Annotated in this window: 58 protein-coding genes (1 of these 58 only partly in view); 21 read left to right on the top strand and 37 right to left on the bottom strand. The window is 68.1% G+C overall.

The genetic code is table 11. The features are described from left to right. Positions 1 to 261: 261 nt before the first annotated feature. Complete coding sequence (locus AC1RS9_RS12180; RefSeq protein ID WP_143181221.1) at positions 262 to 813, bottom strand: hypothetical protein; 552 nt, start codon at positions 811 to 813, stop codon at positions 262 to 264. Positions 814 to 1,761: 948 nt separating this feature from the next. Then, the gene (locus AC1RS9_RS12185; protein WP_131940286.1) at positions 1,762 to 2,217 is read right to left on the bottom strand and encodes a hypothetical protein; all 456 of its coding nucleotides are present in this window, start codon (positions 2,215 to 2,217) and stop codon (positions 1,762 to 1,764) included. Positions 2,218 to 2,396: 179 nt separating this feature from the next. On the opposite strand from AC1RS9_RS12185, the gene AC1RS9_RS12190 reads away from it, so the two are divergent. The 3 genes from AC1RS9_RS12190 to lepB (AC1RS9_RS12200) all read left to right on the top strand — a co-directional run bounded on the left by AC1RS9_RS12190 (position 2,397) and on the right by lepB (AC1RS9_RS12200) (position 4,458). After that, positions 2,397 to 2,717: a rhodanese-like domain-containing protein gene (locus AC1RS9_RS12190; protein WP_006943527.1), complete on the top strand. Its 321-nt coding sequence runs from the start codon at positions 2,397 to 2,399 to the stop codon at positions 2,715 to 2,717. Between the two features lies 1 nt (position 2,718). Further along, positions 2,719 to 3,660, top strand: coding sequence for a signal peptidase I (lepB, locus tag AC1RS9_RS12195; RefSeq protein WP_006943518.1), 942 nt, complete (start codon positions 2,719 to 2,721; stop codon positions 3,658 to 3,660). Positions 3,661 to 3,780: 120 nt separating this feature from the next. Then, a complete protein-coding gene (gene lepB / locus AC1RS9_RS12200) occupies positions 3,781 to 4,458 on the top strand; it encodes a signal peptidase I (RefSeq protein WP_160126163.1) in 678 nt (225 codons plus the stop codon). A gap of 164 nt (positions 4,459 to 4,622) precedes the next feature. Here lepB (AC1RS9_RS12200) and AC1RS9_RS12205 read toward each other — a convergent pair whose 3' ends face one another. The 4 genes from AC1RS9_RS12205 to AC1RS9_RS12220 form a co-directional block, all read right to left on the bottom strand. Then, a complete protein-coding gene (locus AC1RS9_RS12205; protein WP_082740444.1) occupies positions 4,623 to 5,561 on the bottom strand; it encodes a M15 family metallopeptidase in 939 nt (312 codons plus the stop codon). A 274-nt stretch (positions 5,562 to 5,835) separates the two neighbouring features. Continuing rightward, complete coding sequence (locus tag AC1RS9_RS12210) at positions 5,836 to 6,699, bottom strand: Fpg/Nei family DNA glycosylase (protein WP_006943568.1); 864 nt, start codon at positions 6,697 to 6,699, stop codon at positions 5,836 to 5,838. After that, positions 6,692 to 7,891, bottom strand: a complete 1,200-nt coding sequence (locus tag AC1RS9_RS12215) for an App1 family protein phosphatidate phosphatase (protein ID WP_006943514.1) — start codon at positions 7,889 to 7,891, stop codon at positions 6,692 to 6,694. The genes AC1RS9_RS12210 and AC1RS9_RS12215 overlap by 8 nt, the downstream gene beginning before the upstream one ends. Before the next feature lie 93 nt (positions 7,892 to 7,984). Then, the gene (locus AC1RS9_RS12220) at positions 7,985 to 8,242 is read right to left on the bottom strand and encodes a hypothetical protein (RefSeq protein WP_006943508.1); all 258 of its coding nucleotides are present in this window, start codon (positions 8,240 to 8,242) and stop codon (positions 7,985 to 7,987) included. A gap of 252 nt (positions 8,243 to 8,494) precedes the next feature. Between AC1RS9_RS12220 and ppk2 the strand changes: the two genes are divergently transcribed. Next, entirely contained in the window at positions 8,495 to 9,526 is a 1,032-nt protein-coding gene (gene ppk2, locus AC1RS9_RS12225) for a polyphosphate kinase 2 (protein ID WP_062256158.1), read from the top strand. Between the two features lie 151 nt (positions 9,527 to 9,677). Here the strand turns inward: ppk2 and AC1RS9_RS12230 are convergent, their stop codons facing one another. The 3 genes from AC1RS9_RS12230 to AC1RS9_RS12240 form a co-directional block, all read right to left on the bottom strand. Further along, entirely contained in the window at positions 9,678 to 10,112 is a 435-nt protein-coding gene (locus AC1RS9_RS12230; protein ID WP_040014252.1) for a MarR family winged helix-turn-helix transcriptional regulator, read from the bottom strand. An 88-nt stretch (positions 10,113 to 10,200) separates the two neighbouring features. After that, positions 10,201 to 11,691, bottom strand: coding sequence for a long-chain-fatty-acid--CoA ligase (locus AC1RS9_RS12235; protein ID WP_074040119.1), 1,491 nt, complete (start codon positions 11,689 to 11,691; stop codon positions 10,201 to 10,203). Between the two features lie 30 nt (positions 11,692 to 11,721). Next, entirely contained in the window at positions 11,722 to 12,351 is a 630-nt protein-coding gene (locus AC1RS9_RS12240) for a TetR/AcrR family transcriptional regulator (RefSeq protein ID WP_074040117.1), read from the bottom strand. Between the two features lie 63 nt (positions 12,352 to 12,414). Between AC1RS9_RS12240 and AC1RS9_RS12245 the strand changes: the two genes are divergently transcribed. Further along, positions 12,415 to 12,951, top strand: a complete 537-nt coding sequence (locus AC1RS9_RS12245; RefSeq protein WP_062256154.1) for a hypothetical protein — start codon at positions 12,415 to 12,417, stop codon at positions 12,949 to 12,951. Between the two features lie 98 nt (positions 12,952 to 13,049). Continuing rightward, complete coding sequence (locus AC1RS9_RS12250) at positions 13,050 to 14,594, top strand: bifunctional phosphatase PAP2/diacylglycerol kinase family protein (protein ID WP_492921652.1); 1,545 nt, start codon at positions 13,050 to 13,052, stop codon at positions 14,592 to 14,594. Here AC1RS9_RS12250 and AC1RS9_RS12255 read toward each other — a convergent pair. From AC1RS9_RS12255 to AC1RS9_RS12315, 13 genes are all read right to left on the bottom strand, one after another. Next, positions 14,581 to 15,351 (bottom strand): CPBP family intramembrane glutamic endopeptidase, encoded by a 771-nt coding sequence (locus tag AC1RS9_RS12255; protein WP_006943541.1) that lies wholly within the window; start codon positions 15,349 to 15,351, stop codon positions 14,581 to 14,583. The two genes, AC1RS9_RS12250 and AC1RS9_RS12255, sit on opposite strands and share 14 nt — an antisense overlap. Before the next feature lie 127 nt (positions 15,352 to 15,478). Continuing rightward, a complete protein-coding gene (locus tag AC1RS9_RS12260; RefSeq protein WP_281711525.1) occupies positions 15,479 to 15,655 on the bottom strand; it encodes a hypothetical protein in 177 nt (58 codons plus the stop codon). Between the two features lie 62 nt (positions 15,656 to 15,717). Further along, positions 15,718 to 16,122: a hypothetical protein gene (locus AC1RS9_RS12265; protein ID WP_006943566.1), complete on the bottom strand. Its 405-nt coding sequence runs from the start codon at positions 16,120 to 16,122 to the stop codon at positions 15,718 to 15,720. Continuing rightward, positions 16,119 to 16,274 carry a lipopolysaccharide assembly protein LapA domain-containing protein gene (locus tag AC1RS9_RS12270; RefSeq protein WP_006943511.1) on the bottom strand — a complete coding sequence of 52 codons (156 nt, stop codon included), beginning with the start codon at positions 16,272 to 16,274 and terminating at the stop codon, positions 16,119 to 16,121. Before AC1RS9_RS12270 ends, AC1RS9_RS12265 begins: the two co-directional genes overlap by 4 nt. After that, entirely contained in the window at positions 16,271 to 16,576 is a 306-nt protein-coding gene (locus AC1RS9_RS12275; protein ID WP_156444955.1) for a hypothetical protein, read from the bottom strand. Before AC1RS9_RS12275 ends, AC1RS9_RS12270 begins: the two co-directional genes overlap by 4 nt. 71 nt (positions 16,577 to 16,647) lie before the next feature. Continuing rightward, positions 16,648 to 18,177, bottom strand: coding sequence for an amidase (locus AC1RS9_RS12280; RefSeq protein WP_492921656.1), 1,530 nt, complete (start codon positions 18,175 to 18,177; stop codon positions 16,648 to 16,650). 181 nt (positions 18,178 to 18,358) lie between these two features. Next, a complete protein-coding gene (locus AC1RS9_RS12285; protein ID WP_492921658.1) occupies positions 18,359 to 19,816 on the bottom strand; it encodes a phytoene desaturase family protein in 1,458 nt (485 codons plus the stop codon). A 77-nt stretch (positions 19,817 to 19,893) separates the two neighbouring features. Continuing rightward, the gene (locus tag AC1RS9_RS12290; protein WP_235006060.1) at positions 19,894 to 20,307 is read right to left on the bottom strand and encodes a rhodanese-like domain-containing protein; all 414 of its coding nucleotides are present in this window, start codon (positions 20,305 to 20,307) and stop codon (positions 19,894 to 19,896) included. 62 nt (positions 20,308 to 20,369) lie between these two features. Beyond that, positions 20,370 to 21,398 (bottom strand): hypothetical protein, encoded by a 1,029-nt coding sequence (locus tag AC1RS9_RS12295; protein ID WP_492921660.1) that lies wholly within the window; start codon positions 21,396 to 21,398, stop codon positions 20,370 to 20,372. 333 nt (positions 21,399 to 21,731) lie between these two features. Then, the gene (gene ahpF / locus AC1RS9_RS12300) at positions 21,732 to 23,282 is read right to left on the bottom strand and encodes an alkyl hydroperoxide reductase subunit F (RefSeq protein WP_472607528.1); all 1,551 of its coding nucleotides are present in this window, start codon (positions 23,280 to 23,282) and stop codon (positions 21,732 to 21,734) included. Positions 23,283 to 23,858: 576 nt separating this feature from the next. Then, complete coding sequence (gene ahpC / locus AC1RS9_RS12305) at positions 23,859 to 24,422, bottom strand: alkyl hydroperoxide reductase subunit C (protein WP_006943499.1); 564 nt, start codon at positions 24,420 to 24,422, stop codon at positions 23,859 to 23,861. Between the two features lie 163 nt (positions 24,423 to 24,585). Then, positions 24,586 to 24,843, bottom strand: a complete 258-nt coding sequence (locus tag AC1RS9_RS12310) for a hypothetical protein (RefSeq protein ID WP_492921663.1) — start codon at positions 24,841 to 24,843, stop codon at positions 24,586 to 24,588. An 88-nt stretch (positions 24,844 to 24,931) separates the two neighbouring features. Beyond that, positions 24,932 to 25,852, bottom strand: a complete 921-nt coding sequence (locus tag AC1RS9_RS12315) for a LysR family transcriptional regulator (protein WP_082740412.1) — start codon at positions 25,850 to 25,852, stop codon at positions 24,932 to 24,934. Between the two features lie 89 nt (positions 25,853 to 25,941). On the opposite strand from AC1RS9_RS12315, the gene AC1RS9_RS12320 reads away from it, so the two are divergent. Continuing rightward, positions 25,942 to 27,087, top strand: a complete 1,146-nt coding sequence (locus AC1RS9_RS12320) for a threonine ammonia-lyase (protein WP_473957503.1) — start codon at positions 25,942 to 25,944, stop codon at positions 27,085 to 27,087. 182 nt (positions 27,088 to 27,269) lie between these two features. Here the strand turns inward: AC1RS9_RS12320 and AC1RS9_RS12325 are convergent, their stop codons facing one another. Next, the gene (locus AC1RS9_RS12325) at positions 27,270 to 28,214 is read right to left on the bottom strand and encodes an ABC transporter permease subunit (RefSeq protein ID WP_165584864.1); all 945 of its coding nucleotides are present in this window, start codon (positions 28,212 to 28,214) and stop codon (positions 27,270 to 27,272) included. Beyond that, a complete protein-coding gene (locus AC1RS9_RS12330) occupies positions 28,211 to 29,104 on the bottom strand; it encodes an ATP-binding cassette domain-containing protein (protein WP_038566425.1) in 894 nt (297 codons plus the stop codon). The genes AC1RS9_RS12325 and AC1RS9_RS12330 overlap by 4 nt, the downstream gene beginning before the upstream one ends. Positions 29,105 to 29,246: 142 nt before the next feature. Here AC1RS9_RS12330 and AC1RS9_RS12335 point away from each other — a divergent pair, with 142 nt between their 5' ends. Next, positions 29,247 to 29,840, top strand: a complete 594-nt coding sequence (locus tag AC1RS9_RS12335; protein WP_473957500.1) for a pentapeptide repeat-containing protein — start codon at positions 29,247 to 29,249, stop codon at positions 29,838 to 29,840. Between the two features lie 79 nt (positions 29,841 to 29,919). On the opposite strand, the gene AC1RS9_RS12340 is transcribed toward AC1RS9_RS12335, so the two are convergent. The 4 genes from AC1RS9_RS12340 to AC1RS9_RS12355 form a co-directional block, all read right to left on the bottom strand. Then, positions 29,920 to 30,738 (bottom strand): trypsin-like serine peptidase, encoded by an 819-nt coding sequence (locus AC1RS9_RS12340; RefSeq protein WP_473957498.1) that lies wholly within the window; start codon positions 30,736 to 30,738, stop codon positions 29,920 to 29,922. Positions 30,739 to 30,882: 144 nt separating this feature from the next. After that, positions 30,883 to 32,505, bottom strand: coding sequence for a CoA-acylating methylmalonate-semialdehyde dehydrogenase (locus AC1RS9_RS12345; protein ID WP_492921667.1), 1,623 nt, complete (start codon positions 32,503 to 32,505; stop codon positions 30,883 to 30,885). Between the two features lie 179 nt (positions 32,506 to 32,684). Continuing rightward, positions 32,685 to 33,659 carry an NAD(P)-dependent oxidoreductase gene (locus AC1RS9_RS12350; RefSeq protein ID WP_492921669.1) on the bottom strand — a complete coding sequence of 325 codons (975 nt, stop codon included), beginning with the start codon at positions 33,657 to 33,659 and terminating at the stop codon, positions 32,685 to 32,687. 132 nt (positions 33,660 to 33,791) lie between these two features. Continuing rightward, positions 33,792 to 34,283, bottom strand: coding sequence for a hypothetical protein (locus AC1RS9_RS12355; protein WP_074040097.1), 492 nt, complete (start codon positions 34,281 to 34,283; stop codon positions 33,792 to 33,794). Between the two features lie 544 nt (positions 34,284 to 34,827). Between AC1RS9_RS12355 and AC1RS9_RS12360 the strand changes: the two genes are divergently transcribed. Further along, complete coding sequence (locus AC1RS9_RS12360) at positions 34,828 to 35,361, top strand: type 1 glutamine amidotransferase domain-containing protein (protein ID WP_492921671.1); 534 nt, start codon at positions 34,828 to 34,830, stop codon at positions 35,359 to 35,361. A gap of 283 nt (positions 35,362 to 35,644) precedes the next feature. On the opposite strand, the gene AC1RS9_RS12365 is transcribed toward AC1RS9_RS12360, so the two are convergent. Further along, complete coding sequence (locus AC1RS9_RS12365) at positions 35,645 to 36,064, bottom strand: NUDIX hydrolase (protein WP_492921673.1); 420 nt, start codon at positions 36,062 to 36,064, stop codon at positions 35,645 to 35,647. A 177-nt stretch (positions 36,065 to 36,241) separates the two neighbouring features. Here AC1RS9_RS12365 and AC1RS9_RS12370 point away from each other — a divergent pair, with 177 nt between their 5' ends. Next, positions 36,242 to 37,489, top strand: coding sequence for an alpha/beta hydrolase (locus AC1RS9_RS12370; protein WP_492921675.1), 1,248 nt, complete (start codon positions 36,242 to 36,244; stop codon positions 37,487 to 37,489). A gap of 454 nt (positions 37,490 to 37,943) precedes the next feature. Here AC1RS9_RS12370 and AC1RS9_RS12375 read toward each other — a convergent pair whose 3' ends face one another. Further along, the gene (locus AC1RS9_RS12375) at positions 37,944 to 39,176 is read right to left on the bottom strand and encodes a DUF2332 domain-containing protein (RefSeq protein WP_492921677.1); all 1,233 of its coding nucleotides are present in this window, start codon (positions 39,174 to 39,176) and stop codon (positions 37,944 to 37,946) included. 337 nt (positions 39,177 to 39,513) lie between these two features. On the opposite strand from AC1RS9_RS12375, the gene AC1RS9_RS12380 reads away from it, so the two are divergent. Continuing rightward, positions 39,514 to 39,675 (top strand): hypothetical protein, encoded by a 162-nt coding sequence (locus AC1RS9_RS12380; RefSeq protein ID WP_156444974.1) that lies wholly within the window; start codon positions 39,514 to 39,516, stop codon positions 39,673 to 39,675. Between the two features lie 117 nt (positions 39,676 to 39,792). After that, positions 39,793 to 40,440, top strand: a complete 648-nt coding sequence (locus AC1RS9_RS12385) for a GTP pyrophosphokinase (RefSeq protein ID WP_492921679.1) — start codon at positions 39,793 to 39,795, stop codon at positions 40,438 to 40,440. Between the two features lie 78 nt (positions 40,441 to 40,518). Here the strand turns inward: AC1RS9_RS12385 and AC1RS9_RS12390 are convergent, their stop codons facing one another. Further along, positions 40,519 to 41,691 (bottom strand): hypothetical protein, encoded by a 1,173-nt coding sequence (locus AC1RS9_RS12390; protein ID WP_492921681.1) that lies wholly within the window; start codon positions 41,689 to 41,691, stop codon positions 40,519 to 40,521. A 195-nt stretch (positions 41,692 to 41,886) separates the two neighbouring features. Between AC1RS9_RS12390 and AC1RS9_RS12395 the strand changes: the two genes are divergently transcribed. After that, positions 41,887 to 42,807, top strand: a complete 921-nt coding sequence (locus tag AC1RS9_RS12395) for an NADP-dependent oxidoreductase (RefSeq protein WP_492921683.1) — start codon at positions 41,887 to 41,889, stop codon at positions 42,805 to 42,807. Between the two features lie 123 nt (positions 42,808 to 42,930). Here the strand turns inward: AC1RS9_RS12395 and AC1RS9_RS12400 are convergent, their stop codons facing one another. Then, complete coding sequence (locus AC1RS9_RS12400) at positions 42,931 to 43,281, bottom strand: hypothetical protein (RefSeq protein ID WP_492921685.1); 351 nt, start codon at positions 43,279 to 43,281, stop codon at positions 42,931 to 42,933. A 10-nt stretch (positions 43,282 to 43,291) separates the two neighbouring features. Here AC1RS9_RS12400 and AC1RS9_RS12405 point away from each other — a divergent pair, with 10 nt between their 5' ends. Next, a complete protein-coding gene (locus AC1RS9_RS12405) occupies positions 43,292 to 43,657 on the top strand; it encodes a hypothetical protein (RefSeq protein WP_492921687.1) in 366 nt (121 codons plus the stop codon). A gap of 412 nt (positions 43,658 to 44,069) precedes the next feature. Here AC1RS9_RS12405 and AC1RS9_RS12410 read toward each other — a convergent pair whose 3' ends face one another. The 5 genes from AC1RS9_RS12410 to AC1RS9_RS12430 form a co-directional block, all read right to left on the bottom strand. Then, on the bottom strand, positions 44,070 to 44,516 hold the full coding sequence (locus AC1RS9_RS12410) for a hypothetical protein (protein ID WP_492921689.1): 447 nt from the start codon (positions 44,514 to 44,516) through the stop codon (positions 44,070 to 44,072). A gap of 94 nt (positions 44,517 to 44,610) precedes the next feature. Continuing rightward, positions 44,611 to 44,865: a TM2 domain-containing protein gene (locus tag AC1RS9_RS12415; RefSeq protein ID WP_074040084.1), complete on the bottom strand. Its 255-nt coding sequence runs from the start codon at positions 44,863 to 44,865 to the stop codon at positions 44,611 to 44,613. A 543-nt stretch (positions 44,866 to 45,408) separates the two neighbouring features. Next, positions 45,409 to 46,530, bottom strand: coding sequence for a hypothetical protein (locus AC1RS9_RS12420; protein ID WP_492921691.1), 1,122 nt, complete (start codon positions 46,528 to 46,530; stop codon positions 45,409 to 45,411). Positions 46,531 to 46,793: 263 nt separating this feature from the next. Continuing rightward, on the bottom strand, positions 46,794 to 47,666 hold the full coding sequence (locus tag AC1RS9_RS12425) for an alpha/beta fold hydrolase (RefSeq protein WP_492921693.1): 873 nt from the start codon (positions 47,664 to 47,666) through the stop codon (positions 46,794 to 46,796). A gap of 28 nt (positions 47,667 to 47,694) precedes the next feature. Continuing rightward, entirely contained in the window at positions 47,695 to 48,450 is a 756-nt protein-coding gene (locus tag AC1RS9_RS12430) for a TM2 domain-containing protein (protein ID WP_492921695.1), read from the bottom strand. A gap of 550 nt (positions 48,451 to 49,000) precedes the next feature. On the opposite strand from AC1RS9_RS12430, the gene AC1RS9_RS12435 reads away from it, so the two are divergent. The 7 genes from AC1RS9_RS12435 to AC1RS9_RS12465 all read left to right on the top strand — a co-directional run. After that, positions 49,001 to 49,309: a hypothetical protein gene (locus AC1RS9_RS12435; RefSeq protein WP_492921697.1), complete on the top strand. Its 309-nt coding sequence runs from the start codon at positions 49,001 to 49,003 to the stop codon at positions 49,307 to 49,309. A gap of 80 nt (positions 49,310 to 49,389) precedes the next feature. Beyond that, entirely contained in the window at positions 49,390 to 49,698 is a 309-nt protein-coding gene (locus AC1RS9_RS12440) for an ABC transporter permease subunit (RefSeq protein WP_260852888.1), read from the top strand. Positions 49,699 to 50,042: 344 nt separating this feature from the next. Next, positions 50,043 to 50,759, top strand: a complete 717-nt coding sequence (locus tag AC1RS9_RS12445) for a class I SAM-dependent DNA methyltransferase (RefSeq protein ID WP_260858464.1) — start codon at positions 50,043 to 50,045, stop codon at positions 50,757 to 50,759. After that, a complete protein-coding gene (locus AC1RS9_RS12450) occupies positions 50,746 to 52,473 on the top strand; it encodes an N-6 DNA methylase (protein ID WP_492921703.1) in 1,728 nt (575 codons plus the stop codon). Before AC1RS9_RS12445 ends, AC1RS9_RS12450 begins: the two co-directional genes overlap by 14 nt. Positions 52,474 to 52,517: 44 nt before the next feature. Then, positions 52,518 to 53,720: a restriction endonuclease subunit S gene (locus tag AC1RS9_RS12455; protein WP_492921699.1), complete on the top strand. Its 1,203-nt coding sequence runs from the start codon at positions 52,518 to 52,520 to the stop codon at positions 53,718 to 53,720. Further along, complete coding sequence (locus tag AC1RS9_RS12460) at positions 53,717 to 54,433, top strand: TIGR02391 family protein (RefSeq protein ID WP_131940244.1); 717 nt, start codon at positions 53,717 to 53,719, stop codon at positions 54,431 to 54,433. Before AC1RS9_RS12455 ends, AC1RS9_RS12460 begins: the two co-directional genes overlap by 4 nt. Further along, positions 54,430 to 55,098, top strand: the 5' portion of a protein-coding gene (locus tag AC1RS9_RS12465; RefSeq protein WP_492921701.1) for a type I restriction endonuclease. It continues 330 nt past the right edge of the window; only the first 669 of its 999 coding nucleotides appear in the window; it begins with the start codon at positions 54,430 to 54,432; its stop codon lies off the right edge, out of view. The genes AC1RS9_RS12460 and AC1RS9_RS12465 overlap by 4 nt, the downstream gene beginning before the upstream one ends.

Genomic DNA, 55,098 nt, shown 5'->3' on the forward strand with positions numbered 1-55,098 from the left:
GTGGCCCCCCCCCCCCCCCGAAGCGAGTAGTGATCCTGGAAAGCGGCGCTCAGGTGGGGTATGACACCCAAGCCGTCGTCCCCGGCCTACAACGCCACCTCGACAGCGTCGAGGTTGATGATCAGGCCCTCGAGTAGGTAGCAGCCGCACTCGAGATCCCCGCCGAAATGGGCGGGGCGTCATGAAACGACGTCAGGGTCTGTCGCATTGAAGAAGAAATTCCGAAGGAGGAATGGGTGCGACGTGAACTTCGAGCAACCATCACAGTGTGCGGAAAGGACCGACCTGTTCGATATCCTGGCCGTTAATGGTGACCATACCACGGCCATTCACGCTCACCGGGTTGGAAAGGGATGCGGTGCAGTTACTTACCCAGCTCAGCGAGGGCACGGTGATGGTTCCATTCACCGGTGCGGGAATCGCGACCTGAAGCTTGGCGAAGTAGCGATAGTACGTGACGCCGTTGTAGGAGTAGGTTTGCGAGTCTTGCTGCACCGCGGACCAGTTTCCTGTCGTTTCGGTGAAACTCAAACCTGAAAGGTTGACGAGAACTGAGGCGTAGACGGCCGTGACAGATGATGTCGGCGAGACGTTCACGATCTGGTAATAGCTCGTGCCGTCATTCTTGCTGTCTACGGTGAGGCGGCGACTGCCTGATGAGCAGCCTGAGCTGGAACGCGTGATGTAGAACGAGCGATTGATGCTGGGGCTGACTTGGGATGCGGCAACGGCGGGCGCGGCCGCGCCAACAGTGATGGCTGGGATGCTCCAGGCGATACCTGCGGCCACTTTGCGGCGAGAGGGCTGGTTCATGGTGGCTCCTGTGGCTCGTCGAGGGGGTGCTGGTTCTGATGCTAGCTCGCCACGCCATAGCCGGGCAATCTATGTGTGCCTGTGAAGACGGTACGTCAACCGTTGGAGGCGCCGACGGAACGGGACCGGCTGAGAAGCGATTCGAGGTGGCCGCGCATGTATCCGCTCCATGGCGCAGTATGGACAGATGCCGCATCGATAGATCAGGGCCTCAACGCGCCTCGTCGTGAGGAGGTTTGCTACCCGGCTGGGCTTGCTGGCACCGTTCGACGGCCCATTCCTGATCGCCCCGGGGGGTGGTTGGACCGGAAAACGGCGTCGACAACCGGAAAGCACGCCACAGAAAGACACCGAAGGCGCCCACATTGCGCCGCGACGTGCCTGCAGCGACGGCACAGTTTCATCCCGCTCCCTCACACGCGGGGCAGGCCGCAGGAACCGTCAGCCACTCGGCTAGGCGTTCAGACCACATCGACTGGGACGCCCAACCTGAGCCACGGCATTCTTCACAGGCACCCACACCCCCACTTTAGGGCCACGAAGACACTTCAATGGTGTGCCCAACTCCAGGTGCCCTGCTCCGCCCCTGAGCCGCTGGGAGCGACGAGGTCGCCAGCGCCGCTCCTTCCGCCCACGCGATGGCCATGCCTGCTCGCTTCGATGACGTGTGCCAGAGCGCCCCCAGCGACTGTAGTCCCCCTACGATCGCCCATGTCATGCTTGATCCATGAATTCATACCCGCAAGTAACGTCATCCGCTGCGGCGCCGACCAGACGGGCGGTCGCCAAGGCTGTCGCCTGGAGCGTCCCAGCCGTCGCCGTCACCGCGCCCGCGCCCGCTGTTGCAGCGAGCCGCCCGTGCGCACCCGTGATGATGGCGTGGTCCGCGATGGGCAGCTCAAGCGTCTCCAGTGGACAAAAGGCAACTGTCGGCGGCACAACGGTGACCTACACGAACACCGGCGCGACCGGAGCGCCGAGAAACTCGACGCTCACGACCGGCAACGTCGGAGGAATCCCGGCAGGACAGGGGCTGGCACTGACCTGCCCCAATGCCACGTCCACCACTGCGCAGACCATCGCCTTCTCATTCAGCTCCCCCGTCACGAACGTGTCCTTGACCATCGCCGACATCGATTGGGACAACTCGGCCTTCCAGGACCGGATCGTCATCAACACCCCCGGGTTCTCCGGGGTCCGGGGGTCGCAGATCACCGGCAGCGGCACGGCGGCTTCCCCATACCAGGCAGTCAGTTCTGTTTCAGGCGGTGTGCCTAACACGTCATCCGCCGGCAACGTCACGGTGACGTGGGCCGGGCCGCTGACGCAGCTTTCGATGACGTACGACCAAGGTGGCATTGTTTCTGGAGGCCCCTTCGTTGCGGTCTCGGGGCTCACGTTCACCCCGACAGTTTGTTGATCTGGTCGGTAGCGCCCTGGAACAAATGCGACCACCGCGTCTTGACCGGCCGCAAGCAGCACACTGCTGGACGCTTTTTGGTGCCTGTGGGCGGCGTGGAAGGCCTGCGTCGGGGCGCGTCACGCCTATGAAGCCCACCCCAAGACGTGAGAGGCTTGCACGCATGAACACCGTGACTCCGAAGGACATTGCTGACGACGCCGTCGTGCTCGACGTTCGTGAGCAGGACGAGTACGACGCCGGTCACGCGCCGCGCGCCATCCACATCCCCCTCGCGGAGCTCCCGGCCCGCGTCGGCGAGCTTCCCGAGGTCGATGGCGACCTCCCCGTCGTCTGCCGCAGCGGCGGCCGCTCGAGTCGCGCCGTGCAATGGCTCGAGGGGCAGGGTCTCGACGTGGCGAACGTCGAGGGCGGCATGAAGCAGTGGCACGCCGACGGCAAGCCGATCCAGGCTGTCGGCGGCGGCGACGCCAACGTCATCTGACGTGAGCGACTCCCCCCTCTCGCGCCGCGCGCGGCGCAACGCCGACCCGCACCCTGCGGCCGAAGACGCTGCCGCCACTGGGTCCGACACGACCTCCTCGACGAGCGACACCCGCGATGGCGCCACGTTCGTCAGCTCCCGCAAAGCCACGTCGGCGCGTTCCTCGCGTGAGGACGCCACGTCCGCCGTCTCCGGCGACGCCACCTCGTTGCGCCCTTCGCGCGACGACGGCGCTACTGCTGCAACGGCATCCGGTGACGACAAGCGTGAGCGCGAGCCACGCTCGGCGGCTCGCACGTGGCTCGACCGCCTCATCCTCGTCGTCGCCGTCTGGGCGATCTGGGCGTTCATCACGACGTTCGTCGTGCAGCCGTTCCGCATCCCGTCCGGTTCGATGGAGAACACGCTGCGGGTCGGCGACCGCATCGTCGTCGCCAAGTGGGCGCCGCGATTCACGGACGTCAAGCGCGGCGACGTCATCGTGTTCAAGGATCCGGGCGACTGGACCGACCCCGTTCCGAGCGGCAACGTCATCACCGGAGGGATCCGCAAGATCGCCGAGGTGACGCACCTGTCCGCGAGCGGCAGCCACCTCGTCAAGCGCGTCGTCGGCGTCGGCGGCGACAAGGTCTCGTGCGAGGGGCCCGGGCAGAAGCTCACCGTCAACGGTGTCGCGATCACCGAGCCGTACCTGAAATCGGGTGTGCAGCCGTGCCAGGACAAGTTCTCCATCACCGTGCCCAAGGACAAGGTGTGGGTCATGGGTGACAACCGCTCGAACTCGGCCGATAGCCGCTACCACGACGACGGCACCGGACGCCTCGGCAGCGTGCCCGTCAGCGACATCACCGGCCGGGGTCTCGCCGTCGTCTGGCCGATCGGCAACATCGCCGGCGGCCACAACGACGAGGACGCCTTCTCGAAGGTGCCCGCCGCCAAGTGATCGGTTCACGCTGAACGATCATTCGCGACGGGGCGCCGCGGCCAGTGATGGCCCGGCGCCTCACCTCGTCTGGCCGTCGGTGCCACGGCTCTCTCAGGCTGGGATGGTGGGATGTCGGGCATGAATCCGAAGCTCGCGGTGTGGCGCGATCGTCTCCTCACGATCGTCATCATCTGGGTGGCATGGGCGCTCATCTCGACGTTTGTCGCCCAGCCGTTCAAGATCCCCAGCGGGTCGATGGAGAACACGCTCGGGGTCGGCGACCGCATCGTCGTCGAGAAGTGGAGCCAGGACGTGAGGCGCGGTGACGTCGTCGTCTTCGCCGACGACCTGCACTGGGAACCCGCGCAGGCCGCACCCACGGGCTGGCGCAAGGCGGTGCGCGATGTCGCGACGGCCACGCACATCGCTGCGGAGGGCAACCACCTCGTCAAGCGCGTCGTCGGCCTGCCCGGCGACGTCGTCAGCTGCTCCGAGCCGAACGCGAAGCTGACGGTCAACGGCGTCGCCGTCGACGAGCCGTACCTGCAGGCCGGGCTCGACGGCTGCGCGCCGAGCCCCGGGCAGGCGAGCAAGTGGAGTATCACCGTGCCGGCCGGGCACATCTGGGTCATGGGCGATCACCGCGACGACTCCGCCGACAGTCGCTCGCACGACGACGGCACCGGACGCCTCGGAAGCGTGCCGCTGAGCGCCGTCACCGGGCGCGCCATCGCCGTCGTCTGGCCCCTCAACCACCTCGCAGGCGGCCACGGCGACGCAGACGCGTTCGCGAAGGTGCCCGCGCCGAAGAAGTGACCTCGGCACGCATTGCTGCCACGATGCGATGGGCTCGCTGGCGGCTCCGAGGGACAACACCACGAGCCATCAATCATGCGGTGCATCGAAGGCAAGCATCGGGGTGCTCTCCGGGGCGGAGAACTCGACATCCGGCGCGGCTTCAGGCAGGCGGCGCCAAGCCGTCAGTATCCCGGCGCGGCGGGCAGGCCGAAGAGTTTTTCGAGCGTCGCGATGTCGCGTCGCGCATGCATGAACGCTGCGACCTCGGGGCCGACGTAACGCAGGTGCCACGGTTCGGGTTCGTAGCCCGTCACAGCGTGCTGGCCCTCGGGGTAGCGCACGACGAAACCGAACTCGTGCGCATGAGCGCCCACCCAGCGACCCACGGGCGTGTCCTTGAATGCGGGCTCGAGCTCGTGCTGACGGTCGACGCCCCGCACGTCGAGGGCCAGGCCAAGCTGGTGCTCGGAGTGGCCGGGGCGCGCGGAGTACGTGTCGGCGGCCTGCTTGCCGTCGCGCGCGGCGTAGGCGTCGTAGACGCGGGCCTGGTCGTCGAAGTCGCGGTGTGCGCTGACGGCTTCGAGCGCGACGTGCTCGCGCTCGGCGCGCGCGAACATCGCGTCGAGAGGCTTGCTCAGCCGTTCGTCGATCATGACGCCGTGCGCCGCGAGGAGCTTCTTCGGCTCGTCCGAACGGGCCAGCGCGAGGCGCTTGTTGACGACGCGCAGCAACGACGAGCGCAGCGCGTCGGGCCGCGTGTCGACGCTCACCGACGTGTCGGGCGCGCTCGGGGTGCTGATGTCGATGCGGCTCACGGCGGAGTGCTTGACGGGCAACGCCACGACGACGACGCCACCTGCGGCGCGTTCGATGGCGACCGCGTCGTCCTGGTGCGCCCACAACTCGCCGTCATGGAGCCGCGCGACGACGGCGGCGACGTTCGGCGTCACGGCGAGGGCTTGCAGGTGCAGGGCGCGCAGCGCGTCCGCGTCAGTGCCGGTGACGAGCGAGGGCGATGTCGTCGATGCCGCCAGCGCCCCGGCCGAACCCGCGATTCCGGCGGCTGCCGCCAGCGCGGCCACGGGTGCGGCGAGGGCCGCGCGGCGCGTCACGTCAGCCATGGCCCTCACCCTTCTTCAAGCCCCGTCGACAACGCCCACGCTCTGGCTGCACACCTGAGTGGGGGACGAACGAAAACGGGAAGACGATCTCGTCGAGGTCACGATATCGTCACGGCGGCATCCGCGTCACACCGGGCGCCGCCCCGGACCCGGCCTCCTGGCACGATGGCGAGTAACTCGCAGGGGGGCGCGCAGTTGGCTGCATACCTTTGAATTACCCGCCATGTTGTGGCCTGCGAACTGACATCACCCGCCAGGCATCTCGCGAGCAGGCTCACTTGAGCAGCTTGCTCATCCGTCGATCGGCGAGCGGCTTGCCGCCCGTCTGACACGTCGCGCAGTACTGCAACGAACGGTCGGCGAACGACACCTCGCGGATGACGTCGCCGCACACCGGGCACGCCTCGCCCGTGCGCCCGTGCACGCGCATCCCGGCGCGTTTGGCGTCCTTGAGATCCTTCGCGGGCTTGCCGGCCGCAGCGTCGACGGCATTCGTCAGGGTCGTGATCAGCGCGTCGTACAGCGTGTCGATCTGCCCGGGCTCGAGCGATGACGTCAACGCGAACGGCGAGAGCTTCGCGACGTGGAGCACCTCGTCCGAGTAAGCGTTGCCGACGCCCGCGATCTCGTTCTGATCACGCAGCAACCCCTTGATCTGCATGCGCCTGCTCGCCACGAGCTGCCCGAACGCCTCGCGGGTGAACTCGGGCGACAGCGGGTCGATGCCGAGCTTCGCGATGCCCGGCACGTCGACGACGTCACGCACGATGTGCACGGCGAGGCGCTTCTGCGTGCCGGCCTCGGTGAGGTCGAAACCGGAGCCGTCGTCGAAGCGCACGCGCAGCGCGATCGGCGACTTGCCGGGCCGCAACACCGTCGTCGGCAGCGCGTCGGACCAGCGCAGCCAGCCGGCACGCGAGAGGTGGAACACGAGCGACAGCCCGCCGCTCGTCTCGAGGGCGATCCACTTGCCGTGGCGGCTGACGGCGTCGACGACGAGCCCCGCGAGCGCCTGCGGTGACGGGTCGAACGTCTTGAGCACGGCGATGGAGGCGAGTTCGACCCCGACGATCGCGCGCCCGACGATGCGCTCGTCGAGAAACCCGACGAGCCCGCTCACCTCTGGCAGCTCAGGCATGAACATGTCTCCTCGCCCGTCGCGCCTGCGGGGCCGCAATGGCGGCGACCGAACCACGCCCCGGATCGACGACCGCGCTCACACGTTCGTGGAGCACGAAACCGTTGGGCCCCTCGAGCCACGGCACGCCCGGCACCCGACCGGCCACGTCGTCCATCTGCAAGGGATGGCCGTGGCTGAGCAGCTGCTGCGCGGGCGTGAGCTGACGGATGGCGATACCCGCGACGTGCTCGGGATAACTGAGCGCGAACTTCTCGTACAACGCCGGGTCGTGCTGGCCATCGTCACCGACGAGGAGCCAGCGGACGTCCGGGAACTCGGACGCGAGACGCCGCAGCCAGCGACGCTTGTGCTCCGGGCCGGAGCGGAACCACGCCGTCTCCGTCGGCCCCCAGTCCGTCAGCAGCAGCGTGCCGCGCGGAAAACCGCTGCGGCGCAGGAAACGCGTGAGAACGGGTTGGGTGTTCCAGGCACCCGTCGACAGGTAGAACATCGGCGCACCCGGGTGCCCCGAGAGCATCGAGCGATAGAACGCCGCCATGCCCGGCACCTCGCGACGCACCGTCTCGCGCACGACGAACGTGTTCCACGCCGCGATGAGCGGGCGCGGCAGCGCCGTGATGAGGGCCGTGTCGTCGATGTCGCTGATGATGCCGAAGCGCGCCTCACCGCTGATGATCTGCATCGCGGCGTGCGTGACGATGCCGTCGCACTCGATCGTCGCCTCGTGCCAGCCGTCGCGCAGGCCGTGGCCGACGACCTCGATGTCGAAGTACCCGCCCCGGTCGGTGTGGCCGACGGCGCGCGCGGCGCCGAGGCTCACCGTCACCTCTTCACCGGTCTGCGGGACGGAGAAGAAGGCCCGGAATCCGCGGCGTACGAGCGAGTCGTCGTGCGCGGCGGGCACGGCGGGCTGGCCGCTCTTGCCCATGACGACGCGGCCCAGCACGACGGCGCGCCCGCCCTCGGGGATGCGGCGCTGACGGCCGCTCGGCTGCCCCGATGCACGCCACGTCTGGGTCTTCGGGCGTGGGGCGCTGACGTAGGGGTTACGCCCCTCGAGTTCGGGGTCGACCGAGCCGAACCCGACGTACGGGAACACGCGCTTGCGCCAGTGACGCCGCTCGAGCAGCGTCGACGTCGAGCTGTTCAGCCGATCCTCGAGGCGGGAGGCGATGTGCGCGCGAGACATGCCACCACCCTATGACCCCGCACCGACAACCGCTGGGCAGCGGCGAGGATACGGGGCCGGGGCGGCGGTGAGCGGTCGATGCTCAGGCGTGGGTCAGGCCTGCGTCTTCGGCAGCGCGGCTTCGACGGTGGGGGTACCCGCGTCCTCGTCGTCCTTCAGCGCCGTGATCTCGCGGACGAGGCGCTCGAACTCGGGCGTGTCGACGGTGACGCCGGCCGCGTCGAGGCCCTCCTGCAGCTTGTCGGCGATCTTCGCGTCGCTCGCGCTGTAGTCCCACGACGTCGCGGTGTCGACGGCGGCCTGCGCGGCCTGGCGTGCGGCCTGCAGCTCTTCGTCGGTGTACGAGTTCATGCTCTGCTCCTTCGCTGTGGGTCGCGTCCGAGCACCTCGGACGCCTGCAGGCCAGTGCACCACGAGCCCGACGTCCGCCGCACCGCCCTTACGGGTGGCCGCCTCCCGCATGATCCGCGGGCAGCATCCGCCCGAATGGCACACGTGTGCTCGCCAGCCTGACGAAGCCGCTGCGTGAACGCGAGGGGACGTTTGACCCATCCTGGCGCCAAACCCTAGCCCTGGGGATGTCATGTCGACCAAAATGGGGGCATGGGAAAGAAGAAGTTCAAGACGCAGGACGAGACCTGGCAGCACAACTACCCGTACGACGTGAAGATGACACGTACGGAGTACGAGTACCTCAAGCGCCAGATGCAGATCGAACTGCTCAAGATGCAGGCGTGGGTCAAGGAGAGTGGCGAGAAGGTCGTCCTCATCTTCGAGGGGCGTGACGCCGCCGGCAAGGGTGGTTCGATCAAGCGCTTCAACGAACACCTCAATCCGCGTGGTGCGCGCACCGTCGCCCTCGACAAGCCGTCCGAGCGCGAGATGGGCCAGTGGTACTTCCAGCGCTACGTCTCGCACCTGCCCACCGCCGGTGAGATCGTCTTCTTCGACCGCTCCTGGTACAACCGCGCCGGCGTCGAGCGCGTCATGGGTTACTGCACCGACGAGCAGTACGACGAGTTCATGCGCACCGCGCCGCAGTTCGAGCAGATGCTGACGGGCTCCGGCATCCACCTGCGCAAGCTGTGGTTCTCCGTCGGCAAGGCCGAGCAGCTGACGCGCTTCGAGAAGCGCCGCACCGACCCGTTGCGTCAGTGGAAGCTGTCGCCCACCGACCTCGCCTCCCTCGACAAGTGGGACGACTACACGAAGGCGAAGGAGGCCATGTTCGAGCACACCGACACCGAGTGGGCCCCGTGGACGGTCATCAAGAGCAACGACAAGAAGCGCGCCCGCGTCGAGGTCATGCGCTACGTGCTCGACTCGCTCGACTACCCGGGCAAGAACACCGACTTCATCCACGCGCCCGACCCGCTCATCGTCGGCCCCGCCAAGCACATCCTCGACGAGGGTGAGGGCGGCTTCCAGGAGGGCTACCCCGACCGTCACGACGGCGGCAAGACGCCGACGCACACGGCCCCGAAGTCGAAGTCGGCTGCCAAGGCGCGCGCCAAGGCCCAAGCCGAGGTCAAGGCGCTCGAGATGCAGCGGGCCGCCGAGTCCATCGCGCGCGGTGACGGCGACAAGTCGGCTGAGCAGAAGTCAGCCGAGGCCAAGGCGGCCGAGGGGCGCTGACGCCGCTCACGCTCGCGCAGGCGAACACGATGGCGGGTAACTCACAGGTAGGCGGGCAACTTCGCGCCTACTCGCGAGTTACCCGCCATCATGACGTTCGGGGTGGGTGGCTCGGGGGTTCGTGACGCCCGGGTCAGGGGGCGACGAGACGTCAGGGTTGAGTGTCGGCGCGCTGCTTCGCGAGGCGTCCCTCGAGGATCTCGAGAGCGGCGTCGAGCGTCGCAAGTTCGTCCTCGCTCATGCCGTCGAGCAGCGGGACGACGACCTCGGCGCGCGCCTCGCGTGCCTTCGTCAGCGTCTCCCGGCCTGCGGGCGTCATCGTGACGAGCGTCGCGCGCCCGTCGCGCGCGTCCTGTGAACGATTGACGAGGCCGAGGCCCTCGAGGCGTTTGACCTGCGTCGTCATCGTCGGTTGAGACGAGTTGTCGGCCGTCGCGAGATCGCCGATGCGTGACGGGCCGAGGTCGTTGATGAGGGAGAGCAGCCGCAGCTGAGCCGCGGGGGCGGGCAGCTGCGCGTGGCGTGACGCCCATCGGTTGAGCCGGGCCACGACGAGCAGCAGACGGTCGCCTCGTGAAGTCGTCATGCTCGCCATCGTAGGACCCGCGGGCGTCTCGAGGGGCGAGGTCAGCGTCACCGCCTCACCCCGACGGGCGGGGTGAGGCGAACATCGTTCACTGCGGCCGCAGTTCGCGCTTGAGAATCTTTCCGGTCGCGCCCTTGGGCAGCGTTTCGATGAACGTCACGTGGCGCGGGTACTTGTACGCGGCGACGCGCTCCTTCGCGAAGGCCTTGACGGCGTCGGCGTCGAGGTTCGAGCCCTCGGTGCGCACGACGAAGGCGGCGACCTCCTCGCCGTAGTGCTCGTCCGGCACACCGACGACGGCGACCTCCGCGATCTCCGGGTGCTCGTACAGCACCTCCTCGACCTCGCGGGGGTAGACGTTGTACCCGCCGCGGATGATCATGTCCTTCGAACGGTCGACGATGAAGTAGAAGCCGTCCTCGTCCTGGCGGGCGAGGTCGCCGGTGTAGAACCAGCCGTCGCGGATGGCCTTCGCCGTCTCCTCCGGCTTGTTCCAGTAGCCCTTCATGATGTTGTGCCCGCGCACGGCGACCTCGCCCACCTCACCGACGGGCAGCGGGTTGCCGTCGAGGTCGGCGACCTTCATCTCGACGCCCTCGATCGGCGTGCCGATCGAACCGGGCTTGCGCTGCGCGTTCGGGTGGTTGAACGACGCGACGGGTGAGGTCTCGCTGAGGCCGTAGCCCTCGAGGATCGTCGCGTCGAAGCGCTCCTCGAACTTGCGCAGCACCTCGACGGGCATCGCCGAACCACCCGAGATGCAGGTGCGCAGCGACGCGAGCTTCACCTCGGGTGCCTTCGCGGCGGCCGCGAGCATCGCCTGGTACATCGTCGGCACGCCCTCGAAGACGGTGACCGAGTCACGCTCGATGATCTCGAGCGCCTTCGTCGGTTCGAAGCGCGGCAGAAGGGTCAGCGTCGCGCCCCTGGAGACGGACACGGCCATCGCGCACGTCAGGCCGAAGACGTGGAACAGCGGCAGGCAACCCATGACGACGTCGTCGGACGTCACCTCGACGAGCGTGCGCGCCGTGACGTCCTGGTTCTTCTCGAGGTTGTCGTGGGTGAGCTCGGCCCCCTTCGGGCGACCCGTCGTCCCCGAGGTGTAGAGGATGACGGCGGTGTCGCTGCCATCGCGCTCGACGATGTCGGACGTCGGCTCGAACTTCGCGAGCAGGCTCTGCAGCTGATCGTCACCGACCTCGACGAACGTGACGCTCTTCTGCTCGGCCGCCTTGGCCATCTCACCGGCCATGCCGAACGCGAGCTTCACGCCGGCGTCCTCGAAGTAGTAGTCGATCTCGCGCCCCATGAACAGCGGGTTCATCGGCACGAGAACGGCGCCCGCGCGCCACACGCCGTACGCGACGACGGGGAACGCCGGCACGTTGGGCAGGCTGAGCGCGACGCGATCCCCGACGCCGACCCCCTGGTCGGCGAGGAAGGTCGCGAGTCGTTGCGTCGCGTCGTCCAGCTGCGACCACGTCAGCGTGAAGTCGTCGAGCTTGATCGCGACGTCGTCCGGCTGGCGCTCGGCGGTGCGCGTGAGGTTGGCGGCGATGTTGAGCTCGTTCGTCATGACGTGATCCTAATCACTCAGCCCGGGTGTTCAGTGACCCGGGTCACGCATGTCTCGAAACCCCGCCGCCGCACCCGTCAGCTGCTCGAGGTGATCCTGCAGCACGTCGAGCGCCCAGTCGCACGAATCACCCGGCCCCTGACGGATGAGTTGCAGCGCCAGCCCGTCGAGCAGGGCGTGCAGACGCCTGGGCTCGGAGTCGGCGCTTCGCGATCCGGCCAGCAGGCCGACCGCGTCGAGGCGGCCGATGACGATGACGCACATCTGGCGCAACGCTTCGTCGGACTTGGTGCACTCCTCGCGCATCTGCGGGTCCGCCAACGCGCTGATGGACAGAGCCAGCCAGACCTCCATCTCGACGCGGCGGTCTTCATCGAGGGGCAGGACGTGGGTGCACGCCTGCCACGCGAATTCGCGGGCGTCGAGGTCCACTGGCAACGCGCGAAATCGTTCGACCCCGCGCTGGAGCACCAGCTCCAGACAGAATCGGACGAGGCTGCGCTGCGTCGGGAAGGAGCGACGCAGTGAGCCGACCGCGAGATCCGCCTGCGCGGCGACGTTGCGAACCGACAGGCTCCGGATTCCCCGGCTACGGAGCACCTCCCATGCCGCCTCTGCGATGGCGATCTCTCTCGCGGCATGATCGATGACCTTCGGCATCCCACCACCTTAGTACGGTCGTGCTAACTTGCTTTTGGTACAACCGTACTCATTGGGAGGGTCATGATCGTCGCCATCATCGCTGCCTGCGAGATCCTCTTCTGGGTCTTCGTCATCGCGGGCCTGGCCGCGCGCTACCTCCTCGAGCGCCGGCGCCTCGGAGCTGCCCTGCTCGTCATGGCCCCCGTGACCGACCTCGTCCTCCTCGCCGCCACGGCCATCAGCCTGCACCGCGGTGACGCGGCACACCTCGGGCATGCGGTGGCCGCCGTATACATCGGATTCAGCGTGGCCTACGGCCATCGCATGATCGACTGGTGTGACACACGTTTCGCCCATCGCTTCGCGGCCGGGCCGGCGCCCGTCAAGGCGACCGGGGCGACCTACACCCGCCAGTGCTGGGCCGACGTCGCGCGGACGAGCGTGGCCGCGGCCATCACCTGCACGCTGACGGCGGTACTCATCGCGATCGCAGCCGACACCTCGTCCGCAGGCGCACTTTCGGGCAACTACACGTGGATGGGCGTCATTCTCGGCCTGGACGTGTTGTGGGCCGTCAGCTACACGCTGTGGCCACGACGCGCCTCGAAGAACGGCTGACACCACGCCGAAGGTGGGGCGCAGATCCGGGAGCGCCCGGATGCTCATGGTGGCAAGGTGGACATGCCAACCGACGACTCGAGCGACGAGGAACCGTCATGCGTCTGCCCCGACCCCGCTTCACCCCGCAGATCATGCGCGTCGTGCGTGACGTCGACCGTCTCGACCGTTCGCTGTTCACAGCGATCGCCGAGCACCGCAGCCCCATGCTCGACCGCGTCATGCCGAAGCTGAGCCGCGCCGCCGACTACTCGGTGCTGTGGATGGCGGTGGGCGCCGGGCTCGCCGCGAACGGCGACCGTCGGCTCAAGTGGGCCGCCGAACGCGGGCTCGGCAACATCGCCCTCGCGAGCCTCCTGACGAACCAGGTCGGCAAGCGGCTCGCGCCACGCCTGCGCCCCGCGATCGAGAGCGTTCCGCTGGCTCGGCGCGTCTTCCGGCTGCCGACGTCGAACTCCTTCCCCTCCGGCCACAGCGCGAGCGCCGCCGCCTTCGCCATGGGTGTGTCGACGGAAGCGCCCGCGGCCGGCATCGTCGTGCAGGCGCTCGCGGGACTCGTCGCGTTCTCCCGCATCGCGACGGGCGCCCACTACCCGAGCGACGTCGCCGTCGGCTGGGCGATCGGCTCGGCCGTCTCGACGCTCGGGGCGCGCGTGCAACCGTCCGCCCCGCCGGCAAAGGTGACGCCGTCGCCGCCGCTGACGATCGACGTGCCGCCCCACCCGCGCGGCGCGGGCGTCGTCTGCGTCATCAACCCGCGAGCAGGAGGAGGTAACGGCGCGCGCGTCATCCGACGCATCGAGAAGCTGCTGCCCGAGGCGGAGATCGTCCGCCTCGGGCAGGGGCAGGATCTCGACGACCTGCTCGCCGACGCGGCCGCGCGCTGCGACGTGCTCGGCGTCGGCGGCGGTGACGGGACGCTGCAAGCCGGTGCGCGGCACGCGATCGAGCACGACGTGCCGCTCGCGGTGTTCCCCGCCGGCACGTTCAACCACTTCGCGAAGGCGCTCGGGGTGAGCGTCGACGCGACCGCGCGGGCGATCGAGCAAGGATGGTGCACGACCGTCGACGTCGCGCGCCTCAACGGCGAGATATTCCTCAACACCGCGAGCGCCGGCTCGTACCCCGAGTTCGTCATCCGCCGCGAGAAGCTCGAGGGGCGCATCGGCAAACCGCTCGCCGCCGTCGTCGCCGGATGGCGGATGCTGCGCACCGCGGAGCCGTTCACGTTGCGCTACGACAACCGCGAGTACACCCTCGCCGGCATCTTCATCGGCAACGGCCGCTACGACCCGCCCGGCGACGCACCGCAGACGCGGCTGCGCATGGACGACGGGCAGCTCGACCTGCGGTTCTTGGAGCGAGGCTCGCGGTGGGCCGCCGTCCGCACGCTGTTCGCCGTCTTCACCGGCGGGCTCGGACGGTTGCCGCTCTACCACGAGTTCGACGCGCCGAAGGCTCACCTCGAGGTCGTCGGCGGTCCCATCCCGTTCGCCCGCGACGGCGAGGTGACCGGCTCGGGGACGGTGCTCGACCTCGACGTCGCCTACCGCGCTCTCACCGTCTATCGGCCGCGCACAGGCAGTTGGAGTCGCGTGCTGCGACGCTTCGGATGGCGCCGCCAGGGCGTCACAGCCAGCTGACGCGGCCGGCGAGCAGCTCGTAACCGACGAAGCTGACGACGTCGAGGATCGTGTGCGCGACGATGAGCGGCAGGACGCGTCGCGTGCGCGTGTAGAGCCAGCCGAAGATCAGGCCCATGACGACGTTGCCGACGAACCCGCCGAGGCCCTGGTACAGGTGGTAGCTGCCGCGGATCAGCGCGCTCACGACGATCACCTTCGTGCGCCCCCACCCGGCCTGCGACCAGCGCGTGAAGAGGTAGCCGATCATGACGACCTCTTCGAGGATCGCGTTCTGCGCGGCGGCGAGGACGAGGATCGGAAAGACCCACCAGTGCTCGCCCAAGCCGGACGCGACGACCGTCGTGTTGATGCCCATGGCCCGCGAGACGAGGTATAGCGCGAGGCCCGGGATGCCGATGACGGCGGCGAGCAGCGCACCGAGGACGGCGTCGGGTGCCTGGCGTGTGCGGTCGATCCCGAGGTAGGCCAGCGGCTTTCGCAGTTCGCGCGACAGCAGGAGAACGACGAGCGCGACCGGCACGAGCGCCAGCGCGATCTGCACGAGCTGATAGACGACGTCGAGCCACTGCGTGCTCGAACGCGACGAGTTGAGCGTCGATGTCTGCTGACTGATCGACGTGTGCGTCGCGCGCGCCGTCAGGGCCGTGCGCAGCAGCGAAAGCGCCGACCAGATCGCGCTCGCGCCGAGGCTGAGCAGCAGGACGATGACCGTCTCGGCGAGCAGTTGACGCCGCGGCAGGCGCGTGCGCGCCACGTCGAGTCTCGTACCAGGCCAGGCCATCTGGCCTCGCAGACGACCGAGCGCTGATCGTGCGCACTCACTCGGCGCGTCGACTCGGGTACTCACCGAAGCAGCGTGGGGTTCAGCAGCACAGCGCGGTTCACGAGACGCCGACAGAGCCGGCGTCGTCATCATCGGTGCCCCTGCCGGTGACGACGTCGTCAAAGTCAGCGTCGGCGTCGGGTCCACCGTCAGCCTCGGCGTCGGGTTCTGCCTCGTCATCGAGGACGTGAACCGGGGCCTCGTCGTAGGGGTCGTTGATCGTGTCGTCGCTCATGTCAGCTCCTCGCTCGTCGAATGTTCGTCCTGGCCCGTCGTCGGTGTGCCAGCGGCCGCGCGTCACTCGTCGCGGCGCGAGGTGAACGCGCTGCCGACACTGCCACTCGGGCGATGCGCGGGTACGTCGGGGCGGGCCTCGTCGCGTTCTTCGCCGTCGACCCGGGACGCGACGTGTCGCTCGCCGTTGACGGGCTCGCCGTCGTCGAGCCCGTCGGACGGGTTGTCACGGCGCGAGCCTGCTGCATCCGAACGTCCTGCACCTGCGAGTCCTGCGCCGGCGCGTCCTGCGTCCGAATGGCCGCCGCTAGAACGTCCTGCACGCCGCGAGCCACCGTCGCGTCGCTCACGCTCAGCGCTCACGGGCGCATCGTCGAGGCGACGCACGACGGTGAACCAGGTGATGGCGAAACCGGCGACGAGCGCCAGCAGCGCTGCGGGCCACAGCTGAGCGACGAGCCAGATCATCGGACGCTCCCCGCGTCGCCCTCGTGTTGCTCGTCGAGTTGGCGCAGGTCGCGGCGCGTCGGGTAGAGCGCGGCGGCGAGCAGCCAGGCGATGAGGGCGCCGAGCACGAAACAGACGAGCATGACGAAGACGCTGTCGATCACGAGGTTCATCGGTGCACCTTCACCGTGCGGACGCCGTCGACGTGCGACGCGGCGTCGCGCACCGAGTCGATGGCGTCGTTGCCCGAACGCGCCGGGACGACGGCGGTGACGTCGCGGCCGTCGACCGAGACGGAGACCTGAGCGACGCCCGTGCCGGCGACGCTGCGCTCGACTCGCTGCTGCAGGTTGGATTCGATCGAGGACTTGCCGAGGAACGCGGCCGCAGCGCCGAGAACGAGTGGGACGACGACGAACGCCGCCCACCACGCCCGACTGAGTCGGGCGCGCACGCGCGTGCCTGAACGCTCCACTGCGTCTCCTTCGTTCTTCAGGTGCTCGTCGAACGTCGCCATTGTGCCTGGCGTCACCGACAACGCCGTCGTCACGCGCCGTTCGATGCGGCGACGACACCCGGTTCCTCGCGGTTCGGAACGCCGCCCTGTGCCGCCTCGCCCACCTGGTCGAGGCGACGGAACGGGTGGGCCGCCTCGATCTGCAGGGCCAGCCGCAGCAGCGTGTTCTCGTCGCCGATCTGCCCGGAGATCATGACGCCGACCGGTAGCCCGTCATCGGTCCGTCCGAGCGGCAGGCTGATGGCGGGTGCGCCCGTCGCGTTGTGCAGCGGCGTGAAGGCACAGTAGGCGAGCACGCGCTCGAGGTGCGTCTCGTAGTCGAGATCGCCTGCGAGATAACCGATCTCGGGTGCGACGTGGGCGAGGACGGGTGAGACGAAGACATCGGGGCCGCTCGCCATCTGCGAACGGTACACACGACCCGACGCCTGCAGACGCGCGAGGAACTTCGGCGCGTGCGCGAGCCGGCGGCGTCCCATCTGCGCGAGCCCGAGCGTCAACGGGTCGAGCTTGCTCGCGTCGAAATCCTTGTGGAACAGGCGCTTGCCGCCCGCCACCGTGTTGAACGCGAGGAAACCCCAGTAGTCGAGGAAATCCTGTTGGAACGACTCGGGAATCGTCGGTTGCCAGTCGACGATGTCGTGCCCGAGCCCGCCCAGCATCGTGAGAGCCGTGTCGACGGCGGCTCGCGTCGGTGCATCCGACGGAGGCGCGAACGGACTGTCGTGCATGAACCCGATGCGCAGCGGGCGCGTCAGCCCGGGGTGCGACGTGACGTCGATCGGCGGTAGGCGACGCGCCGGGTGCACGCGCTGGGCGTCCTCGAAGAACGTGACGGTGTCGCGCACCGTGCGCGTCAGCACCGAGTCGGTGACGATCTTCACCGGCATCTGCGCGGAACTCTCACCGATGATGAGGCGCCCGCGCGTCGGTTTGAGGCCGACGAGGCCGCACGTCGCGGCAGGAATGCGGATCGAGCCACCACCGTCGTTGCCGTGCGCGATGGGGACGACGCCCGACGCGACGAGCGCCGCCGAACCGCCGGAGGAACCGCCCGAACTGCGCGACGTGTCCCACGGGTTGCGCGTGACGTTGCCGCCAGGGCGTTCCGTCGTCGCCGTCCAGCCGAACGGCGGCATCGTCGTCGTGCCGATGGGGACGATGCCCGTGCCGAGGATCTGCGTCACGACCTTGCCGCTGCGGCGGTTGCTGACGCGCGGCATCGCCTCCGACCCCTGCGTCATCGGCACGCCGGCGACGACGACGTTGTCCTTGAACGCGCTCGGCACGCCGCGCAGCGCGGCGTCCGGATGATCGTGGCGCCCACCTCCGAGGCCCGCGTCGATACGACCAGCACGCTGACGGGCGCGCTTGGCGTCGATGAACTCGATGGCGTTGAGCACCCCGTCGACCTTCTCCGCGCGCGCGAGCGCAGCCTCGACGGCCTCCGTCGCGCTGATGCGGCCCGAGTCGATGGCGTCGGCGAGCGCTGTCGCGTCCATGTCACCGAGCGCATCGTCGGTGAACGCGTGGATCTGCTTCGGCCTCGTCTCGGACATCATCTGACCCCTTTTCGTCGTGGCAGCTTCGATCTGCCAGTGTGCCGCCTGCGACGCCGCCTGTGGGCCGAAGCGCGCAACTCGGGTGGCCGATGCCGCCCGTGTCGCCGATGTCGGCATGGCCCCGACGATGGTGGTGGCGGTGCGTGAGAGGGCACGCCTCCCTGGGCATCGTGGCGATTCAGCGGGCCGAGGTGGGCGCGAGGTTCGGGGCGGGGATTCCGTTGTCGTGCAGCAGGGTTCGCGCCGCGTGCCAGCCGCACATGCCGTGGACGCTGGGGCCCGGCGTCGTCGCTCCCGACGCGAGGTAGACACCGTCGGCGGGTGTGCGCCACGGCGTCGGTGACACGACGGGACGCTTGAGCATCTGCGTCATCGTGACGGCGCCGCTCGCGAAGTCGCCGCCCGCGAAGTTGGGACTGACGGCCGCCGCGAACTCGTCGGCGCGCGTCGCTGTTGAGGCGAGCACGAGGTCACGGAAACCCGGGGCGTGCTCCTCGACGGCGGCGAGGACGGCCTCGGTGGCGTCGACGTCACTGTCGAACGGCACGTGGACGTACGCCCAGAACGTCGCCTGCCCGGCCGGCGCGCGCGTGGAATCGACGACACTCGGCTGCACGGCCAGAACGTAGGGACGCTCGGGCACCCGCCCGCGCGCGACGTCGTTCTCCGCCGCCGCGATCTGCTCGCGTGTGCCGCCGAGGTGCACCGTGGGGGCCTCGCCGATGCGCGGATCGCTCCACGGGACCGGCCCGGCGAGCGCCATGTCGACCTTGCTCACGCCGCTGCCCGGCTTGAACCGCTCGAGAGCGCGCCGATAGCGATCAGGCAGGCGCGCGGCGGCCATCGTCAGGAACGCGGGGACGCCGACGTCGAGCACGGCCGCGTCGTACTCGTCGAGCTGCGCGAGGTCAGTGACCTCCCGCCCGAGGTGGACGCGCCCACCGTGCGCCTCGAGGTCCGCGACGAGCGCGTCGACGATCGCCTGTGAACCACCGACCGGCACCGGCCAACCCTGCGCGTGCGCGGTTGCGCTCAGCATGAGCCCGCCACCGGCCATGGCGAGAGTGGGGTGGCGGCCGATCGTGTGCGCGGCGCACCCCGTCAGCATCGCCGGGGCGACGTCCTCGACGAACCGGCGTGACCATGCGGGCGTGCCCGCCTCCAGGACGCGCGCGCCGTAGACGGCCGCCGCGATCGGGTCGCGTGGCACCCGCAGCAGCGTGTTCATCGTCATGTCGGTGACGCCGCGCAGGCGCTCGACGACGGGGCCGAGGAAGGAGCGGTAGGCGTCACCGTCCGCGCCGAGTGCGTCGGCCGCACGGTCGAGGTCGCGATACCCGATGCCGCTACGGCCCCCCGGCAACGGATGTGCGAACGAGGCCTCGGGCACGACGAGGCCGATGCGCCGCGCAAGGTCGAACTCCTGGAAGAACGGGCTCGCGAGCGCCATCGGGTGGACGGCGCTCGCGACGTCGTGGCGAAAACCCGGCAGGCTGAGTTCGCGGGTGGCCGCGCCACCGCCCGTCCACCCGTTGCGTTCGAAGACGTCGACGGCGAGCCCGGCGCGCGCCAGCGTCACGGCCGCGGCGAGGCCGTTGGGTCCGGCGCCGACCACGGCCACGCGCGTCAAGTTCATGCGTGAAGCGTAAGGACGCGGCTACGGACGCGGGGCGCCGGGGACGAATGTGACCCAGAATCGCAGGTGTGCACGGCTCAGAAGCGGACGTCGGCGGGGGCGTGCGTCGTCGGCAGACGCGCCTCGACCCAGGCTGCGTACCCGCCGATGACGTCGGTCGCGTTGACGAGCCCGACGTCCTGAAGCGCCCGCGCCGCGACGCTCGAGGAGAAACCGTGGCGGCAGATGACGATGTATCGCGTCTCCCAGCTGCTCGCCTCCGGGATGCGCCACGCGTTGCTCGGATCAAGACGCCACTCGAGCACCGTGCGGTCGATGACGAGCGCACCCGGGATGTTCGCGCTCTCGGCGCGATGCTCCGCCGTCCGCGTGTCGACGATGACGGCCCCACGCTGCTGCTCGTCGAACGCCTGGCGCGGTGTCAGCCGACTCCATCCCTGACGCACGCGCGCGAGGTAGCCGGTCGAACCGCGGTCGCTGTCAGCTGGCATGGCCGGGCCGGTGGGGCGGACCTGCGACGGTCGCCTGGCTTCGTTCGTCCCCTTGTTCGGGGTCATGTGCGCCGAATGATCTCGGTGTCGTCGTCTCCGCCGCGCCCGTGGCGCGGCGCGCTCGCGCCGTCAGTGCCGACGTCACGACCGGGACGTCCGGGGCGCATGGCCTGCGTCCGGGCGTCGTCATCGCCGTTGTCGGCGCGCACGGGACGGAAGGCCTGCGTCCGCGCGTCATCGTCGCCGTCATTGGCTCGCGCGGGCCAAAGCGCCTGCGTCCGGGCCTCGTCGCGTGACGTGCCGTAGGGCGGGGTGTGGTCGACGGCGGCTTCACCCGAGCGCTCGTACCACCGCGTCGAGCTGGGCGTGTCGTCGAAGTCACCGAAGTCGTCGTACGGGCGACTGTCGGCGCGGCCACCGAGCGGGAGGGGACGCTCGGCGGCGCGCGATGCGTCGTCGAGACGCTCGTCGGTGCGAGCGTCCGCCGGGTGCGCACCTTGCGCAGAGCCACCCTCGAGCACTCCCGCGCGGCGCTCACGCCGACGCCGTGAGGCGCGCGAGATGGCACGCACGATCGCGAGGAGGATCGCCAGCACGAGCCCGAGCGTCAGGCCGAGCACGAGACCCGTCCAGTTGTCGACGACGTCCTGGCTCGAGCAACTGCGCTTGAGTTCGGGGTAGAGATCCTGCAGCGTCTCGATGCCCGGCGGCAGCGCGAACAACACCATGACGCCGAGGATCTTGCGCCACACGCCGTCGAGCAGCATGACGCCGACGCCTGCAGGCAGGAACAGCCACACGTTCGGGGGCCGCGAGCCGGCGCTGAACCAGTACTCACGGGCCAGAGGCCGCCACACCGACCAGTCGCAGCCCGCCGTCGGCACGCCGAAGTAGTCGTTCTTGACCGGGCTCAACGTCACGACGGCCGCGACGACGAGACACCACGTCAGCAGTGCGAACCCGAGCCGATCGGCGCGTGAGCGGCGCGTCGGGAAGAGCAACGTCGTCAGCAGCGCGAGGACGAACCCGCCGAGCACGGCCGGGCCTGTCCAGGGAAGGGCCTTGAGAATGAGCTGCAGCTGCTCGAGCATGGCGCCTCCAGGGCTTCCCGGCGTGGATTGGATGACGCAACACGGTAGCAACCAGGCGTGACCTGTTCGTTATCGACGCGCGGGCGGCGGGTCGACCGTTCGCCGTCAGTGCCCTGGCGATGTCGGCCAGCGTTTGGGATGTCCAGACTCAGATGAACCCTGTGAAAGCCCCCGGCTTGGCTGCCTCACTTCCTGGACGCGCAGGTTCGTGCCCGTCGTCGACGCAATCGAGATGGGGCATCTGACCGCGCAACTGCGTCAGGGCGTATCGACGCAGAACGTCCCGGCCACCTCAGGGTGACCGGGACGTTTCACGTGAAACACGCTGACGGATCAGCCGCGGATGCTCGCGTCGAACGCGCCGAGTGCGGCCGTCGCGCCGGAGCCTTCGGCAACGACGATCTGCTTGTACGGCTCGGTCGTGACATCGCCGGCGGCGAAGATGGCCGGGTCGGACGTCGCACCGCGGTCGGAGATGACGATCTCCTTGCGCTCGTTGAGGTCGACGACACCGTCGAGGAACTCGGTGTTCGGCAGCAGGCCGATCTGGACGAACACGCCCTCGACGTCGATGATCTTGCTCTCGTTGGTCTCGCGGTCGGTGTACGTCAGGCCGGTGACGCCCTTGCCGTCGCCGACGACCTCACTCGTCGCGGCCGACAGGATGATGTCGACGTTGGGCAGCGACTTGAGCTTGCGCTGCAGCACGTCGTCGGCGCGCATCGTGTCGAGGAACTCGACGACGGTGACGTGCCCGACGACGCCCGCCAGGTCGATCGCAGCCTCGACGCCGGAGTTGCCGCCACCGATGACGGCGACGCTCTTGCCCTTGAACAGCGGACCGTCGCAGTGCGGGCAGAAGGTGACGCCCTTGTTGCGGTACTCCTCCTCGCCCGGAACGCCCATGCGACGCCAGCGGGCACCCGTCGCGATGATGACCTGCTTGGCGCGCAGTTCGGCGCCCGTCTCGGTGACGACCTTCTTGAGGCCGTCCTCGTCGGTGATGGACGCGACCTTCTGCGCCTTCATCACGTCGATCTCGTACTCGTGCAGGTGCGCCTCGAGCGCGGCGGCGAGCTTGGGGCCCTCCGTGTACGGCATCGAGATGAAGTTCTCGATGGCGTTCGTGTCGAGCACCTGGCCGCCGATGCGCTCGGCGACGAGGCCGGTGCGGATGCCCTTGCGTGCGGTGTAGATCGCGGCCGCGACGCCCGCGGGGCCACCACCGATGACGAGGACGCCGAACGGCTCCTTCTCGCTGAGCTTCGCGGCGGCCTTCGCGTCGGCGCCGGTGTCGAGCTTGCTGATGAAGTCTTCGACGGTCATGCGGCCCTGGCCGAAGACCTCGCCGTTGAGGTAGACCGTCGGGACGGCCTTGATGTCGCGTGCCTCGATCTCGTCCTGGAACGCGCCACCCTCGATCGCGATGTGGTGGATGTTCGGGTTGAGCACGCTCATCGCGTTGAGCGCCTGCACGACGTCCGGGCAGTTCTGGCACGTCAGCGACATGTACGTCTCGAAGTTGAACGTGCCCTCGATGTCGCGGATCTGCTGCGCCTGCTCGTCACTGATCTTGACGGGGTGACCACCGACCTGCAGCAACGCGAGGACGAGCGACGTGAACTCGTGCCCCATCGGCAGACCCGCGAAGTGGACGCCGACGTCCGTGCCGGCGCGAGCGATCTCGAAGCTCGGGCGACGCTCGTTGTCGTCGCTGCGCTCGTAGCTCACCTTGTCGTGCAGCGCCTCGATCTCCTTGAGGAGCTCTTCGGTCTGCTTCGACTTGTCGGAGTCGTCGAGGCTGGCGCGCAGCACGATCGGTTCACGAAGGTTGCCGAGCAGCTGCTGCAGCTGGGCTGTCATGTTGGCGTCGAGAACGGCCATGGGGTGCCTCCTGGTGTCGGCGAGGGGACGAAAAAGGTACGGGTTGGCCCGAACGGGGCGGTGTGTCAAGAATCTGTGGAGAGAAGGTCTGGCGAGAAGGTCTTGTGAGCCCACGCGGGCGACCGGGGCGGGGCAGGTCACGAGTGGAGAGGGACGAGAGCCTTGGGGGCGTTCTCGTCACCCTCCACCCGCGGCCTGAGGGCCAAAACTCTGCATTGCAGGGTTTCGGTGCTCGACCGGGGCGTTGCGGACTGAAACTCCGCCATGCCGAGTTTCACTCCTCAAGCGGGCGGGCGCTGCCAGCAGCATGAGCCCCCACGGTTGAGAGCGGAAAAAGTCTCCACGTGGGGCCAGCTCTCAGGCGATCACGCCAGGCCGGGCGCCGCCCCGCCGTCGGAGGCGAACGAGTGAGCGTGCGAACTCGTTCGGTGATCACGGCGAGGCGGCGACCGGCTACGACCTGGCGACGATCAAGCGAGCCTGGAGGCTGAGCTTGCGAAGCCTCCAGTGTGAGCATTGGCGAGCCAGGTCAAGAGGGCCCAACTGAGTTCAGTCTGAGCCTGCAAAGGGCTGAACTCAGATCTTGCCGACGAGGTCCAGCGACGGCGTGAGCGACTCGGCGCCCTCTTCCCACTTGGCGGGGCAGACCTCGCCCGGGTGGTTGCGGATGTACTGGGCGGCCTTGACCTTGCGGACGAGCTCGGCGGCGTTGCGGCCGATGCCTTCGGAGGTGACCTCGGTGAACTGGATGACGCCGTCGGGGTCGACGAGGAAGGTGCCGCGGTTGGCGAGGCCCTCGTCCTCACGCAGGATCTCGAAGTTGCGGGAGATCTGCAGCGTCGGGTCGCCGATCATCGCGTAGTCGATCTTGGCGATCGTCTCGGACGAGCCGTGCCACGCCTTGTGCGTGAAGTGGGTGTCGGTGGAGACGGAGAAGACCTCGACGCCGAGCTTCTGCAGCTCGTCGTAGTAGTCGGCGAGGTCGCCGAGCTCGGTCGGGCAGACGAACGTGAAGTCGGCCGGGTAGAAGAAGAAGATGCTCCACTTGTCGGCGACGTCGGCCTCGGAGACCTCGACGAATTCGCCCTGCTTGAAAGCGGTGGCCTTGAACGGCTTTATGGTCGTGTTGATGAGCGACACGTCATGCTCCTTCGCGTTGGGGATCGGCGGCGAGCGTGGCGCCGCCGCAAGCATTCCTTAACTGGAATGACTCCATATTAGCGTCTCTGGTCGCCATGTCCAACAGCGGGCCGCATGAACATCGCGTGAACGACCCGCCCCCCTCGCGGCGCGCCCCGAGTTCTCAGGCCGACGGTTGTGTGCACATCTGCGATTCACGGTCACATTCGTCGGCGACGGCGGCATGGTCGCGACGGGCGATCTGCGCACCCATCGCGAGGCGCTTCTCGGTGCGGGAGCCGAGCATCATCGGGGACCGCTCACGATCGGCGGCGGGCGCAGCATCTGCCAGCTCGTCGATCCGTTCGGCGGAGTCTTCGGCCTGGACGGCCCGCTCTGACGCCCAGCGCGTCCGAACATCGTCCAGAAACGCGTCAGGCACGACGCGTTCTCGGGCAATGAGCGCCGCGCTACCGATCACTGCAGACCCTCACGATCGACGCGCCGTCGAGACACGGCTCAACCTTTCGTCACGCGCTCCACGACAGGCCGAGCAGCGTCTGCACGACCTCCTCGACGGCGGCCGGGCGCGGCGGTGCGCCGTACGTCGCGACGTGCAGTTCTCGGCCCGCACCGACAACGGGGTGCGTGACGACGCCTGGGTTGCGGTGGCCCGCGAGCGCGAGTGCAGATAGCAACGTCACCCCGAAACCCGCTGCCACGAGAGCTTGTACGGCGACGACGTCGTCACTGGCGAAGCCGATGTCGGGCTCGACTCCGACGGAGGCGCACAGGTCGAGCAGCCCTGTGCGGCAGCGCTCGCACCCCGCGATCCACCGGCCGTCGGAGAACCTTCGCAGTTCTTCCGGCCGCAGGCCCGTCGCTTCCCTCTCGCCGCAGGCGCGCCCCTCCGCGATCGTGCCGCCAACCGAACGAAACGGCTCGACGAGGTGCAACGCGTCCCACCCGAGGTGCTCGACGGTGACGTCGTCGTCGAAGTGCTGCCCGGAATAGGCGAACGTGATGGCGACGTCGACCTGCCCCGAGCGCAGCAACGCGGCGGCTTCCGGCGGTTCGACCTCGACGATGTCGAACGTCAGACCAGGTGCCGTGTCGGCGAGCGTCAGGAGCAGCCGCGGCACGATCGTGCTGCAGGCAGAGGGGAAGGCCGCGAGGCGCACGTGCCCTGCGGCGAGCGTGGTCATGGTGTCGAGTTCCACCTCGGCGCGCCGCAACAGGCCGAGGATCTCCTCGCCGCGCGCCGCCAGACGCGCGCCGTCGGGCGTCAACCGCACCCCGCGCCCGACGTGCTGCACGAGCACGGCGCCGGTCTCCTCCTCGAGTCGGCGCAGGTGGTGCGAGACCGTCGGTTGCCCGCAGCCCAGAGCCGTCGCCGCCGCGCTCACCGTTCCTTCCCGGGCGAGCGCGACGAGGGCTTCGAGGCGTTTCATCTCCACCCCCTCAATGTATCGGCGCCATCGATGCGATCAAGTGATTGCATGTATTGGACGGATGATTCGCCGTCGCGCACGCTGGAGGCATGCCGATCCTGCCGCCGCCAACCCGCGAAACCGCTGCGCCGCACGACCTCGTGTCGGCCCCGCACATGCAGCCCGTCGAGCCCACCCGCGCCGCACCTGCCACTGGCGGCACCGGCGACACCGGCTCGGCGACCCCGGTCGTCTCCTTCGACGGCGTCCTCGCCGCAGCCGAGGCCCTCGCTGCACACCTCGTGCCCACGCCGACGTGGCGGTACGCGGCACTGAGTGACGCGGTGGGCCGCGATGTCGTCGTCAAGCACGAGAACATGAACCCGACGGGCTCGTTCAAGGTGCGTGGCGGCCTCACGCTCGCGAGCCGTCTCGACACCGACGAGCGTTCCGCCGGTCTCGTCACCTGTTCCACGGGAAACCACGCGCAGTCGATCGCGTTCGCGGCACGCGTGGCCGGGACGCGCGCCGTCATCGTCATGCCCGCGTGCGCGCCGAGCGTCAAGGTCGACGCGGTGCGCGCCCTCGGCGCCGACGTCGTCATCGAGGGCCCGACGCTCGCCGAGGCATCCGCTCACGCCCGCCACCTTGCGGAGACGAGCGGCATGCGGTTCGTCAATCCGGGCAACGACCCGGCGATCATCCACGGCCACGCGACGGCGTATCTCGAACTGCTGCAGTCGAACCCGGGCATCGACGAGATCTACGTGCCGATCGGCAGCGGCTCCGGCGCCGCCGGCGCGTGCCTCGTACGCGACGCGATCGCCCCGCACGTGCGCGTCATCGGCGTGCAGTCCGACGGCGCGACGGCCGCGTACGACTCGTGGATGACTGGCTTCATGCAGAGCCGCCCCGCGACGACGCGCGTCAGCGGCCTCGCGACGGCGCACGGTTTCGAGACGCCGCAGAGCATCATGCGCGGCGACGCAGGCGGCGCCGGCAGTCTCGGCCTGCAGGGCTTCGACCTCGTCACCGACGACGAGATCGACGCCGCTGCAACGCTTCTCGCCCGTCACGCGCGGGTGCTCGCCGAGGGCGCGGGCGCTGCCGCACTCGCCGGTCTCGTCGCGCGGCAGGGCACCCAGCACGGCACGACCGGCCTCAACGCCCGAAGCTCCGGCACCGCCGCCGTCGTCGTGACGGGCGGCAACGTCAGCGCTGACGAATGGGCGCACCTCGCTGCAGCGATGAGCTGACGCTCGAGGGCATCCGCTCAGGTGCGGCGAGCACTGGTGCCCGGTGGGCGCTGGTGCCCGGTGGGCGCTATGACCACGTGGGCGACCCGCTGATCCGCGACTGCCGACGTCCACCGAACCGAACGAGCGGGGCCGGCTCCTTCACCAGGAAGGAACCGGCCCCGTTCGTCATGTCGAGCACGTCAGGCCGACTTGACCTCACGCTTGGTGAGGCGGACGAAACCGAGCACCATCGGCAGCACGAGCCACAGCGCGAGCGTGACGGCGAGCTTGCCCCACTGGTCGCCGCTCACGGAGCCGTCGATGAGGGGTGCCATCGACTGCTGCGGGTTGACCCACTCGGCCGCCTTCTGGCCCCATTCGCCGGCCAGGTTGAACAGGGAGACGACGATCGGGATGAACAGGAACGCGCAGATCGCACCGGGCGTGTTCTGGATGAGAAGACCGAACGCGACGCCCATGCCCGCCTGCAGCAGCATGTAGGCGAACAACGTCGCGTAGGCCGTGCCCTTCATGTGCCAATCGGCGTCCCCGCTGCCGAGCGAGCCGACGAGCAGCGTCAGCCCGGCCGCCACGGCCAGCGCGACGATCGTCGCCGCGACCGCTGCGAGGAGCGTCGCCGCCAGCTTCGCGAGCACGACGCGCCCCCGTCGCGGTTCGAGGGTGAACGTGATGAGCCCGGTGCGTTGTGACCACTCGCTCGTCACCGCGAGGATGCCGAGGATCGGCACGAGATAGTTCATCGGGATAAGGGTGGCGCCGATGAGGTCGAAGAACTTCACGCCGTCGCGCTCGGTGTACGCCACCAGGGCGGAGGCGAGCACGATGAGCAACGCGGTGATGGCCATGAGCCACGTGCCGGCGCGGGTGTCCGTCAGCTTGCGCAGCTCGACGGCGAGCAGTTGGCCGAAGCCGATCGGCGTCGACTTGCCGGCGTCACCGAGACGCTTGGGCAGGCGAGCGTGCGTCGGCGCGGCCGAATCCAGCACACCACCGCCCGGGCCGCCCGCATACAGCGGCTGCATGCCGGGGCGCCCTGTCGGCGCGCCCTGCATCTGAGGCGGTCCCGACGGCGCGCCCTGCGGCTGACGCTGCTGCGGCTGGTTGGGGTTGATCGGTGTGCTCATCGTGCGACCTCCCGGGAGTCGGCGGCGGTGAGGTTGAGGAACATCTCTTCGAGGCCCGCACCACCGGCGGCGCCGAGCTGGACAAGCACGATGCCGTGCTGCGCGGCCACGCGGCCGACGTCGATGGGTTCGGCGGGCGTGTGGATGCCGGTCTGGGTGCGCTGCACCGGGATTCCGGCGGCCTGCAGGGCGGAGGCGAGGGCGGCGTCGTCGGTGCTCGCGGCGTTCGTGCCCGCACCGCGCAGCAGCTCCTGCTTCGAGCCCTGACGCACGATGCGTCCGCGTCCGATCATGACGAGGTCGTCGGCGACCTGCTCGACCTCGTGCAGCAGGTGGCTCGACAGCAGCACGGTTCCGCCGCGCTCCGCGTACGAGCGCAACAGCCCGCGCATCCAGCGGATGCCGGCCGGGTCGAGACCGTTCGCGGGCTCGTCGAGGATGAGCACGTCCGGGTCGCCGAGCAGCGCGTGCCCGATGCCGAGGCGCTGACGCATGCCGAGCGAGTAGTCGCCGACGCGTCGCTTCGCCTCCGCAGGCGTCAGGCCGACGACGTCGAGGATCTCGGTGACTCGGTCGGCGGGCAGCCCCATCGTCTTCGCGCCGATCGTCAGCACCTCGTGCCCGGTGCGTCCGACGTGCTGCGCGCTCGCGTCGAGCAGGACGCCGACGTGGCGGCCCGGGTTATCGAGCTTGCTGTAGTCCTTGCCGAGGATGGTGGCGTGACCCCGCGTCGGCGGTGTCAGCCCCGTCATCATCCGCATGCACGTCGACTTGCCAGCGCCGTTCGGGCCGAGGAAGCCGGTCACACGACCCGGCTTGGCCTGAAAGCTGACGTTGTCGACCGACACGGTGTTCCCGTAGACCTTGGTCAACCCCTCTACTGTGATCATGGTCTCAACCCTAGGAGGCTCACGCCGCGTCAGGCCGCATCGGCGTGTCATCTCATCCTCCCGGCACCGAGGATTCATCCGCGCGACGGAGTCTGCGTCATCCTTGCGACGGACGCGCGGCGCGCGATGCGAGCATGGACGCATGAGTGACACGACGCGCGGCGAACGGTTCGTCGAGATCGACTTCTACGAGCGCGACCTCGACGGGGCCCGCTTCGTCGACTGTCGGTTCACGGCGTGCGACTTCACGGAGAAGAACCTCGTCGACGTGACGTTCGAAGGATGCGCCCTGTTCGACTGCCGCTTCCACGACACCACACTCGAGCGGGTCGCGTTCACCGGCGCCACACTGAGCGGTTGCTCGTTCGCGATGACGACGCTCGACGGCTGCAAGATGACCGGTTCGACGTTCGCCGACTGCGGGTGGCGCGACACGACGATCGTCGGCGGGCAGTGGGCGATGGTGACGATGCGTCAGCAGACACTCGACGGCCTCGACTTCACCGGCGCCCGCCTCAGCGACGCCGACCTCAGCGAATCGTCCCTGCGCAGAACGGTCTTCGCCGACGCCGACCTCAGCGGCGCCACCCTGCGCGGGGCCGACCTACGGGACGCCGACCTGCGCGGCGCCCGCGTCGACGGCATCGATCTCGCCCAGGCACGCTTCGCGCAGACCCGCATGGACGTCGACGCGGCGCTCGCCGTCGCAGCGGCGCAGGGCATCGTCATCGGGTGACGGGCATCAGCCCGCGCGTCTCGGAGGATGCGCGATCAGCGGGTTGCCAGGTGAGCAGGCCGTGGTGAGACGCGGCGTGTCAGCAGCCGTCGCCGCCGGGCGTGGGGGCCGTGTCGCCGGCACCACCGGCGTCGGCGCGGGCGAGCAGCACGAGATCGCGCGAGTCGAACGTCGGGCTGTAGGACGTGTGCGTGTAGCAGCCGCCCTGATGATGACCGCCGATGACGCCGATGACCTGCTGCTCGCTGTGCCCCTTGCTCGTCACGGTCGTGACCCACGGCGAGCCGCTGCTGCCCGTCGAGTACCCGTCGCAGTGGAAGACGGGGTCGTTGTCGTCGTCGAGAACGGTGGTCTGGCAGACGGTCGGCATGTCGGAGTCGTTGTTGTACGACTGGACGGAGACTGGCGTGCCGGCCGCGCGGGAGCGCCCGACCTCCAGCTCGTAGGCGCCCGTGGCGTCCTCGATGTGCTGGACGTTCTTGCCGCTGCCGTGCGTCTCCATGCTCAAGAACGCGACGTCGGCGTCGGGATCCTGATCCTTCATCCATGCGGAGTCGAGGAACGCGGCCTTCACCTTCCACGTGCCCAGCGGGCGCGCCCCACCCGAGTACTGCGGGACGAAGACGAGGTCGTCGGACTTGCCGCCGAGGCAGTGCGCGGCCGTCATGATGACGTCCTTGCTCTCACTGTGGACGACCGAGGCGGTGCAGAAATGCGCTTCGTCCCCACCGTCGGAGGGTTCGATGAGCACCCCGGTGCGTGACGTCGGGTTGGCACCGGCCGCCTGAAGGGTGCGGCCTCCTTCGGCCGTCGGTGCGGCGGTGAAGGCGAGGGCGCCCATGCATCCGGCGGCGACGAGCGCCCGGCGCGCACGGGTGAGGTGGAGCAGCTGACCCATGACACCTCCTCGACCGCGCGGGAATGTTTCGTACCATGTGCTACATCGGCGTGGCGGCAGGCAGCGTTACGCAGCTCTCCCCCATGGACGATCCGCGCAGTACATCTGCAACGTGTTCAGGGGTGGCCAGTCATGACGCTCTGGTCACGACCCGCACGCAAGACGGGGCTTGCACACAGGAGAGTGGCGCGTCGGTGTGGCGCACGAGAAAGCCGGGTGCGTCTCGCATGTTTCACGTGAAACACGCGAGCTGCACCCGGCCTCATGGCATCGATCGTCAGTTCGTCGGGAACCCAGGTCGACCTGGCTCTGCGTCGGGTCGGGCCAGCGCGTCGTGACGACCTTGCGGCGCGTGTAGAAGTTGAACGCCTCCGCGCCGTACATGTGGGTGTCGCCGAACAGCGACTTCTTCCAGCCGCCGAAGCTGAACGAGCCGACGGGCACCGGGATCGGCACGTTGACGCCGACCATGCCGACCTCGATGGCGAACTCGAACTCGCGGGCGCTCTTGCCGTCACGCGTGAAGATCGCGACGCCGTTGGCGAACTGGTTCGCGTTGATGAGTTCGACGGCGTCCTCGAACGTCTCGACGCGCACGACCGACAGCACCGGGCCGAAGATCTCCTCGTCGTAGACCTTCATGCCGGGCTTGACGTGGTCGACCAGGCTCGTGCCGATGAAGAAGCCGCTCTCGTCGAAGTGCTTCTCGCGGCCATCCACGACGACGCGCGCACCCTCGTCGGTGGCGCCAGCGACGTACGAGGCGACGCGGTCGCGCGCCTCGCGCGTGATGAGCGGACCCATCTCGGAGCGCTCGTCGAAGCCGTCGCCGATGACGAGCTTGCCCATGCGCTCGGCGATCTTGTCGACGAGCGGGTCGGCGACCTCCCCGACGGCGACGAGCACCGACACGGCCATGCAGCGCTCGCCCGCCGAGCCGTACGCGGCGCTGACGGCCGCGTCGGCGGCGGCGTCGAGGTCGGCGTCCGGCATGACGACCATGTGGTTCTTCGCGCCGCCGAGGGCCTGCACGCGCTTGCCGTTCTTCGACGCGCGCTCGTAGATGTACTGCGCGATCGGCGTTGATCCGACGAAGGAGACGGCCTTGATGTCGTCGTGGTCGAGGATGCCGTCGACGGCCTCCTTGTCGCCGTTGACGACGTTGAGCACGCCGTCGGGCAGGCCTGCCTCCTTGAACGCCTGCGCGATCCACAGCGCGGCGGAGGGGTCGCGCTCGCTCGGCTTGAGGATGACGGTATTGCCGCACGCGATCGCCGTCGTCACCATCCACAGCGGCACCATGGCCGGGAAGTTGAACGGCGTGATGCACGCCACGATGCCGACGGGCTGGCGCACCGAGTGGACGTCGACGCCCGAGGAGACCTGCTCGGAGAACTCGCCCTTGAGGTGGTGCATGAGGCCCGCGCAGTACTCGACGTTCTCGAGGCCGCGCACGACCTCGCCCGCGGCGTCCGAGACGACCTTGCCGTGCTCCGCCGTGATGATGCGTGCGAGTTCGTCGCTCTTCGCCGTGACGATCTCGCGCAGCTTGAACATGACGGCGGCGCGCTTCGTCAGCCCGGTCGCGCGCCAGGCCGGCAGGGCGGCACGTGCGGCGTCGACGGCCTGCTCGAGGTCGCTGACGCTCGCGAGCGCGACGCGACCGCTCACCTCACCCGTCGCGGGGTTGAACACGTCCTGTTCGCGGCCGGTTCCGGCGACCTCGCCGCCGTTGATCCAGTGGCCGATCTGCTTGATGTCACTCATGGTTCACACCTTCGTCTCGTGGGTCCCGCGATGCGCTCGTGGCTGTCTGCGGGGTTCTGGGTGGTCAGTGGTGCGAGCGCCGCGTCGGGCTCGGTGGTGGTGACGCGTGGGGCCAGCGATGGTGCCGCGTCGGGCCGGGGCTGGTCGTCCGTGGCCACGCGACTCGCGCGGGCGCTCGGTCAGGCGTCGCGGCGTGCGCCGCCGTGGACGTAGCCCTCGGGCAGGCCTTCGGCGTCAGGGTCGACGGCGGCGACGACGACGGTGCAGTCGAGCTCGCCGCCACCACCGTCGACGGCTTCGGCGAGGCGTTGCGCGGACAGGCCCGTCGCGGGCAGGTGCAGGCCGTGATCGGCCGCGGCAGCGAGGGCGAGACCGATGTCCTTGAGCGCCAGATCCGCGCGGAACGACGCGGCGAACTCGTTGTTGACCGCGGCCGTCTCGACGACGCCGGGCACGGGATACCACGTCTGCAGCGCCCACGAGTTGCCGGAGGAGACGCTCGCGATCTGGTGGAACGTCTTCGCGTCGAGGCCGAGCTTCTTCGCGAGCGTGGCCGCTTCCGAGAGGCCCTGCACGGCGACGAACAGCATCATGTTGTTGACGATCTTCGCAGCCTCACCCGTCGTCGGGCCGCCCGTGGCGAAGAAGTTGCCGCACATGGGCTCGATGAACCGGCGCGCACGTTCGACGTCGGCGTCCGCACCGCCGACCATGAACGTCAGCGAGCCGGCCTCGGCGCCGGAGATTCCGCCGCTGACGGGCGCGTCGACGAAGTGCAGGCCCTTCGCGGCGGCCGCGTCGTGCACGGCCTGGCAGGTCGCGATGTCGACGGTCGAGGAGTCGATGAGCATCTGCTCGGGCGTCGCATGGGCGAGGATGCCGTCTTCGTTCGAGGGTTGGGAGCCGTCGGCCGCCTGAGCAGCTCCGAAGTAGACGGCGCGCACGTGCTCGCCCTTGGGCAGCATCGTGATGACGGCGTCGGCGCCTTCCATGGCCTCCGGCGCGCCGCCGGCCAGCTCGACGCCCGCGTCGGCGGCAGCCGCGCGGCAGGCATCGACGACGTCGTGGCCGCGGACGGTGAAACCTGCCGCGATGAGGTTCTTCGCCATGGGCAGGCCCATGTTTCCGAGGCCGATGAACGCGACGGTGGTCATGATGCTCCCCTGGGGTCGTGGGTGCGCACACGCCATGGGTGGGCGTGAGCGACGATGCTCGCCACTCTATGACCTGCATCACACGACCAGTGGATCGGGGCCCACCCGGCGCGCTCTCGTCACCCGCGCGACTCACCCGCGCGCGACGGCGCCCTTCGCCGCGGCCCACGACCCGAAGTGCTGACGCATCGCAGCGCCACTGGGCGCCGTGCGGCCGGCGTCGGATTCGCTCTTCACCCACGCGCCGTAGGCGGTGAAGGAGGTCGACGCGACGTCGGGGCGGCCGTCGTCGGCTGCGGCGGCGAGGAAGGCGGCGACGGCCGCGCGGTAGTCGTCGTCGGAGAAGGAGCCGGCGCCGCGCGAGCGTCCGGCGTTCGCCGTCAGCCCGAGCGCCTCGGCGGCGCGCGCCCACGACCCGCCGCCGAGGCGCTGACGGATCGTCTGCGACGTCGGCGGCCACACCGCCACACCGACGCGGGCGACGATGCCCCGCTCCTCGAGATACGCGCTGCGCGCCGCGTCGTACTGCGCGGCGCTGATCGACGAACCACCGGCCTCGGGTGACCCGCCCGTCACCCGCTCGTGGAGGAGGCGATACGCGGCTTCGGGGCTCTCGTCGTCCATGGGGTCATTGTGGCGCACCCGCCCCGCCATGCCGGCCGTCGTGTCGATACGCCGGACGACGGCCCACGAGGCGTCTGCGTCGACACCAGAGAGAATACGAGGCCGCCGATGGATGAATGCGGCATCGGGCTCCCGTCGTCGGACGTCAAAGTACGGCGTCCGGCAACGTATACCGGCGACGCGGACGTCATCGTCATCGTCGAGACGGTGCGGCGACTACGCGACCGCGCGGCCGTCGCCATGTTTGCCCGAAAACGCGTCCTGCATGACGCGCTTTCGGGCAATGATCAGGCGCCTGGTCGTCGCTGTCCGCGAGGTGATGGCGGGGGCAGATCCCCGGACGAATGTGACCGAAAATCGCACATGGGGACGAGAATCGCCGAAGGGGACGGGATTGCAGGGGTGCGCAGTGACGGCGGCGACGTGGTGGAGCGAGGGGTCGACGGGTCGAAGAGCCCTCCCAGGGGCGGCCGGCCTGGAGGTTCCAGCGCGTCCACCCCGTCGGGCGTTGCATGCCGCGGCCGTGCGAATTATCGTCGAATACATGGCAAAAATTGCATTCCTCACCAGCTCTGAAGGCATCGAGAGCGTCGAGCTGACCGACCCCTGGAAGGCCGTCGCCGACGCGGGCCACACGCCCGTCCTCATCTCGCCCGAGTCGGGCGAGGTGGACCTGTTCGACCACCTCGACAAGTCGGGCACGCAGAAGGTCGACATCGAGCTGTCGGACGCCGACATCAACGACTACGCCGCGCTCGTGCTGCCCGGTGGCGTCGCCAACCCCGACAACCTGCGCGCCGTGCCGGAAGCCGTCGACTTCGTCCGCCAGTTCGTCACGGGCGGCAAGCCCGTCGCGGCCATCTGCCACGCTCCGTGGATGCTCATCGAGGCCGACGTCGTGCGCGGCAAGCGCGTCGCGTCGTTCCCGAGCCTCCAGACGGACATCCGCAACGCCGGCGGCGAATGGATCGACGAAGAGGTCGTCCTCGACGCGAACCTCATCACGAGCCGTAACCCCGACGACCTGCCGGCCTTCGACAAGGCGCTCCTCGACGCGGTCGAGAAGGCCTCCGTCTGAGGTTGACCTCGACAACGCCTCCTCCTGAGGCTTGTCGTCAGTGGGTTCCTGGCTGAGGTTCACCCCTCATGCGACGCCCCGGTTCGTCGGATTTGCTCACGCTTCCGACTGCCGGGGCGTTTGCATGTCTAGCGCCGCCCCAACGGCGAGTTTCGTCCACATCGGCGATTTTCGGTCACATTCGTCCTCGGCTCGGCGTCCACCAGTCTCCCCGCGTTGGACGCCGGCCTCGCCACCACCGCACGTCAGCGGGCGTCTGAGACGCAGGGACGCGCAGGAGGCGTCAGCCGAAGATCGCAGGGACGGCGTTGAACTGCAGCATCGGAGCGAGCAGGACGTCGTCCTCCGGCTCGCGCAACTGTGCCTCCGTGAACCACCGCAGTTCCTCGATCTCGGCGGCGACGCGCGGCGTCTGCGTCAGTTCTCCGGGGTAGGTGAACACGTGGGACTCGAGGGCGAAACCCGGTTCGTTCGCCGCGTCGGAACGGAACTCGCCGAGCGGCTCGAGCTCGGCCGCCGAGACCACGAGCCCGAGCTCCTCCTCGACCTCGCGCGACGCCGTCTGAGCGAACGTTTCCCCGTCCTCGAGCTTGCCGCCAGGCAGCATGAACCGCTGCGTGCCGCGCTTGCGGACCGTCAGCACGTGACCTTCGGCGTTCCGAAAGACGACCGCAGCGACCCGAATGAGCTTCTCCTCCACCATTCGTCCAACCCTAGATGTTGAGCCCCGTGACGTTCCGGAGCTCAACCGAATTTGCCGCAAGCCCACGGACAGCGGCACGGGGGCGGCGCGATCCACCGGCGCCGCATGGCGCTTCGATTCGCATGAAAACAGATTCATAAGACCCACAGCGTCAACGCGAGGCGGCACAGTGAGGACATGACTCCCCGCAATGCCCCTTTCCTCCCGTCGGTCGCTGATCGTGCGCAGCGACGCGCGTTCGAAGCGTTGCTCGCGCTGCCGCGAGCCGTTCGTCATCGTGCCGCAGGCCAACCGCACATCGTCGACGGTGGAGCACTCGACCCCGACATCACCGTCGGGTTGAAGGTGCTCGGACGCATCGGAGGCAAAGAACTCGACGAGCGCTCGGTCGCTGACGCCCGTCACGCTCTCGCAGCCGAATCGTGGCTCTTCGCAGGTGAACTCGCTGATGTTGCGAACGTCGAAGATGTCGTCCTCGACGGCTCGTCGTACGGCGCCGGAGACATCCCCGCCCGCCTGTACCGCCCGCACCCCTCGCCCGTGACGGTGGTGGGCAAGCATGCGCGCGTCGTCGACCCCGATGCGGATGAAGTCGGCGCCACGGAAGCCGGCGCGGCGGTCGATGCTCGCACGGACGCCCCGAACGTCGCCATCCGCGAGCCTCGCGCGGACCGGCTGCCGCTGCTGGTGTACTTCCACGGTGGCGGGTGGGTTTTGGGGTCGCATCGCACGCATGACGCCGTCGCGCGGGCGTTGTGCGCGGGCGGTGAGGTGGCGGTGCTCAACGTCGACTACCGCCTCGCTCCTGAGCACGTATTTCCGGCGTCCGTCGACGATGCCGTCGCGGCGTTCCACTGGGCGCACGCGCATGCTGACGCACTCGGCATCGACCCGGATCGCATTGCGGTGGGAGGCGATTCGGCCGGCGGCAACCTCGCAGCCGTCGTCGCGCAGGAATGCGCCCGTGTCGGCGGACCGCAACCTGCGTCGCAGATGCTGTTCGTACCCGTCACCGACCTGACGCTGCCGCGCTCGCGCAGCTACGAACTGTTCAGCGAGGGCTACTTCCTCACGCGCGCCAACATGGATTGGTACGAGGCGAACTACCTCGGAGGCGGAACGCTGCCGGACGACGTCGATGCGATGCGCCGCGACCCGCGCGTCTCACCGCTGTTGGCCGATGATCTGGAGCAGCTCGCGGAGCGCGGGCTCGCACCGGCGTACGTCGCCGTCGCGGGATTCGATCCGTTGCGTGACGAGGGAATCGCCTACGCGCGCAAGCTCTCCGACGCAGGTGTGGCGACGACGTTGCGCGTGCATACCGACGCCGTGCACCCGTTCATCAATATCCTCGCCACGGACCTCGGGCGACGCTGCATGGCCGAGGCCGTCGGCGCTCTCCGCATGGCCCTCCACGTGCGCTGACGCCCCGCCGCTCACCCGTTCACCCGTTGGCCCGCTCGCACCTCGGCGATCTGGTCGTGGCCGTGGCCATGGCCCTGCTCCGTACCCACCTGCGATTCTCGTCCACATTCGCGAATCCCGTCCCCGTCGGCGATCTACGGTCACACTCATGGCGCCGCTGCCTCCGGACCAACGACGGACGGGCGAGGTCTCGGCCTCAGCCGTCGCTCGTCACATCACCGACGCGGAGACGACGGTGTCACCACCGTCCATCCCCCCTGGAGCTGGCTGACTGGGACGCACCGTAGGCAGAGGTGGGCGGGGGCCGTGCGCCCGCCTGAGTGAGGTCGAGCGAATGTGGACGAAAATCGCAGATCTGGACAAGAATCGCAGTTGAGGCAGGGTCGCCAGCCACAGGCGGCCGACCAGCTGACGTCAGGCTCTCGCCCCCTCCGGCCACATCACGGGGGGAAGCTCAGTTCGTGGCATCCCACGCTGTCAGCGACTGCCCGTGGGGCCCCGTCAGAGCGCGGGGTTGCCCGTCGACGGCGAGCACGAAACGTCCCTGCAGATCACGTGGTTCCCAGGCAGCAGCTACCGCGTCGCGCATGCCTGGCATGACGCTGGGCGCCTCGTTGCTGATCCACGTGAAACCACCGGGCCGATGCGTCAACTCGCGCAGGCGACGTTCGAATCGTGCGCGGGTGTCATCGTCGACGTAGGCAAGCACGGCCGAGTGGAACAGCACGAGGTGCAGCTCGCCCGGCACCTGCGCGACGAGGCGCTCGAGGTCGTCGACGACATCGCCACGGACGATGTGCGCGGCGTCCTCGGGGTGCGACGTCACGTGCCGCCTGACGGTGTCGATCGCCGCAGCGAGCCGCGATGCGCGTTCGTCCTGGCCGGGCCACACGAGCGCTCGCAACCAACGGGCGTTGTCGAGAGCCTCGGGGTCATCGGACAACACATCGAGTGGGTTGAGATCGAGGCCGCCACACCATGCGATCGTCGGCGCATGCGGCGTTGCGTTCGTCATCTCGTCGAGTGCGCCGGCGACCACGCACGTCAGCAGCGGCCGGTCGACCCCGTCAACCCCGAACGGACCCGACGCCTCCCGCGGCTCGAACACCTCGTCATCGCACGAGGATTCGCGCCCCCGGGAAGCCAGCGCCCCACCAGCAGGTGCGTCTTTGCACTCGCCGCCTGGGTCGACACCCTCGTCGTCAGCGCCACCGGCGGCGGGGCCTTCGTCAACCTGGGACTCAGCGACGACGAACTCGTAGGCATAGAGGTCGGGATAGAGCGCCAGCCCGGCCGAGCACCCGACCTCGACGAGCGCGATCGGGCCGTCGCCCGCTGCACGCGCCGCATCAGCGATGAACGGCAGCAGCGTCGCGCATCGCCCGACCTCGTTCGTCTGGGTGGCCCGCGAGAGCGCCACCGCGCGCACCTCGTCCCAGTGCTCGTGCAGCCAGGCGGCGAACGACGACGCATCGTCGGACGGCGCGTCGAGGTAGCGCGCAGCGCCCAGGACGAGGTTGGGCTGACGCTTGGCCGCAGGCAGCGTCGCGATGAGCGAGAGGACGGCGTCGTCATCCGCGATGCGCAGGCAGATCGCCTCGTAGATCGGCGAATTTCCGCGAGCTTCGTTCGTGGCGAACCTGCGGTAGGCCGTGGCGGTGTCGGCTTCGAGCCCGGTCATGGTCATGGTGGCCTCCTTGGTGCCTCGACGTCAGCCTCCGCCCGTCGACGGCGGCTCACAAGACGTCGAGGCTAAGAAGCAACCCCGAAATTCACGCGCGGCGGGAGCCCGCGCCGTCCGTACCGCTCGGTTGGGCACAGCGCCACGCCGCACCCCGATGGCATGAAATCGCGCGTCGTGTGGTTGAGTGGAACACGAGCACGCAGCCGACGAGATCTCTCCGGCGCCGCTCGATGATCCGCGCCCCGCGTCCGTGACGCCCGGCCCGGATCCCCACCTCGCCACGACGCGAAGCCGCGAACCATCGCGCCGCCGACCGGCCACCTGACTCGAAGGATCACGCATGACCATCACCAACCCGTTCACCCTCGCCACGCTGACGACGACGCCCGACGCGTCACCCGCCGACGTCGCCGAAACCCCCGTCACCCCCTACGCGACGCTGTGTGCGGATACGAGCCGCCCAGCCGCGTTCGCGATGACGTTCGTCGAACCCGCAGCATGATCGAACGCGGTCTGACGAAGGGTTGAGCGGCTGCTCAACGTACGCGCAGGGGCGCAGGCCTACGCTGGGGGCGTCCCGACCATGTGCTGGAGCTCACCGATGACCGATTCGCACCCCATGCCTCGTCCCGTCCTGTCGGCTCAGGAGGCGCGTGAGCGTATCGCGGCCGTCGAGCAGTTCATGGTCGCGTACCGTTCGGCCATCGACGAGATCGAGACGAAGCTGCGCGTGCTGCAACGCGAGTTCACGCACACCGACAGCTACAGCCCGATCGAGAGCGTCAGCACGCGGCTGAAGTCGATGGAGTCGCTGGTGCGCAAGGCCCGCAAACGCGACTGCCGCCACCTCGATGACGTCCGGGCGCGCGTCACGGACATCGCCGGCATCCGCGTCATCTGTTCGTTCACGCATGACGTCTACCGCGTCCGCGACCTGTTGCTCGCGCAGGACGACGTCACGCTGCTCGAGCAGAAGGACTACGTCGCGCACCCGAAGCCGAACGGGTATCGCAGCCTGCATCTCATCGTCGAGGTGCCGATCTTCTTGTCGACGGGCCCGCAGCCCGTGCCCGTCGAGGTGCAGTTGCGCACCATCGCCATGCTGGGCGAGCCTCGAGCACAAGATCTACTACAAGTACGACGGCGACGTGCCCGCGCACCTGCTCGCGGAGCTGACGACGGCGGCGCACACGGCCAGCCGCCTCGACGCCGGCATGGAGAGGCTGCACCACGAGATCAGTGCGCTGCGCACGGCGAACTCCGCTGATGACGATCACGTGCTGCCCGAGATGCTGCAGCTCATCAGCTACTTCGACGGTTCGCCGGAGCGTCACTGAGGCGAGACTCAGCCCTCGTCGGGTCCGCGCGTGTAGGCCGCGGCGCGGATGATGTCGTCCTCCTCGAGGCCTGCTCCGACAGCGCCGCCCAGCGTCGCGAGTGACGCCGTCATCCAGGCGCTCTCGACGATCTTGCCGATCGACCACGACTGATCCGACAACTGCTGGAACGAATGCCCGTCGAGCAGCAGGAAAGCGGCGGCGAGCGCCAGCAGGAACACGGCGAGGTAGAAGACGCTGACGCCGATCGTCATCGTCAGGGCTGTGGCGACGTTGAAGAGCATCACCTGTTCGCGCTCGGCCTGGCGGCGCGGGCGTTCCCACAACTTCGCCCCGACGATCAGCGAAACCGCTACGGCCACAACGGCGATCACCGACAGCAGGCCGAGCCTCCACGGCCCGTAGTTCGTGGCGAGCACCCAGATGTCGGGCGTGATGAGCATGAGCGCGCCGGCAGCCGCCGTCACCGCGATGAGTTGGCTGAGGCGCAGCGCGAGCGTCAGCGGACGGTTGGCTCGCACGAGCCTGAGCAGCACGCCGACGTTGCCGCCGAGCACGCGCGCCGCGAACTGCACCGGGTTCTCGTCGTCGCGCCCCTCGACGTCCTCGGCCCGCTGGCGGGCACGGCGGTCGATGTCGCCGCTCGTGTCGTCCTCGTCGAAGTCGAGCAGCTCCTCGACGAGACGCACGCACGCGGCGCGCACCTTCGTCGCCACCTGCACGACGCCGAGGGCCGGCACGACGACGAGCCCGACGCCATGGACGGGCGACAGCTGCATCTGCACGACGCGGCGCCCGTCCTTGAGCGGCAGATCGGTGAGGACGAGTACGAGATCCCAGTTTTCGTCGAGCATCCGATCACGTGCCGTCTCGATGAGGTCGAGGGGCGTGACTGGCGGTTCGGCGAGACGATCTTCGACGACGACGAGGTTCCACTCGACCTGCGGGTAGTGCGCCGCGAGCGCCGCCGTCACGTCGGGCGCGAGCGTCGCGCTCGTCAGCGCTGCGGGTGAGACGACGAGCCCGACGTCGAGGACGGGGCGATCCGACGGGTCCGACGGGTCCGACGGGTCCGACGGCGCAGTGTCCGGTCCGGAAGCGTCTCCCCCGGAGGCCATCCCGGCCGGGTGTTCTCCCGCCGATCGGAGGGGCAACTCGTGTGTCGCGTCGTCGTCATGCACGTGCCCATGATGCGCCATCAGCGCGCCGCGCTCATCTTCGTCGCAAGGACGCCGGGGTGCGACGTGCCGCCCTGCCGCCCCGGCGCGCGCCACGTCACGCCACGACGACGAACGGGGACGCGCTCGACGTGGCGATCGACGACTCTGCCGACCGCATGACGGAATACGTGCGCCGCGCATGTCATTGAACCGAACATGAAGGCAATGACGTACTCCCGCTACGGCGATGACAGTGTTCTCGAACTGCGCGATCTCGACACCCCGCGCGTCGGCCCCGGTGAGGTGCTCGTGCGCGTCAAGGCGGCGAGCGTCAACCCCGTCGACTGGAAGGTCATGTCGGGCGGGCTCGACCCGCTCATGATGACGGTCTTCCCCGCCGTTCCGGGCTGGGACGTCGCGGGCGTCGTCGAGGCCGTCGGGCTCGACGCGCCCGAGTTCCGCGTCGGCGACGAGATCATGGCGTACGCCCGCAAGGACGTCGTGGCCGGCGGCACGTTCGCCGAACTCGTCTCGGTCCCGGTGCGTACCGCGGCCCGCAAGCCGGCGTCGATGACTTTCGAGGAAGCGGCCTCGCTGCCCCTCGCCGGGCTCACGGCGTACCAGACGCTGACGCGTCTCAACCTCAACGCCAACGACACGCTGCTCGTGCACGGTGCGTCCGGCGGCGTCGGGTCGTACGCGGTGCAGATCGCCAAGCACATCGGGGCGCGTGTCATCGGCACCGCGTCCGAGCGCAACCACGAGTACGTGCGAGGCCTCGGGGCGGACGACGCCGTCGAATACGGTGACGGCCTGGTCGAGCGTGTGCGCGCCATCGCACCCGACGGCGTGACGGTGAGCGCCGACTACGTCGGTGATGTCGAGGAGCAGACGATGCAGCTGCTCACCCCGGCCGGGCGGCACGTGTCGGTCGCCGACCCGAGCGTCGCGCTCAATGGCGGGCTCTATGCGTGGGTGCGCCCGAGCGCCGACGACCTCGCGAAGCTCGCGCAACTCGTCGACGACGGCGCGCTGCGCGTCGACATCGCCGCGACGTATCCGCTCGAGCGACTCGCCGATGCCTTCGCCCAGAGCCGTGAGGGCCACACGCGCGGCAAGATCGTCGTCACCCCCTGACGCATTTCGTCCAGCCGACGAGTTCCGCCGACCGTGTGGCGGGCTCGTCGGCTCGATGGTGAACCTGTTGATGTCGCACCCCGAATTCCCGGCCACTTCGCACCCCTACCGCCTGGTAGCGGCCTAGCGTTGAAGCATGAGAACTCGGGGGATCGTCAGCATCACGTTCATCGCCGGCCTCGCAGTCCTGACGGGTTGTTCGTCGGACGACGGGTCGAACCCGGCGTCGGGCACGTCGTCGTCCACGGCGACGGCGTCGACCACGCCGTCATCGACCTCGTCGCAACCCACCACGTCGACGGCGGTGTCCTCGAGCGCGCCGACTTCCACGTCGGCCCCGACGTCGAGCACCGCTGCCCCCACGACGCCTGCGTCGTCGACCGTGGCGCCGCAGCCGACGTCACCGTCGGCGACGCGCAGTTCGCCGACATACAGCGCGACCTCCGAGCGCCCGCCTGCGCCGGGTGATCCCACGGCGAGCACCGTGAGTGGTGTGACGTTCGGGCGCAAGCAAGTTCTCACGCCGGGCAGCCCGGTCATCGCCGATGGCATCGGCAAGGTCAAGCCGTCGACGTTCGCCATCACGTCGCACCACACGATGTTCGTCACGGACGTCGTGTGGAGCAGCTGGGGCGACCAGGTGGCACGTGCCACGGGCATCGCCGAGAACGGCGAAAACTCCGATTCGATGGTCGACCTGCCGCGGCAGAAGGCGTACATCACGGCCAAGCTCGGCACGTGCCGCGGGCGGCCCGCGTACACGAAGGTGGCGTGGAACTTCACATCGTTCGAGAAGAACGAGACGAACCCGCAGGGGTGGTACAACATCTGCGACCTCGCGTCGAACTGAGTGCCGGCGCCGCATGGAAGACCGCGCGGCATGGACGACCGAGCTGACGGCTCGCCCGGGTGGTATGCCGGACTCGGTGTCGAGTTCCTCGCGCCGCAGGGGTGGAGAAAGCTCGAACACACCGTCGACTTCGCCACGGCCGCGTACCCCGCAAGCGCGCGGGTCCCGGACGTCGAGGGCCGCGGACTCATCTTCCGACGAGGTTCGCGGCTGCCTGTTTGTCGTCGGCGTCGCACCTTCGTAGACTCGTGACGATGGTGGAGGATGAGCCGTTCTGGCATGACGACGAGCACGATGACCTGCTGGCTGAGGAAGAAGCCAACCGGTCTCGTCGTCGCGCGTTCATCGGGGTGGTGACGGCGTCGATCATCGGTGCCGGAGCGTTGGTCGGTGCCACCATGTTCGCGAAGAACTACGGCAGCAACAGCGACTCCCAGCTCCCGGCCTCGGTGGCGTCGAGCACATCGGCCACGCCGTCGAATTCATCGTCTGTTTCGTCGAGTTCATCGAGCTCGAGCTCGTCGTCCTCCTCGAGCACGTCGACGACCTCGTCGAACCGGCCGACCGCGCAGGCCACGACGGTGGCACCGACCACGGCGCCCACGCGCACTGCGCCGACGACGCGCGCGCCCCGCACGACGACGACGCGCGCGCCTCGCACGACGACGAAGCCGAACACGACCTCGTCCAAACCGAAGCCCACGTCGACGAAGCCGACGACGAAGTCGACGACCACGGCGCCGTCGACCACCACGACGTCCGCACCGCCGCCGACGACGCAGGCCCCGACGACGCCTGCGCCCACGCAGCCCCCGGCGACGACGCCGCCTGCTCCCGAGCCGACCAATACGCTCGGCACCGGAGGCCCCGGGGCTCCGAAGACGGCCGCCGCGAGCGGGTCAGCACCCTGATCTCAAATCTGGAAGCACGCTGAGCTGTCGTCAGCAACCTCCTCATTCGCTCAACAACCGGCCGGTGTCGTCGCGGGCGTTGAGCATGAGGATCTGGATGCCGTCGATGACGCCGTAGGCGACCATGAACACGCTGAGCATCGTGCAGCCGGGCACGAAGATGCCACTGCTGAACACCGCGAGGTGGATGCCGCCGCGGCGTGAGTCACCGGCGTAGAACCGGCCAAGGCCCGCCCAGCCACCGACGATCTGCAGGAGCCCCGCTGTCGTCTTCTTGCGCGGTGAATGCTGCGGCACGGATGCGGGCTGCGTCGGCCATGCGCCGGGTTGCCATGGGCCGGGTTGCCAACTTCCCTGATGCCACCCCGCCGCGGACCACTCCCCAGGAGCCCGCGGCCCAGCCGACCAGGCTTGCGGGGGGACGGTTCCAGGCGGCCACGGCCCTGAGGCCCAGGCGTCCGACGACCACGCGCCCGAAGGCCAGGCGCCGGGCATGGGCTGTTCGTGGTTCCACCCGCTGTCGTGGTGGCCCCGAGCGTCAGGCGCAAAGCTCTGAGTCGGTGGCATGTGGGGTGCGTCGATGGGCGGGCCGTAGCTGCCCACGCGCGGGTGAGCCGGTGGGAGCGGGTACGGCAACGACGTGGGCTGCGGTTCGGGTGCGGGAAACATGACGTCAGTCTTGCGACGCCACGACCGGCCGCGCGTTCGTCATCCACAACCGTCGCCGTCCACAGACGACGTTGCGAATCGGAAGAGTCGCGCACTGCCGCCGCATTCGTCGACAACGCCCGAGGCGCCCCACCCTGTTCGGGTGAGGCGCCTCTGCGGTGAGAGCGTTCGTCAGTCGCGCAGGGCGCTGATGACGCTCGTGATGAGCATGAGCAGACCCGCGATGATGCACAGCGTCAGCCCCCAGCCGCTGCCGGCGCTGAACCCGGCGAGACCGTTCGCGCCCTGCTTGGCCTCGTCCAGCTTGTCACGGACGTCGAAGTAGTCGTAGACGGCGACGGCCGTGGCGATACCGCCCAGCGCTGCGCCGGCCCACATGACGGGCTTGCGGATCTTGCCGAGGGCGCGCAGCACGCCGAGAGCCAGGGCGATGATGGCGGGGATGAGGACGAACCAGCCGTCCGTCACCTTGTTGTCATCGCCGGCGGAGTCGGAGTTGGGGATGTTGCTCGACTCCATGCCGATGCCGTTCGTCGAGGCGTTGAAGTTGCCGAGCGTGCCGGCGTCGATCTTCAGCCACATCCAGGTGCCGAAGACACCGATGATGGCGAGGAGCGAGGCGGCAACGAGGCCCCAGCCGAGCGTCTTGCCGATGCCGGGGCGGGGCTTGTCGGCCGTCGCGCCGTTCTGGGGCGCGTACTGGTTCTGCGTCACCGTCTGGCCCTGGTTGTACTGCTGGCCGGGGTTGTAGGCGGCACCCTGCTGGTTGGTGTTGGCGTATCCCGCCTGCGCGCCGGAAGCGTAGCCCTGCGGCGAGGAGTTGTAGCCGCCGTTCTGCTGGGCGGGCTGACCCTGGCCGTTCTGGCCGTACGGCGCGCCTTGCTGCCCCTGCGGAGCCGAGTTCCACTGACCACCCTGGTTGTTGGGCGCGGAATTCTGTGCCGACGAACCGTACCCGGAGCCGTACTGGCCGGCGGGGTTCGAGCCCTGCTGCCCGCCCGACGTCTGGTAGGTGCCGGCCTGCGGAGCGGAGCCGGGAACCGGCGGGTACTGGCCGGGGCCGCCGGAGGCCTGGCCGTACCCGTTCGAGCCCTGCGCGTTCGAGGCGTTGTGCGGCATCGCGCGGGTCTCGCCCTCGTTGGCAGCGAACTGTCCGCCGAGCCCGCCTGCCTGGTGCTGACCCTGCTGACCCTGGCTCTGCCAGGTCGACTGGCCCTCGCCGGCCTGCTCGTGCGAACCGGCCGACGCCATCTGCGTCGGCTGCTCGTTCAGGTCGTCGTTCGAGTTGGACATCGCGGTTTTCCTCCCGTGCCACGGACGTTTGATCAACACATTAGAGGAACCTGGGAGCTCATCGGCTCCAACTGGCGGGTAACGCCGTGTCGTGGGCGTGTCGGTCGCCCGTCAAGGCTGTGGGCATCGAGACCGTCCAATGTCCGTTTCGACGGGCTACGTCGCGGGTGTCCGCTCGGCGTACGTCGAGCGAGCACACAGACCCGTCGGGCGAGCGCGCGCCTCCACCGGCCCCTTCGAGTGGCGGCGATAGCGGCGCCAGCTCAGCGTCCGTGGGCCTCGTCGATGCGTTCGAGGATGGCGGCGGCGAGGGGCTCGGGGTGGAGGTCGCTGATCCAGTGGCCGGTGTTCTCGAGTTCGACGAGGCGGTAGGGGGCGTCGACGTAGGCGTGGGTGAGGTGGGCGGCAGTGCGGCCGAAGGCGAAGTCGTCCGCGCCCCAGACGTACGTCGTCGGGATGGTGCAGGGGCCGAGGTCGGCGGCGTCGCGGGGGCCGTAGGCGCGGTAGTAGTTGAGGGCGGCGTCGAGGGCGCCGGGTTCGGCGAGGAGGCGGGCGTGTTCGTCGAACGTCGCGCGGGGCAGGTCGTGGCAGCCTTCGCGTAGCTGGCGCCAGTCGTCTGCCATGAGGTGTTCGGCGGCGTCGGGTTCGCGGAACGTCTTGATGTACTGCATGGCGTCGCGCTGGGATTCGTCGGTGGCGATGGCGTCGAGCATGGCCTTGGGGTGGGCGGTGCTGACGGCGGTGTAGGTCGCGAAACGTTCGGGGTGGCGGATGGCGGCGAACCATCCGATCGTGCCGCCCCAGTCGTGCCCGACGAGGTGAGCACGCTCGACGTCGAGGGCGTCGAGCAGGCCGATGACGTCGCCGGCGAGTTCGTCGATCGCGTAGTTCTCGACGCCCTGGGGGCGCGCGGCGGACGAGTATCCGCGCAGGTTCGGGGCGATGACGCGGTGGCCGGCGTCGGCGAGTTGCGCTGCGACGAAACGCCATTGGGCGTTCGACTCGGGGAAGCCGTGCAGCAGCATCACCGGCGCGCCGTCATCGGGGCCGGCCATGGCGACGTCAAACGTCAGGTCGTCGACGGTGACGGTGCGGGCATGGCCCCAGGGGGCGGTGGGCTGACTCGAAGCGCTCATGATTCGACGCTACTCGTCGGGTGGTGGCTCAGTTCAGCTTGCGGCCGTAGGGGTCGCGCACGGAGCCCGTCAGCATGAGGATGGCGTCGATGAACGCCCAGATGCTGACGCCGACGAGGATCGGGAAGCCGACGAGGATGAGCGTGCCGAACAGGCCGATGAGGCCGAGGGCGAGTTGGATGCCGCCGGTTCGCGTGTCGCCGATGTAGAAGCGGCCGACGCCGAAGTATCCGAAGAAGAGCTGCAACAGGCCGGCGGCGATCTTGGACTTGTCGGAGAGCGGTTCGCCCGTCATCGGGTCGATCAGGCCCGGCGCGTAGGGCATCTGGCCCGGTGCGACGCCGGGTTGCCCGGGGCCCTGCCACGACCCGTAGCCCTGGGGCTGTTGGCCCGGGAACCGCTGGGCGGTCGGCCCCTGCCATGCACCGTTGCCCTGCTGGCCGTAACCCGGCGCGCCGCTCGGGCCATGACCGTAGCCGCCCTGCCATGACGGGCCCTGGTTGTACCCGGGCGAACCCTGACCGGAGGGCGCGCTCGACGGGTACGGCGAGTACGGGTACGGCTGGTCGGCGCCGGTGGCCCATCCGCCGTGAGTCGCGCCGGCCGAGTCGATGTAGGGCGCGTCGGCCCGGTAACCATCGTCGCCGGCCGGGGTGCCGCCGTGGTGGCCGTTTCCCGCCGCTGCGTAGCCGTCAGAACGCGCCCCGTAAGGCCCTGATGCATGGGGCATGGCCTGCGTGTCGTCGTGACGATGGGTGCCGCCGTAACCCGGGTCGTTGCTCATGTCTCAACTGTGGCACGTCGGGGCGGGCGCAGGGGCTTGGCGGCGTCAACGCACCTCGAACGTCACGTCATCGGGCAGATCGCTGACGCTGACGTCCCCGGCCGCGTCGACGGCAAGGCAGAACGTCTCCCCCGCGAAGCGCAAACCCTCGAATTGTATCGCTCCGAAAGGTGCGCCCGTCGCCGGACGAACCGTCGCACGGCGGGCCGGCACGTCGACCTCCAGCCCAAGAACGGCGGCGATGATGGCGGCGGCAGAGGCAGCCGACCAGGCCTGAGGACGGCAGGGGTCGGGTAGGGCGGTCGTTCAGTGGCGGAACGTTCGGCGTCTGCGCCGCGAGGGCGTTCGTCATCTTCCTCATCATCGTCGTTCTCACGTGGTTGCAGCGGCGCATCATGGATGAGGACAAGCCACTATTCCGCCGCCGTCGCCGCCTGAATGGAGGGCTCTGACGTCCACCCCGGCCAGTCCGGCGATCACCGAGACGGCGACGCCCTATGCGACAAGGCGCCGCAAGTTGCCGGCCCGCACGATCGTCATGTAGGTCGTGTTGACCATCACCGCGCGCATTTACCTGTACCCGTTCTTCATTCAGGTGGCGACGTTGTTCAAGACGGACGCGGAGGCGAGCGCGCACCCGCTGGCCCTCATCCCGAGCCCGATCTGCTTCCTGCAGTGGAAGACGATCTTGGGTTCGGGTGACATTTCGCTGCCGACCACGCGGTGGCCCGGCAATGCGATGCTCGTGACGGTGTGTGTCACGGCGGGGCGAGTCTTCTTCGACTCGCTGGCCGGGTATGCGTTGACACGGCTGCACTTAGGGGCCGCAAGGCAGTGTTCAGCGCGTTGCTCGCCGTGATGTCCGTGCCTGGTGTGGCGCTGCTCATCCCGAAGTTCCCCATGGTGAAATACCTCGGCATCTACGACACGTAAAGCGCGATGGCCTTGCCGCTCATGGTCGACGCCGCCAGCGTGTTCATCATGAAGCAGTTCTTCGACACGGTGCCCGTCAGCATCGAGGAGGCGGCTCGGATGGACGGTGCGCCGCCGTTGCAGACGTTCTGTTATGTGGTGTTGCCGATGGCGCGCCCGGCGCTCATCGCGCTGACGATCCTGTCGTTCCAGGGGTCGTGGGACGAGTTCGGTCACGTCCTCGTGACGACGAGCTCACCCGAGCACAAGACGCTCGTCACCGGCCTGGCCGACCTGACGGCCGTGGGTTGGGGGCGGGTACGCAGTGCCCGTTGAAGATGGCTACGGCCCTCATCACGACCATACCCGTCGCCGTGCTGTTCTTCGCGTTCCAGAAGCACCTCGTGCGCGGCGCGAACGATGGAGCGGTGAAGGGTCGACGCTGCCCTGACTGCTCACAACGGCAGGCCCCGATGCCCCGGGGGCGGGCGTTGTTGATTGGGGGGAGCGGCCGAGTCGGACGACGGCACGTGGAAGAATCAGTCACGCGACCAGCAGAACGCCCGATGATGCACCGTCAGCAACATCACCCATACCTGCTGTATCCTCAACAGGACTCGTCATAGTCTGATATCCCAGCTGCGCTAACAATAGCCGACTGATAGCAAAGGACGACAGCCGTGGCACTAAAGAAATCTGATCTTTACAGATCGCTATGGAAATCGTGCGATGAGCTGCGCGGCGGCATGGACGCCAGTCAGTACAAGGATTACATCCTGACGCTACTGTTCGTGAAATACGTCTCCGATAAGGCCAAGGTAGACAAGAACAGCCTCATCGAGGTGCCCGCGGGCGGATCGTTCGACGACATGCTCGCCGCCAAGGGCGACGCTGAGATCGGCGACAAATTCAACAAGATCATCGGCAAGCTCGCCGAAGCCAACGACCTGCGCAACGTCATCGACCAGGCCGACTTCAACGCTCCCGAAAAGCTCGGCAATGGCAAGGAGATGGTCGACCGGCTGTCCAAGCTGGTGACGATCTTCGCCGACCTCGACTTCCGCGGTTCGCGCGCCGAGGGCGACGACCTACTCGGTGACGCCTACGAGTACCTGATGCGCCACTTCGCCACCGAGTCGGGCAAGAGCAAGGGGCAGTTCTACACGCCAGCTGAGGTGTCGCGCATCCTCGCCAAGGTTGTCGGTATCAACAAGGAGACCAAGCAGGACGAGACCGTCTACGACCCGGCCTGTGGTTCGGGCTCACTGCTGCTCAAGGCCGCGGCTGAAGCACCGCGCGGCATGACTATCTACGGCCAAGAGAAGGACAACGCCACGTGGGCGCTGTCCAAGATGAACATGATTCTGCACGGAGATTGCCGACATCCAGAAGGGTGACACACTCACCAGCCCGCAGTTCACGCACGGCAATCAACTCGACACCTTCGACTACATCGTCATGAACCCGCCGTTCTCGGTGAAGTCATGGCGCAACGGGCTTGATCTTGAGTACGGACGATTTGAGTACGGCACTCCCCCAGAAAAGAACGGTGACTACGCCTTCCTCCTACACGCCCTTACCTCGCTGAAGTCACGTGGCAAGGCGGCGATCATCCTGCCGCACGGCGTCTTGTTCCGCGGTAACGCCGAGGCCACCATCCGCACCAAGCTCCTCAAACAGGGCTTCATCAAGGGCATTATTGGACTGCCAGCCAACCTGTTCTACGGCACTGGTATCCCTGCGTGCATCGTCGTGCTCGACAAGGAGCACGCCCAGGCCCGATCCGGCGTGTTTATGATCGACGCGTCCAGGGGCTTCATCAAGGACGGCAACAAGAACCGCCTGCGCGACCGTGACATCCACAAGATCGTCGATGTGTTCAACAAACAGACCGAGATCGACCGATTCTCGCGCATGGTTCCGATGGCCGAGATCGCCGATCCCAAGAACTACTACAACCTCAACATCCCGCGCTACATCGACTCGTCCGAACCCGAAGACCTGCAGGACCTGAACGCTCACATCCACGGCGGCATCCCGAACCACGACCTCGACCTGCTCAGCGCCTACTGGGACGCCTTCCCATCGCTGCGCGACCAGCTGTTTGTCGCCAACCGTCCCGGCTACTCCGACCTCAAGCTTGAGGTCGCCCAAGTGCAGCAGACCATCCTCGACTCGGCGGAGTTCAAGAACTTCAAGGGCAAGGCGCGCGGCCACGTCGTGCAGTGGTTCGAGTCCCACCGCGACGCGCTCGAAACGATCGACGCCGCCACGGTGCCGAACGACCTGATCACCACCATCGGCGACGACCTGCTCAAGCGGTTCAAGCCGGTGGCGCTGCTCGATGAGTACGCCGTTTACCAGCAGCTGATGAGCTACTGGCACGACACCATGCACGACGACGTCTCGCTGATCTTGAGCGACGGGTGGCTCGACGCCGCCAAACCGCGGCTGGCTATCACCGACAAGGAGCGGAAGCTCGCCGAGGAGCCCGACCTGACTATCGGTACCGGCAAGAACGCCAAGAAGTACAAAATGGATCTTGTGCCACCAGCACTGATCGTGGCGCGCTACTTCGCCGACGAGCAGGCGAAGGTTGACACACTCGACGCCGACCTCGAGTCGGCATCGGCCGCTGCAACCGAGCACGCCGAGGAACATGGCGTCGACGAGGCACTGCTGGCCGAAGCCACCAACGACAAGGGCGCCTACACGAAGCAGCTCCTCACCGCCGTCGTGAAGGACGCGAAGGCTTCCCACGATGCCGAGACCCTGGCTTGCGCCAACGCAGCGCTGAAGCTCGTCAATGCCGAAGCTGCGGCCAAGAAGGCGACGAAGGACGCTCAGGTCGCGCTCGACCTCGCCACACTAAAGAAGTACGGCGAATTGACTGCGACCGATGTCAAGATGCTCGTGCTCGACAATAAGTGGCAGAAGACAATTGCTCACCGCGTTGAAGGTGAAGCTGATGCCCTCACACTCGATCTCGTTACCCGGATCCAACAGCTCGGGGAACGATACGCGTCAACACTGGCAGAGCTTGATAGTGAACTCGCGAAACTCGAGTCGCAGGTCATGCGTCACCTGTCCGACATGGGGGTTCAGTCATGACTACGGCAGTTCGGCTGCGCGACGTCGGAAGCACGTACGGAGGCTTGACCGGCAAGACTAAGGCCGACTTCGGTACAGGTGACGCGTCGTTCGTGACATTTCTCGAGGTAATCAACAATACGCGACTGCACGGCACATCCCTAGAGAGGGTACGCGTCGCGCGCGGCGAACGGCAAAACCGCGTAATGCGCCAGGATCTTCTCTTTAATGGGTCATCCGAGATACCGGAAGAAGTTGCACTGTCCGCCGTCGTAGACTTTGAACCGACAACTGACACCTTCCTGAACAGCTTCTGTTTCGGCTTTCGCCTCCGACAGACAGAAACTGTCAATCCAGCGTACCTTGCCTACTTCTTTCGGTCCTCATCTGGCCGGTCCCTTGTTGCCTCTCTCGCACAGGGCGCAACTCGCTACAATATTGCAAAGACGAAGTTTCTTGACGTCGAAATCGCTCTGCCATCGCCGGAACGACAGCGCCAGATTGTCGAGTTCCTCGAGGATGCGGACGGCCTTATTGCCACACTCGAGCGCCTCATCGCCAAGAAACAGGCGATCAAGCGGGGCATGATGCAGCAGCTCCTGACTGGCCGCACCCGCCTGCCAGGATTCAACGCCGAGTGGTCAGAGATCCGTCTCGGCAATCACGTGACCTATGTGAAGACAGTGGCGCTCTCGCGCGCGCAACTTGATGCTAACTCACCACTGAAATACCTCCACTATGGTGATATTCATACTCGCTCCAGCGTTTTGCTAGACGCTAGAATCGAGGAAATGCCTCGTGCAAGCGCGAGCCTTGCCGCTCGTACCGGCCAGCTTCGGCGTGGCGACCTTGTGTTTGCAGACGCGTCGGAAGATCCTGCAGGAGTCGGCAAGTCCATCGAGATCGCAGACGCGCCTGGCACCGGTGTCGTGCCTGGACTTCACACAATCGCCGCACGTTTCGATAAGTCAGTTCTTGCTGACGGGTTCAAAGCATACTTGCAGTTTATCCCGTCGTTCCGCGGCCAGTTGCTGCGCCTCGCAGCCGGAACAAAGGTCCTGGCAACGACTCGATCATACATTTCGAGCATTACCCTTACGCTTCCCGCCGTTGCTGAACAGAACGCAATCGCTGAGGCGCTGCATGACTCAGAACGAGAGATCGAAGCTCTTCGCGTTCGCCTTTCGAAGGCGCAGGATATGAAGACCGGCATGATGCAACAACTTCTGACTGGCCGCGTTCGCCTACCCATGGAGTCGGGATTATGAACGCCGAATGGGCCATGGAGGAACTCGAAACGTTCGCACAACAATCCGCGAGGGTCCCGATTCGAACGCCGGGTGTCGTTGGCATGCGGTACGCGGCATCAGAGGGCGAAATTGCCGCAAAATCGCAGGTCGTTGAGCAGATCCTTGAGCGCATCACGCCCCGCTGGCGAGCGACGGTCCCGGCGTCGCCCGTCGGTGATCGGTGGCGCCAGCACCGTGAGGCCGCCTTACGAGCGCGTGAAGCCCTGGCTCGCGCAGCGGAGTTGAGGCATAACCTCGGCGAAAGCGCACCCGAGCTGTCAGCCGCCGAGCTGCACCCGTGGATCTGGAGCGGAGCATCATCTCTCTGGCAATCAGGTCACTACCGTGAGGCTGTTGAGGGCGCCATCAAGAAGTTGAACGCCGAGACACAGAACAAGGTGGGACGCCGCGATGTCAGCGAGACCGACCTGTTCAAGCAAGCGTTCTCGATGGACGACGCCAAGCCCGGCAAGGCGCGGCTCCGCAGAATGAAGGACGACGGCAGCGACACCTACAAGTCTGTCCAGCGGGGCGCGATGACCTTCGCGGAAGGCGTGTTTGCGGGCATCCGTAATCCACTGACACATGAGTCCGACCAGGAACTGTCAGAGCAAGAAGCGCTGGAGTACCTGGCTGCTCTGAGTGTTCTGGCACGGTGGGTCGACCAGTCTCAGACGGAGGCATCAGCATGAGTGACGTCGGCCAGATCGAGCGCAAGACGCAGGACCGTGTCGTCAAGCTGTTCACCGAGCAGCTCGGCTACGAGTACGGCGGCAACTGGGAGTACCGCCAGGGCAACTCGAACATCGAAGAGGCGCTGCTCACCCAGAACCTCAAAGCGCGCGGCTACTCCGACCCCCTGATCTCACGCGCCATCGACCAACTCAAGAAAGCTGCCGCTGTCAGCGCCGGCCACGACCTGTACGAGGCGAACCGCGAGGTCTACGAACTGCTGCGCTACGGCGTCAAGGTGAAGCCGAGCGTCAGCGACCCAGCGGTGACGGTCTGGCTGATCGACTGGAGCGATCCGAACGCCAATCACTTCGTCGTCGCCGAGGAAGTCACGGTGCTCGGCCAGCACACCAAGCGGCCCGACGTGGTGCTCTACGTCAACGGCATCGCCTTCGCCATCATCGAGCTGAAGCGCTCGTATGTCGGTGTCTCCGAAGGCATCCGGCAGACACTCGGCAACCAGGACAAGCAGTTCATCCGGCCGTTCTTTTCGACGGTGCAGCTGGTCTTCGCTGGCAACGACGTCGAGGGGCTGCGCTACGGGGTTATTGACACACCCGAGAAGTACTGGCTGGCGTGGAAGGAGCCGTCCGATGTCGCTGGTCCGCTTGACCGCGCTTTGCTG

The sequence above is a fragment of the Dermacoccus sp. MPR-E5 genome (assembly GCF_058809565.1).

Coding starts and splice junctions, on each gene's coding strand:
- AC1RS9_RS12180 (WP_143181221.1), bottom strand. CDS start 813: ATGAACCAGCCCTCTCGCCGCAAAGTGGCCGCAGGTATCGCCTGGAGC.
- AC1RS9_RS12190 (WP_006943527.1), top strand. CDS start 2,397: ATGAACACCGTGACTCCGAAGGACATTGCTGACGACGCCGTCGTGCTC.
- lepB (WP_160126163.1), top strand. CDS start 3,781: ATGAATCCGAAGCTCGCGGTGTGGCGCGATCGTCTCCTCACGATCGTC.
- AC1RS9_RS12205 (WP_082740444.1), bottom strand. CDS start 5,561: ATGGCTGACGTGACGCGCCGCGCGGCCCTCGCCGCACCCGTGGCCGCG.
- AC1RS9_RS12210 (WP_006943568.1), bottom strand. CDS start 6,699: ATGCCTGAGCTGCCAGAGGTGAGCGGGCTCGTCGGGTTTCTCGACGAG.
- AC1RS9_RS12215 (WP_006943514.1), bottom strand. CDS start 7,891: ATGTCTCGCGCGCACATCGCCTCCCGCCTCGAGGATCGGCTGAACAGC.
- AC1RS9_RS12220 (WP_006943508.1), bottom strand. CDS start 8,242: ATGAACTCGTACACCGACGAAGAGCTGCAGGCCGCACGCCAGGCCGCG.
- ppk2 (WP_062256158.1), top strand. CDS start 8,495: ATGGGAAAGAAGAAGTTCAAGACGCAGGACGAGACCTGGCAGCACAAC.
- AC1RS9_RS12230 (WP_040014252.1), bottom strand. CDS start 10,112: ATGACGACTTCACGAGGCGACCGTCTGCTGCTCGTCGTGGCCCGGCTC.
- AC1RS9_RS12235 (WP_074040119.1), bottom strand. CDS start 11,691: ATGACGAACGAGCTCAACATCGCCGCCAACCTCACGCGCACCGCCGAG.
- AC1RS9_RS12240 (WP_074040117.1), bottom strand. CDS start 12,351: ATGCCGAAGGTCATCGATCATGCCGCGAGAGAGATCGCCATCGCAGAG.
- AC1RS9_RS12245 (WP_062256154.1), top strand. CDS start 12,415: ATGATCGTCGCCATCATCGCTGCCTGCGAGATCCTCTTCTGGGTCTTC.
- AC1RS9_RS12250 (WP_492921652.1), top strand. CDS start 13,050: ATGCGTCTGCCCCGACCCCGCTTCACCCCGCAGATCATGCGCGTCGTG.
- AC1RS9_RS12260 (WP_281711525.1), bottom strand. CDS start 15,655: ATGAGCGACGACACGATCAACGACCCCTACGACGAGGCCCCGGTTCAC.
- AC1RS9_RS12265 (WP_006943566.1), bottom strand. CDS start 16,122: ATGATCTGGCTCGTCGCTCAGCTGTGGCCCGCAGCGCTGCTGGCGCTC.
- AC1RS9_RS12270 (WP_006943511.1), bottom strand. CDS start 16,274: ATGAACCTCGTGATCGACAGCGTCTTCGTCATGCTCGTCTGTTTCGTG.
- AC1RS9_RS12280 (WP_492921656.1), bottom strand. CDS start 18,177: ATGTCCGAGACGAGGCCGAAGCAGATCCACGCGTTCACCGACGATGCG.
- AC1RS9_RS12285 (WP_492921658.1), bottom strand. CDS start 19,816: ATGAACTTGACGCGCGTGGCCGTGGTCGGCGCCGGACCCAACGGCCTC.
- AC1RS9_RS12290 (WP_235006060.1), bottom strand. CDS start 20,307: ATGCCAGCTGACAGCGACCGCGGTTCGACCGGCTACCTCGCGCGCGTG.
- AC1RS9_RS12295 (WP_492921660.1), bottom strand. CDS start 21,398: ATGCTCGAGCAGCTGCAGCTCATTCTCAAGGCCCTTCCCTGGACAGGC.
- ahpF (WP_472607528.1), bottom strand. CDS start 23,282: ATGGCCGTTCTCGACGCCAACATGACAGCCCAGCTGCAGCAGCTGCTC.
- AC1RS9_RS12315 (WP_082740412.1), bottom strand. CDS start 25,852: ATGAAACGCCTCGAAGCCCTCGTCGCGCTCGCCCGGGAAGGAACGGTG.
- AC1RS9_RS12320 (WP_473957503.1), top strand. CDS start 25,942: ATGCCGATCCTGCCGCCGCCAACCCGCGAAACCGCTGCGCCGCACGAC.
- AC1RS9_RS12325 (WP_165584864.1), bottom strand. CDS start 28,214: ATGAGCACACCGATCAACCCCAACCAGCCGCAGCAGCGTCAGCCGCAG.
- AC1RS9_RS12330 (WP_038566425.1), bottom strand. CDS start 29,104: ATGATCACAGTAGAGGGGTTGACCAAGGTCTACGGGAACACCGTGTCG.
- AC1RS9_RS12335 (WP_473957500.1), top strand. CDS start 29,247: ATGAGTGACACGACGCGCGGCGAACGGTTCGTCGAGATCGACTTCTAC.
- AC1RS9_RS12340 (WP_473957498.1), bottom strand. CDS start 30,738: ATGGGTCAGCTGCTCCACCTCACCCGTGCGCGCCGGGCGCTCGTCGCC.
- AC1RS9_RS12345 (WP_492921667.1), bottom strand. CDS start 32,505: ATGAGTGACATCAAGCAGATCGGCCACTGGATCAACGGCGGCGAGGTC.
- AC1RS9_RS12350 (WP_492921669.1), bottom strand. CDS start 33,659: ATGACCACCGTCGCGTTCATCGGCCTCGGAAACATGGGCCTGCCCATG.
- AC1RS9_RS12355 (WP_074040097.1), bottom strand. CDS start 34,283: ATGGACGACGAGAGCCCCGAAGCCGCGTATCGCCTCCTCCACGAGCGG.
- AC1RS9_RS12360 (WP_492921671.1), top strand. CDS start 34,828: ATGGCAAAAATTGCATTCCTCACCAGCTCTGAAGGCATCGAGAGCGTC.
- AC1RS9_RS12365 (WP_492921673.1), bottom strand. CDS start 36,064: ATGGTGGAGGAGAAGCTCATTCGGGTCGCTGCGGTCGTCTTTCGGAAC.
- AC1RS9_RS12370 (WP_492921675.1), top strand. CDS start 36,242: ATGACTCCCCGCAATGCCCCTTTCCTCCCGTCGGTCGCTGATCGTGCG.
- AC1RS9_RS12375 (WP_492921677.1), bottom strand. CDS start 39,176: ATGACCATGACCGGGCTCGAAGCCGACACCGCCACGGCCTACCGCAGG.
- AC1RS9_RS12380 (WP_156444974.1), top strand. CDS start 39,514: ATGACCATCACCAACCCGTTCACCCTCGCCACGCTGACGACGACGCCC.
- AC1RS9_RS12385 (WP_492921679.1), top strand. CDS start 39,793: ATGCCTCGTCCCGTCCTGTCGGCTCAGGAGGCGCGTGAGCGTATCGCG.
- AC1RS9_RS12395 (WP_492921683.1), top strand. CDS start 41,887: ATGAAGGCAATGACGTACTCCCGCTACGGCGATGACAGTGTTCTCGAA.
- AC1RS9_RS12420 (WP_492921691.1), bottom strand. CDS start 46,530: ATGTCCAACTCGAACGACGACCTGAACGAGCAGCCGACGCAGATGGCG.
- AC1RS9_RS12425 (WP_492921693.1), bottom strand. CDS start 47,666: ATGAGCGCTTCGAGTCAGCCCACCGCCCCCTGGGGCCATGCCCGCACC.
- AC1RS9_RS12430 (WP_492921695.1), bottom strand. CDS start 48,450: ATGAGCAACGACCCGGGTTACGGCGGCACCCATCGTCACGACGACACG.
- AC1RS9_RS12440 (WP_260852888.1), top strand. CDS start 49,390: ATGGCCTTGCCGCTCATGGTCGACGCCGCCAGCGTGTTCATCATGAAG.
- AC1RS9_RS12460 (WP_131940244.1), top strand. CDS start 53,717: ATGAACGCCGAATGGGCCATGGAGGAACTCGAAACGTTCGCACAACAA.